The organism is Bradyrhizobium sp. AS23.2 (assembly GCF_001908185.1).
Lineage (GTDB): Bacteria > Pseudomonadota > Alphaproteobacteria > Rhizobiales > Xanthobacteraceae > Bradyrhizobium.
The window spans coordinates 1-52,885 of sequence record NZ_LGHM01000151.1 but is presented as its reverse complement, the minus strand read 5'-3'; the positions used below and the strand labels follow the sequence as shown (position 1 = coordinate 52,885).

Sequence of the window (52,885 nt, the reverse complement as noted above, 5' to 3'; positions counted from 1 at the left end):
GGATCGCGCACATCGATCGCGCGGCCCTGCTCGTCGAGCGCGGTGACGTAGCGCATCCAGCCGGCCACGGCGAGCGCATGCGTCGCGATCGGCAGGTTCTTGAGCAGGCGATCCTGCATCGCGCCGAGCAGGCGTTGCGGAAGTTTTTGCGAGCCGTCCATCGCGATTTGCCAGGTGCGGTGATGCAGTGCCGGATTGGCGAAGCGCTTGAGCAGCGAGGCCCGGTAGGCGGCGAGATCGGTGCCCGCAGGCATCGTCAGCGTCACCGCGGCCTCTTCCATCACCTGCGCGGCGAGACGCGCGAAATGCGGATCTAGCATGGTGTCGGCGATGGTCTCGTAGCCCGCGAGATAGCCGAGATAGGCGAGCGCCGAATGGCTGGCGTTGAGCAGCCGCAGCTTCATCAGCTCGAACGGCTTGACATCAGTGACGAGCTCGACGCCCGCGGCGGCAAGGTCAGGCCGGCCCGCCGTGAAGCGGTCCTCGACCACCCATTGCGTGAAGGGTTCGGTCATGACCGGCCAGGCGTCGCGCAGGCCGAGCGCGGCGGACACCGCATCGCGGTCGGCATCCGTCGTCTCCGGCACGATGCGATCGACCATGGTCGAAGGAAATGCGGCCGTATCCGCGATCCACTTGCCGAGATCCTTCGACCGGAGCGCCGCGAACTGCGTCACGATCCGCTGCACGGTGTGACCGTTGGCGGCGAGGTTGTCGCAGCACAGCACGGTGAAGAGCGGAATGCCGAGCGCCCGCCGGCGCGCCAGCGCAGCCACGATGAAGCCCGGAGCCGAGCGCGGCGCGTCGAGATTGTTCAGATCGTGCACGACATCAGGATGCCGCTCGTCGAGATCGCCGGTCTGCGGCGTATGGCAATAGCCTTTCTCTGTGACGGTGAGGGAGACGATGCGAATGGCGGGATCGGCCATCCTGTCGACGAGCCGCAGCGGGTTCTCGCGTGCGACGACGCTGTCGAGCAGCGCGCCGATGACGCGGTGCCCGGTGCCTTCGGCTGCGCGTATGGCAACGGTGTAGAGATGATCCTGCGGGGCGAGGGCCTCGCGTGTATCCGGGCTGCGCAGGCTTGCGCCGATGATGCCCCAGGAAGCGGCGCCCGTGGCAAGGCAATCGTCGATGACGACGGCCTGGTGCGCGCGGTGAAAAGCCCCCAAGCCAAGATGCACGATGCCGGGCGTGACGCGCGAACGGTCATAGGCCGGGCGTCGGATGGCCGGCGGCAGCCGGTCGAGATTGGCGCGGCCAAGGCGCATGGACGTTTCTCCGTTGCTTTGCCGCTGCTTGACATGGTGCCTGCCCTCGGTCAATTGGTAAGACCAATTATCCAAAATTGGGCCGCAGGCACCGAGCTGGCTGCGCGACCCTTTCGGGGAGGCCAGCGTGCCGCTGGAAGCTGTGGAGGCGAGACGGCTCTATCGCCAGGTCGCCGATCAATTGCGAAGCCTGATCGACAGCGGCGAGTACGCGGTCGGCAGCCGCTTGCCGACGGAGCGCGAGCTCGCCGAGCAGCTCAGGGTTTCTCGGCCGACGGTGCGCGAAGCCTTGATCGCGCTCGAGGTCGAAGGCCGCGTCCGCATTCGCGTCGGGTCGGGCATCTATGTGATCGAGCCTGCTGCCGTTGCGGCGCCCGCAAGCGCGACCGTGATCGAGGGCCCGTTCGAGCTGCTGCGCGCCCGCGAATTCCTGGAAAGCGCGATCGCCGAGCAGGCCGCGCGTGTGGCGACCAAGGACGATATCGCCCGCATCGACGCTTCCCTTCTCGCGATGGAGAATGTCGAGCATCCCGGCGAAGCCTCGATGGTCCACGACCGTGCGTTCCACATCGCAATCGCCGGAAGTCTCGGCAATGCCGTTCTGGTGCGGGTTATCGGCGAGCTCTTCGACCAGCGTCTCAATCCCTATTTCGCGAAGCTCGCCCATTATTTCGAGAGCCCGGGCACCTGGCGCACCGCGCTCGACGAGCACCGCGCCGTGCGCGATGCGATCGCGGCGCATGATCCGGACGCCGCGCGCGATGCGATGCGCGATCATCTGGTGCGTTCGCAGGAGCGTTTTGCGCAGAATTTCGGCGCCGGCGGCGCGGCGGGATCGTCCGCCGGGGGCGACCGGACGGGCCGATATGAGGCAAAGCCGGCAAAACCAAAACGAGCGTCGAAGACGCAGGCCAAAAGCGGCAGCGCGCGGCGGCGATGAGATTGGGCGGCCCGTCTCCGCTTCGGGGCGGGCGAACAAGAAGCAGAGTTGGTAAATGGAGAATAAGTCCGTGTTGAAGAAGATGACGATGGTGCTGGCGGTCTCGGCCGCGGCAATGGTCGCGGCGACCAATCCCGGCATGGCGCAGACCAAGCTCAAATGGGCCCATGTCTACGAGACCTCGGAGCCGTTCCACGGCGCCTCGGTCTGGGCCGCGCAAGAGATCGGCAAGCGCACCAACGGGCGCTACCAGGTCGACGTCTATCCGGCGTCGCAGCTCGGCAAGGAAGCCGACATCAACCAGGGCCTCTCGCTCGGCTCGGTCGACATCATCATCTCCGGCTCGAGCTTCGCGGCCAAGAGCTTCCCGCCGATCGGCGTGACCTACTATCCCTACACCTTCCGTGACGCCGACCATCTCCTCGCCTACACCAAGAGCGACATCTTCAAGGAGCTCGCCAAGGGCTATGAAGACAAGAGCGGCCACCACATCGTCGCGGTGACCTATTACGGCGTGCGCCAGACCTCGTCGAACAAGCCGATCAAAACCTGTGCGGATCTGAAGGGCCTGAAGATGCGCGTGCCCGACGTTCCGGCCTATCTGGCGATGCCGCGCGCCTGCGGCGCCAACACCGCGCCGATCGCGTTCGCCGAAGTCTATCTCGCGCTCCAGAACGGCACCGTCGAGGCGCAGGAGAACCCGCTGACCACGATCGAGGCCAAGAAGTTCTACGAGGTGCAGAAGCACATCGTTCTGACCGGCCACATCGTCGACCACCTCAACACGGTGGTGGCGGGCGCGCTCTGGAAGAAGCTCAGCGACGAAGACAAGAAGATCTTCACTGACGTGGCACAGGAGGCGGCTGCCAAGGCCACTGAGGAGATCAAGCAGAACGAAGCCAAGCTGGTCGCCTTCTTCAAGGAGAAGGGCCTGACCGTGACCGAGGTCGACAAGGGCGAGTTCCGCGACATCGTGCTGAAGAACGTTCCGTTCGAGACCTTCGGTTATCGCAAGGCCGACTGGGAACGGATTCAGGCGGTCAAGTGACCGACGCCCTTGCTGTAAGACCCTCATGGTGAGGAGCGCGAAGCGCGTCTCCGGACGATGCGTTGCATCGCCGAGCGAACCATGAAGGCCCGGGTGTCGCTCAGGCGTCGCCCGGGGCCATCCTTCGAGACGCTTGCTTCGCAAGCTCCTCAGGATGAGGAGCGGAGCCAGCTTGCGCAGTAGAGCTAAGTCGTCGTTCCGGGTTCGGCTCTGCCAGCTGCCCCGGAATGACGATCGAGAGTTTTGGGGAGTAACCACCATGTCGACCGCCGAAACGCACCGGCAGATCACCGCGGACGAGATCGCCCATACCTTCGAGGAGGAGGCGACGCCGAAGGTCGATCTCGGCATCTACGCTTTCGAGGACTGGGTCGCGCTGGCGATCTTCTGGGTGATGGCGCTCGCCGTCTTCCTCCAGTTCTTCACCCGCTATGTCCTCAACGACAGCTATGCCTGGACCGAGGAGATCGCGACCTATTGCCTGATCGGCGTGGTCTTCATCGGCGCGTCGATGTGCGTAAGGCTGTCGCGGCATATCCAGGTCGACCTGGTCTACCGCTATTTGCCCCACCCCGTGGCGCGCGCGCTGTCGACCGCGATCGACCTGATCCGGATCGCCTTCTTCGGCTACGCCATCAAGCTGGTCTGGGTCTACATCCAGATCATCGGCGACGAGTCGATGACCACGATCAATCTTCCCAAGGATTACGTCTACTACGCCGTGCTAGTCGGCTTCGTGCTGATGTTCGTGCGCTCCGTGCAGGTGGCGCTGCAACATTTGCGACAGGGCTATTCGATCCTCGAACGCCCCGGCGCCTACGACGGTTTTGAAGGGTAACGTCATGCTGCTGTTGCTTGGAGGCTTTCTCGTCCTGATGCTGCTCGGCGTTCCCGTGGCGATCGCCATGGCTGCGTCGTCACTGCTCTACATTCTGGTCAGCGGCGTGACGCCTGATGTCACGCTGGCGCAGCGCATGATCGCCGGCGTCGAGAGCTTTCCGCTGCTCGCCGTGCCGTTCTTCATCCTGGCCGGCAACCTCATGAACATCGCCGGCGTCACCGGCCGTATCTACAAATTCGCGGTCGCGCTGGTCGGCTGGATGCGCGGTGGCCTCGGTCACGTCAACATCATCGGCTCGGTGATCTTCTCCGGCATGTCCGGCACTGCGATCGCGGATGCCGCCGGTCTCGGCACCATCGAGATCAAGGCGATGAAGGACCACGGCTACTCCACCGAGTTCTCCGTCGGCGTCACCGCGGCTTCGGCGACGCTCGGGCCGATCATCCCGCCGTCGCTGCCCTTCGTGATCTACGGCATGATGGCGAACGTCTCGATCGGCGCGCTGTTCCTCGGCGGCGTCATTCCGGGCATCTTCATGACGCTGCTTATGATGGCCACCGTCACCTATTTCGCGCACAAGAACAAATGGGGCAGCGATACGCCGTTCTCCTGGCCGCAACTCGGCTCGGCCGGCCTCGAGATCGTCATAGTGCTCGCTTTCCCGTTCGCGATCTGGCTGATGACGCTTGCCGGCATGTCCACCAACATGGCGGTCGTCATCGGTCTCGGCACGCTGCTCGTGATCGACTGGTATTTCGACTTCTCGGCGGTGATGGCGCTGATGGCGCCGGTGATCCTGATCGGCGGCATGACGCTCGGCTGGTTCACGCCGACAGAGGCTGCGGTGGCGGCCGTAATCTGGTCGCTGTTCCTCGGTCTCGTGCGTTACCGCACCATGACGCTGAAGACGGTGGCGAAGGCGACTTTCGACACCATCGAGACCACGGCCTCGGTGCTGTTCATCGTCACTGCAGCCTCGATCTTCGCCTGGCTGCTCACGGTATCGCAGGCGGCGCAGATGCTTTCGGACTGGATGCTCAGCGTCACCCACAACAAATGGGTGTTCCTGGCACTCGCCAACATCCTGATCCTGTTCGTCGGCTGCTTCATCGACACCACGGCGGCGATCACGATTCTGGTGCCGATCCTGCTGCCGATCGTGCTCAAGCTTGGCATTGATCCGATCCATTTCGGTCTGATCATGACGCTGAATCTGATGATCGGCCTGCTGCATCCGCCGCTCGGCATGGTGCTGTTCGTGCTCGCTCGCGTGGCAAAGCTCTCGGTCGAACGCACAACGGTCGCGATCCTGCCCTGGCTGGTGCCGCTGATGATCGCGCTGATCGCGATCACGTACATTCCCGAACTGACGCTCTGGCTGCCGAAATACATGGGACTCTCCAAATGACCTCCATAGCTCTCGCCGCAACCCTGTTCGGTCCCGAAGATCTGCGCATGATCGAGCATCCGCTCGACAAGCTCGCAAAGGGCATGGTGCGAATCCGCTTCGGCGCCGGCGGCATCTGCGGCTCGGACATGCACTACTTCCGTCATGCGCGGACGGGTGATTTCGTGGTGAAGTCGCCGCTGGTGCTCGGCCATGAGATCTCCGGCGAGGTCGTGGAGATCTCCGGCTCCGCAACCAACCTGAAGGTCGGTGACCGCGTCGCCGTCAACCCGTCGCGCTGGTGCGGCCATTGCCTCGCCTGCCGCGAGGGCCGGCCGAACCTCTGCGAGAACATCTTCTTCATGGGCTCGGCGTCGAAGACGCCGCACATGCAGGGCGGCTTCGCCAATTACTTCGACGCGATCCCGGCGCAGTGTGTGAAGATTCCCGACCACGTGTCCTATCAGGCCGCGGCGCTCGCCGAGCCGCTCGCGGTCTGCCTGCACGCGGTCGCGCGCGCCGGCAACATCGAGGGCAAACGCGGCATCATCTTCGGCGCCGGCCCGATCGGGCTTCTGACCATGCTCGCCGCACGGCGCACCGGCATGGCCGACATCACGGTGGCCGATATCGCGCCGGCGCCGCTCGCTTTTGCGAGCCGGCTCGGTGCCTCCCACGTCGAGAATGTCGCGGGTGGGGAAGAGGGGCTGAAGGCGCAGGCCGCCTCACGCCCCTACGACGTCGCCTTCGAGGTCTCGGGCACGGCCGCGGGGCTTGCCAGCGCGATTGGCATCGTCAGGCGCGGCGGCACGGTGGTGCAGATCGGCAACCTGCCGGGCGGCCAGATCCCCACACCGGCGAATGCCGTGATGGCGAAGGAGATCGACCTGCGCGGCTCGTTCCGCTTCGGGCTCGAATTCATGACGGCGGTGGAACTGATCGGGACCGGCAGCGTCGACGTGCTGTCGCTGGTCACCGCCGAGCGGCCGCTGTCGACCGCGCCCGATGCGCTGCGGCTTGCGCTCGACCGCTCGCAGAGCGTCAAGGTCGTGCTGACCGCGAACTGATCCAGGAGAACTTTGATAATGCTGCAGGGTTGGCGCTGGTACGGGCCGGATGATCCGGTGTCGCTCGACGATGTCAGGCAGGCCGGCGCGACGGATATCGTCTCGGCTCTGCATCAGGTGCCGATCGGCGAGGCCTGGACGCGCAAGGACGTCGAGGAGCGCAAGAACTTCATCGAGCACGGCCAGCCCGGTCGCTCGCAACTGACCTGGTCGGTGGTGGAATCGATTCCGATCCCCGACGACGTCAAGCGCCTGGGGGCTAAGGCGACGCGGTCGATCGACGCGTGGATCGCGAGCCTGGAGGCGGTGGCCGCCGCCGGTATCAAGATCATCTGCTACAACTTCATGCCGGTGGTCGACTGGTGTCGCACCGATCTGGAATGGGAGCTGCCGAACGGCGCCCGCGCCATGCGCTTCGACCAGGACCGCTTCGCGGCCTTCGAGCTGCATATCCTGAAGCGCCCGGCCGCGACCGCCGAATATTCGCCGGAGCAGCAGGCGCGCGCGAAAGAGCTCTTCGACAAGATGAGCCAGGCCGATATCGACTATCTCATCATGGTCATCGCCAGCGCGCTGCCCGGATCGACCACCGAGCCGATGACTATCCCGCAATTCCGCGACCGGCTCGGGCAGTATCGCGACATCACGCCAAAGATCCTGCGGCAGCATCTCGCCGAGTTCTTGGGCCGCGTCGCACCTGTGGCCGAGCAGCTCGGCGTCTCGCTGACCCTGCATCCGGACGATCCGCCGCGGCCGTTGTTCGGCCTGCCGCGCGTGGCTTCGACCGCCGACGATTATCAGGCCCTGTTCGATGCAGTGCCGTCGAAGGCGAACGGCATCTGCCTGTGCACAGGTTCGCTCGGCGTACGCGCCGAGAACAACCTGCCGGAGATGGCCGAACGCTTCGGCCCGCGCATCGCCTTTGCGCATTTACGCGCGACCAAGCGCGAGGCCGACGGCCTGTCGTTCTACGAGTCCGATCATCTCGACGGCGACGTCGACATGGTCGCGGTGCTCAAGGCGCTGCTGAAGGAGAACGCGCGGCGCTCGCCCGACCAGCAAATCGTCTTCCGTCCCGACCATGGTCATCGCATGCTGGATGATCTCGCCGCGACCAAGCGCACCAATCCCGGCTACACCGCGATTGGCCGGCTGCGCGGTCTCGCCGAGCTCCGCGGTGCGATCCGCGCGATAGAGCATCAATAGGGGTGTGACGGGCGGCCTCCTGGCGGCCATCCTTCGAGACGCCCGCTTTGGCGGGCTCCTCAGGATGAGGTCCTGTTTCGCGGCGAAGTCTTAGACCCTCATGGTGAGGAGCGCCGCCTTGCGGCGCGTCTCGAACCATTGAGGCCCAGCACGCTCGCGGAGTTTGTCAAAGTTCCCGCCCTATGCGAAAGTAGGGCCATTCCAATTTCGATCGACGCATTGCAGCGGAAACCATTTGGGAGCTGGATGTGAGCATTCTGGTCGAACTCCCTCCCGATCAATACGATCGGAACGCATTCGCGAAATTCAACAAGGATGCTGCCGATTTCGATCTCGGCGTCGCGCGCGCGATGATGTGGATGTCGCAGCTTGCCTACGAGACCCACGTGCCTGATACGATCGAGGCTGTCGCGGCCCTCTGGAACCTGGCTGATGTCAGGACGCTGATACAGCCGGTGAAGTCGACGCTTCCGGTGTCGGACAGCCGCGGTGTCATTGCGCGAAAGGACGGCGCGACCATTGTCGCCTTCGCCGGCACCGATCCCCTCAACCTGTTGAACTGGGTCAGCAACTTCACCCTTGGCCGCCCGAACGCACTCGTCCACGAGGGTTTCCGTGAAGCGGCGGCGGCCCTCTGGAACGACGTCAAGGCGGCGCTCACGGCAGCAGCAGCGGCGGGCTCGCCGATCTTCATCACCGGACACAGCCTGGGAGCGGCGATTGCTGTGGTCACCGCCGATTTGGCGCGGCAGCAGTTGCAGCTCACCAAGGCGCAGATCTATCTCTACGGCTGCCCGCGTGTCGGGCTCACCGAGTTCGTCACCCCCTACGACACCACGTTCGGCAAGACGACCTATCGTCTTGTCCATGGCGCCGATGTCGTGCCGACCGTTCCGCCGCCTCAGCTCGATTTCGTGCATGTCGGCCGCTACCTCACTTGCCAGCAGGGCGCGAAGTTTGACGCGGGTCAATTGACGCCCGGCACCGGCTCCAACGAGCCGCGGCCGGACGCCGGATTGATCGCGCAGCTCGTCAGCCTGTTCGGCGGGAAATCACCGAACACGCGGACCGGCGCTGTCGGAAATCTTTCCGTGCTGCTGCCGTCGGGGATCGGCGATCATCTGCCGGACCGCTACTACGCGGCGCTGACGCCCGCTCAGTAGCAGGCGGCTGTCGATACTGCCGCACTCTCGGTGTCATCGTCCGAGCGGCCGCAAGGCGTTAGTCTGGACAGGGTTGTCCGGCGGCTGCCCACAGAGCCATGTCTTTGACATGCTCCTCGAAGGTACCCGGCGGTGTCGCGCGGCCTGCTCCGGGCGCCCAGGCGCGAGGGATAAAGCCGTTCAGCGATGCATCGTGCCGCAAGTGCTCCAGCAGGCCTACGGCGTCGCGACCGCCGTTGCGTTTGGGATCCTTCAGCTGCGCACAGATCTCGGCGCCACTTTTGCCGAACCAGACGAAATCGGCAGGGGCGAGCTGCCAGTCGATGCCGGCGCGCGGCGGCGCCGGTGCCGGCTCGTTCGCCTGGGTGGAGGTCATGTGACAGCTCGAGCAGGGAATCGCCTCCGCGCCGATGCGGCTCTCTCCGCCGTGGATGTTCATGCCATGCACCCGGGGCCTGGTTTCACCTGCCGGCGTCCATAGCGGAATCGCCCTGGCGTCGACGTGGCAGTTGGCACAACGCGGATGTGTCACCACGGCTTCAATCCTTGTCCAGGCCTCCAGCCCCTCGGCGCGACTGACGCTGCCCGGCGGGCCTACGTCCTTCGCGGCCTCGTCCTTGGCCGCGACAAACCCGGTGAGGGCCGCGGTTGCCGAAGCCGCGAAGACGACCGCAATCAGAGATCTGTTCATGACAAGCCTCAAACGAAATCGATGAACGTGTTGAAAGGCATTTCGCGAAGTTGACGGGATCGACCACCTTGCCGACATCGACTGCGACCCGGACCTTATCGATCCTGATGCCTCTGTCCGTCTTTGTCACTTCGACGACTTCGGCTGGTCGGTATCCTACTTCAATTCACCCATCACTTTCGAGCGAGCGTCCAGGCGCGTCATCGACTTGCCCGGCATTCGCCATTTGGACGGGTCGCGCGGCATCGTGGCCATCGCTTGATTGCGCCATTCGGATTGTGTAATTTTGAATCAGCGCCGATTTGATACTCAGCTTGCGGGCGCTTCTAAAAATGCAGCTAAAGAGACCGCTATCCCTGCATCGTCCCGCATTGCGTGAATCGTCGGCCATCTCGAATGGGGAGGGCTGGATGAAATTTGCCGCCATCGCGGATGTGCACGGGAATCGTCCCGCGCTTGAAGCCGTACTTGCCGACATTGCCGAGCTCGGCATCAACGAGGTCGTAAACCTTGGTGACCACGTCAGCGGTCCGCTCGAGGCGGCCAGAACTGCGGACCTGCTGATCGAACGCGGCTTTCCGTCGGTGCGGGGCGATCAGGACCGAATTCTCGTCGAGCTCTGGCAGGCCGGCACCTCGGCTCGCAGCGATTTCCAACAGCTCGAGCGCAAGCATTTCGATTGGATGGCAAGCATGCCGCCCACGCTGAGGTACAGGGAGCAGGTGTTCCTGTGTCATGGATCGCCACGGGACGACGCGGCTTTTTGGCTCGATCATATCGCCGACGATGGCAGCGTACGCCCGAGCGGGATCGAGGCCATCGAGGCCGGAGCTGAGGGGATCGACGCCCGCCTCATCCTCTGCGCACACACCCATATTCCGAGAGTCGTTCGCCTGAGGGACGGGCGAATGGTCGTCAATCCCGGCAGCGTTGGGCTGCCCGGTTACGATGGGAAGGCGCCTGTTCCTTACGTGGTCGAGGTCGGCACGCCTCACGCGTGCTATGCGATTCTGGAGCATGCCGGGGAGGGCTGGCTCGCGACCCTCCGCTACGTGCCCTACGACAACACGGCCATGGCCGCACTGGCGCGCAGCAAGGGAATGCTCACCTGGGCGAGCGCGATTGCAACGGGTTGGGTGCAACGGGAGAGCGGGTAGTCCCGGCCGCCGGGCTTTGACCAGTCCTGCGCCATCACTTCTGTTCGTTAGTGCACGACCAGCACCGGCACGCTTCCGTCCGCCAGGACCTCCGATGTTTGACTCCCCAGGAATAGCTTCTTGAGACCGCGGCGTCCGTGAGAGCCCATGACGATCAGGTCGCAGCCTCCGGACCTTGCTGCTTGGATGATTGCAGTGGCCGGGTGCGCATTCGGGACATGCAAGAGCTTTGCGGATATCCCGATCTGGTCCGCCATGGTACGCGCTTCATCAAGGACTTTGCCGGCACGTTCCTTGGAGGCTGCGTCAAAGGCATCAACCTCCTGCTGCGACGGTATCCATCCTCCGGCGTGTCCGCCCCCGTAGTCGATCGGCAGCGGTTCAGTCACGGCGATGACTGTCACCTTGGCATTCAAGGCCTTGGCCAAGGCAATCCCATGCTTGAGGCCGTTTCTCGCGACATCCGAGCCATCCGTGCTCAGGAGAATATGGGCGTACATTTGGGAGCTCCCTTTCTCGACGACATTGTCTCCATCTCCCGGCGCGCTGGTTTGACCTCAACGCGGGTCTGCGCATTCATGGACAGACCAGTACGGGCGTTTTCGCGTGCGCCAGCACCTTGTTCGTCACGCTCCCGATGAGGAGCGCGGAGAGCCCGCTGCGCCCATGCGATGACATGACAATGAGATCGCAGCCCTTGTCCGCGGCTGCGGCGATGATGGCTTGATGAGGTTGCCCGCTCTCGCCTTGAATCGTCTCGCAGGAAACACCAGCCGTCCTGGCCGAACTTGCGGCGCTGTCCAATACGCTCTTGGCCTGTTCCTTGCGCAGCTCGGCATATGTTGCGATTGCTTCAAGGAACCGGCCTGACACTTCGGCAAACGGTTCCACGACGAAGATGAAAGACACTTTGGCTCCGAGGGATTTCGCCAACGCCAATCCGTGCGTCACCCCACGCTCTGCTAGCTTTGACCCATCTGTCGGAATGAGAATATGCCGGTACATGCTACCTCCCGATTGTCTGGACGTATCGCCGCCTTGCGCAGGTCAGCTGGGCTCGCCTTTCGGATGTAGTCTTGAGATAAATCAATCTATACAGATGTCCGCAAATCCGCCAGCCCGGACGTCTGCCGAGGTCCGCCATGGCGCCGTTGCCAGAGGCTCGCAGGAACTCGTGCCGCCTGACTGCCGTGCGCCTCACATCGAGCGACGAGGTTGGCCCATCGAACAACACCGCATCGGCATTCACCGGGACCGCGTGTCCCGGGGAGCCCAGGCTGGAGCTGCGAAGTGTTGCGCGAGAGCAACGTTGTGCTCTTCTTCGCCAAAAGGCGCAATTTCTCGGGCCGTCGTTTGAATATAGTAGGGTGATTGCCAATCCTCGAATTGCTGACCGCTATCCCCACTTGTTCCGAATGCGGCTTCTATCAACACGAGACGGTTCAGCAGGATGGGGGCGAGAGCCATTTTCATCTCCTGGAGCCTCGTTAGCCAGGCTGCCGCGGTTCCGCAGAACTTCCAGTTAGGTTGGACTCAAATTCGCAATCGGGTGGAGTGAACTCTGACGCATTCATTGACGTTCGCGATTGGTGACATTCACGGGTGCTTCGAGGAGCTGCTCGCGCTGCTTGCCGTGTGCGACATTGCCGGTCATGGAGAGGATACCCGGTTCGTCTTCATCGGCGATTATGTCGACAGAGGGCCCGACAGTCGTCGGGTTGTGGAGTTTCTCATCCGGCGGCAATCGGAGCAGGGACGTCGCTGCATCTGCCTGCGCGGCAATCATGAGGAGATGTTGATCCACGCTGCCGGCAGGCATCGCTCGGATCGCGATCTCATGAATTGGTGGGGGAATGGCGGCGAACGGACCCTCGAGAGCTACGGTGTCGATGACCCCGGCGATCTGCCTGCCGAACACCTGGCATGGGTTCAGAAGCTTCCGCTGACGCACAAGGACCAGCATCGGCTTTTCGTCCATGCCGGGGTCCGGCCTGGCGTCCCGCTGTCTCTTCAGTCGCAAGAGGATCTGCTCTGGATCAGAGAGCCATTCCTCTCGTCCCCCGATGATCACGGGCTATTCGTCGTGCACGGGCACACGCCGATCACATCCGGGCGTCCCGATCTGCGAGCCAATCGATTGAATCTGGACACCGGCGCATGCTTCGGCGGCCCGTTGACAGCGGCAGCATTTTCGAGCGGCCGGCGTGCGCCGCTGATGTTTGCCACGAGTATGGGCGATATCGTCCGCTTATAGCCGGACGTCCGTGGAGCAGGGCGGCCGATGAAAGCGCGCTCTAATGCGTCTCGTGAAACCGGCTCAAAAACGCCTTCAGCCGTTCGCTGCGCGGCTGGCGGATGGTCTCTTCAGGCGTGCCGATCTCGGCCATGACGCCGTCGTTCATGAAGCCGACGCGGGTGGAGACGTCGGCGGCGAAGGCCATTTCATGCGTGACCAGCACCATGGTCATGCCTTCGGCGGCAAGGCTGCGGATGACGGAGAGCACTTCACCGACGAGCTCAGGATCGAGCGCCGAGGTCGGCTCGTCGAACAGCATGACGTCGGGCTTCATCGCGAGCGCGCGGGCGATCGCGACCCGCTGCTTCTGGCCGCCGGACAGGCGGCTCGGAAAGGCATCGGCCTTGTCGGCGAGGCCGACCTTGGCGAGGAGATCGCGGCCGAGCGCGTCGGCTTCGGTCTGCGCCATGCCCTTCACCTGCACCGGGCCCTCGGTGACGTTGCCGAGCACCGACATGTGCGGAAACAGATTGAAGTGTTGGAACACCATGCCGACGCTACGCCGGAGCAGCGCGAGCTGCGCGTCGCCCGCGGCGCGCACGCCCTTGCCGAAGGCGAATTTGTGCATGCCGACCGCAAGCTCGCCCTGCTGCGGCATTTCGAGCAGGTTCAGGCAGCGCAGGAAGGTCGACTTGCCGGAGCCGGAAGCGCCGATCAAAGTGACGACCTCGCCGCGTGCGACCGAGAGCGAAACGCCCTTGAGCACCTCATGGTCGCCGAATGCCTTGTGGATGTTGTTCGCGACCAGCGTCGCGCCGTTCGCACTCATCGATGCGCCCCCATCTTCAGCTCGACCCGGTCCGCGACCAGCGTCAGCGGGAACAGCACGACGAAATAGAGCACGGCAATCGTGGTATAGACCTCGAGCGGCTTGTAGCTCGACGCGGTGATCACCGTGCCCTGGTAGAGGAGATCGCCGACCGCGACCACCGACACCAGCGAGGTGTTCTTCAGCTGCATGATGGTCTGGTTGATGAAGGAGGGGATCATCACTTGCGTGGCCTGCGGCAGCACGATGCGGCGAAAGATCTTGCCGCGCCGCATGCCGATGGCGCGGCCGGCTTCCCATTGGCCGGTGTCGACGGCCTCGATGCCGCCGCGGAATATCTCGGCATAGAACGAGCCGGCATAGAGCGACAGCGCGATGAAGCAGGCCATCGCCGGCGTCATGTCGACGCCGATCAGGACGGGCAGGGCGTAGTAGACCCAGATCAGCTGCACCAGCAGCGGCGTGCAGCGGAACACCTCGATATAGAGACGCAGCGGCACCGTGACCCAGCGCGGCGCCGTCGTGCGCAAAATGCCGACGAACAGTCCGATCACGAGACCCGCGACCACCGTGGTCACCGTGTAGAACACGGTGACCAGGAGCCCTTGCCAGATCAGGCCCCAATACGGCTTGAGCGCCGCGAAGTCCCAGACATACATGGCCGATCAGAACTGCACTTCGCTGGGGAGATCGTCGGCGGTGAGTCCGACGGCCTCAAAGCCCTTCAGCATCCATTCGCGGGTCTGGCCCATCGAGCGGTTGTAGTCGGCCCAGGCGCTGAGGAAATCCTTGTAGCGGCGATCGCTCTCGGCGCGGATGCCCATGTTGGTCGGTAGCGTGAGCAGCGGCCGCGGGATCGCGAGATCGCCGAGGTTCGGATTCTTCTTCAGGGTCGACACCGAAAGCACTGCCAGCGACACGTTGCAGTCGGCGCGGCCGGTTGCAACGGCGAGGATCGCCTCGTCGCGGTTCTTGAAGCCAAGGATGTTCGCCTTCGGGCAGTAGCGGCGCGCGATCGTCTCGTGGGTCGAGCCGATATCGACGGCGATCTTGACCTCGGGCTTGTTGAGGTCGGCCCAGGTCTGCGGCTTGGCAAAACCCTTCTTGGTGATGACGGTGAAGGAGTGCACCAGGATCGGCGTCGAGAAGTCGATCACCAGCGCGCGCTCCGGCGTCGGGTTCACGGCGAAGGCGAGGTCGACCTTGTCGGCCTGCAGGTCGAGGATCTGGTTGCCCCAGGTCGATTCCAGCGTCTCGAGCTTGGCGCCGAGCTTGCTGGCGATGTCCTTGGCCATCTCGATGCAGGCACCCGACCACTGACCGGTCGCGAGATCCTTATGGAAGTAGGGCTCTTGGCCGACGATGACGGCGACCCGAAGCACGCCATTCTTCTTGATGCGGTCGAGCGTGGAGGTCGGTGCGGTGTCAGCCTTGGCCGAGCCGCCTGCGGCAGCAATCGCTGCGCCTGCCAGCGCCACGGTGGTGAGAGCGTCCCTGCGATTCATCGTTTCTGTCTCCCTGGAATTTGGGTCGGATTGTCTCCGGCCGCTGGACTATTTCTGTATTCAGGATAAAATGCAATACGGTATTTCAGATTGCTGACCATTTGTGCGGCAAGGCAGAGATGAGCCCAATATCTTGGCAGGATTGCGCAAAATTCCTCGCGGGCAGGGATTGCAAATCGCATTCAAGTCTGAATACAAATCTGAACGCAATTATCTCGTGACCTGAAGGAGAGCCTGTGCACGCTCTATTCGTCGATGCGAACGACACCCTGGCAGCGGTGACCGACAAGCTGCTGCGCTCCCAGGACCTGCCGGTCAGCGTCAACCCCAACCCCTCGATCAAGCCCGACGAGCTGCCCGGCCTGCTCGGTGACGCCGAGATCATGATCGTCGATCACACGGCGGTGCCGACCGCGATCGCCGAGAAATGCGCGAAGCTGAAGCATGTCGTCTTCCTCGGCACCGGCGCGCGCAGCTACATGAATCCGGAAGAACTTAGCCAGCGCGGCATCTCCGTCCACACCATCAAGGGCTATGGCGACACGGCGGTCGCCGAATGCGCGATCGCCCTGATGTGGGCATCTGCCAAAAGCTTCGGTGAGATGGACCGCGGCATGCGCGAGGGCAACTGGCTGCGCCGCGACGCGGTTCAGCTCACTGGCAAGACGCTCGGCCTGATCGGCTTCGGTGGCATTGCCGCTGAAGCCGCGCGCATGGCGGCGGGCTGTGGCATGAAGGTGATCGCCTGGAACAGGACGCCGAAGACGCATCCCGGCGTCGAGTTCGTTTCGCTGGAGAAGCTGCTCGCCGACAGTCACGTCGTCTCGCTGCATCTGTTGCTCAATGACGAGACCAAGGGCTTCCTGTCGCGTGAGCGCATCGCGCAGATGCGGCCCGGCAGCATTCTCATCAACACCGCGCGCGGCGCCGTCGTCGACGAGGACGCGATGCTGGATGCGCTCCGCTCCGGCCATATCGCCCATGCCGGCCTCGACGTCTTCACCGTCGAGCCGCTGCCCGCAGGCCATGCTCTGACCAAGCTGCCGAACGTGACGCTGTCGGCGCATTCGGCGTTCCGCACGCCGGAGGCGAGCGACAACCTCATCGGTGCTGCGCTCGACCACTGCCGTCGCATCATCGCCGCCGGCAAGTAAAAGTTAAGGACATCCCATGTCGGACATCACCCGCATCGACCAGAACGCCCGCCGCAGCCGCGCCTCCGTGTTCGGCGATCTCGTTTTCCTCGCAGGACAAGTGGCGGATACCAAGACCGCCGACATCACCCAGCAGACCCGCGAGGCGCTGGCGAAGGTCGACGACATGCTGGCGCGCGCCGGCACTGACAAGTCGCGCCTGCTCAGCGTGCAGGTCTGGCTCAAGACCATGGACGATTTCGACGCCATGAACGCGGTCTATGATGCCTGGGTCGTTCCGGGCAACGCGCCGACGCGCGCCTGCGGCAAGGTCGAGCTCGCCGACCCCGCCTATCGCATCGAAGTGATCGCGATCGCCGCGCGCAGCTAGAGGCTGGTCCATGACTGTCCAGGCTCCCGCATCAGGCTTCCGTCCGGCACAGCGCATCAGCGCGATCGGCGTCTCCGAGATCCTCAAGATCGGCGCGGTCGCGCAGCGGCTGAAGCGCGAGGGGCGGCCGGTGATCGTGCTGGGCGCCGGCGAGCCTGATTTCGATACGCCCGATCATGCCAAAGAGGCGGCCGAGCGCGCCATTCGCGCCGGCCAGACCAAATACACCATCCTCGACGGCACGCCGGAACTGAAGGCGGCGATATCAGAGAAATTCCGCCGCGAGAACGACCTCGTCTATGCCGCGGACGAGATCACTGCCGGCGCCGGCGCGAAGCAGGTGATCCACAACGCCTTCATGGCGAGCTTAAGTCCCGGCGACGAGGTCATCCTCGCCGCGCCCTACTGGACCAGCTACGCCGACATGGTGCGCATCGCCGACGGCACGCCGGTCGATGTGCTCTGCCGCGAGGAGAACGGCTTCCGCCTCGATGCCGCCGACCTCGAACGCGCGATCACGCCAAAGACGCGCTGGCTGCTGCTGAACTCGCCGTCCAATCCGACCGGCGCGGCCTATTCGGCGGCGCAGCTTCGCCCGATCCTGGATGTGCTCAAGCGCCATCCGCATGTCTGGCTGATGGCCGACGACATCTACGAGCACCTCATCTATGACGCCATGCCGTTCGTGACCGCCGCGGCGCTCGAGCAGAGCCTGAAATCACGCACGCTCACCGTCAACGGCGTCTCCAAGGCCTATGCCATGACGGGCTGGCGCGTCGGCTATGGCGGCGGTCCGCGCGAATTGATCGCGGCTATGGCGGTGGTGCAGAGCCAGAGTACCACGAATCCGTCCTCGGTGAGCCAGGCCGCCGCGATCGCAGCGCTGACCGGACCGCAGGATATCTTGATCGAGCGGCGCGCCGCGTTCCAGCGCCGCCGGGATATCGTGGTCGATGCGCTCAACACCATCGACGGCGTCACGTGCCGTCGGCCGGAAGGCGCGTTCTATACCTATGCGAGCTGCGCCGGCCTGATCGGACGCCGCACGCCTGATGGTACCAGCATTGACAGCGATGCCGCGTTCTGCCGCTACCTGCTGGAGAGGCATGACGTGGCCGTGGTGCCGGGCAGCTGTTTCGGCCTTGCACCTTATTTCCGCCTGTCCTACGCCACCTCGGAACAAAACTTGCGCGAAGCCTTAAAGCGCATCGCCAAAGCCTGTAGGGAGCTGTCATGACCATTCGCAACACCCGCACCGGGGGCCAGATCCTGATCGATCAGCTCGTCGCACAAGGCGTCGAGCGCGTCACCTGCGTGCCAGGCGAGAGCTATCTGGCAGCCCTCGATGCGTTGCATGACAGTCCGATCGACGTCGTGATCTGCCGCGCCGAAGGCGGCGCGGCGATGATGGCGGAAGCCTATGGCAAGCTCACGGGCCGGCCCGGCATCTGCTTCGTCACCCGCGGCCCCGGCGCAACCAATGCCAGCCACGGCGTCCACATCGCGATGCAGGATTCGACCCCGATGATCCTGTTCGTCGGCCAGGTCGACACCGGCATGCGCGAGCGCGAGGCGTTCCAGGAGCTCGACTACAAGGCGGTGTTCGGCACCATGGCGAAATGGGCGGTCGAGATCGATCGCCCCGATCGCATTCCGGAGCTGGTCGCGCGCGCCTTCCGCGTCGCGATGCAGGGCCGTCCGGGTCCCGTGGTGATCGCGCTGCCGGAGAACATGCTGACCGAGACCGCGGCGGTGGCCGATGCGATGCGCATCGAGCCGGCGGCGAGCTGGCCCGCGCCTGCTGACATCGAGCGCGTTGGCGCCATGCTCGCAAGCGCCAAGGCGCCGCTCGTCATTCTCGGTGGCTCGCGCTGGACCGATGAGGCGACCAAGAGCATCGCGCGCTTCGCCGAACGGTTCGACGTGCCGGTTGCGACCTCGTTTCGCCGCGCATCGCTGATCGACGCCGATCATTCGCACTATGCCGGCGATCTCGGCATCGGGCCGAGCCCGGGCCTGAAGGCGCGCATCGAGGGCGCCGATGTCATTCTGCTGATCGGCGGCCGCATGTCGGAGATGCCGTCCTCGTCCTATGCGCTGCTCGACATTCCGACCCCGCAGCAGAAGCTGATCCATGTGCATCCCGGCTCCGAGGAGCTCGGCCGCGTCTATCAGCCGGCGCTGGCGATCCAGGCGACACCCGCCGCGTTCGCCGCTGCGGTCGAAACGCTGAAGCCGGCCGGCGCGGTTGCCTGGAAGGGCGAGGCCGCGAAGGCGCATGCCGATTACCTGGCCTGGACCGACAAGGCGCGCGAGCTGCCGGGCGCGTTCCAGTACGGCCAGGTCATGACCTGGCTGCGCGACCGCCTGCCGAAGGACGCGATCGTCTGCAACGGCGCCGGCAACTATGCCGGCTGGATTCATCGCCATCACCGCTTCCACAGCTTTGCGGCCCAGCTCGCGCCGACCTCGGGCTCGATGGGCTATGGCGTTCCGGCGGGCGTGCTCGCCAAGCGGCAATATCCGGATCGCGTCGTCGTCGCCTTTGCCGGTGACGGCTGCTTCCTGATGAACGGCCAGGAGTTCGCGACCGCCGTGCAGTATGACGCGCCGCTCGTCGTCATCGTCGTCGACAACTCGCAATACGGCACCATCCGTATGCATCAGGAGCGCGATTATCCCGGCCGTGTCGTCGGCACCCAGCTCAAGAACCCTGATTTCGCGATGTATGCAAAAGCGTTTGGCGGCCATGGCGAGCGTGTCGAGCGCACCGAAGAATTCGCGCCGGCGTTCGAGCGGGCGCTCGCTTCGGGCAAGCCGTCGATCCTCCACTGCATCATCGATCCGCGCGCGATCTCGGTCGGCAAGGATTTTGTGCCGCAAGTGAAGGCTTAGCCAATGCCTGAAGGCCGCCACATTGCCATCATCGGAGCCGGCGCGGTCGGCGTGATCAGCGCCATCGAGGCGCTGCGCGAGGGCCATCGCGTCACGCTGATCGACGCGGGCGAGCCCGGTGGCGAACAGGCGGCGAGCTATGGCAACGCCGGCTGGCTGTCGTCGCATTCGGTGATCCCGCCGGCGGAGCCGGGCATCTGGAAGAAGGTGCCGGGCTATCTGATGGACCCGCTCGGGCCGCTCGCGATCCGCTGGTCGTATTTGCCGAAAGCCTTGCCCTGGCTGATCAAGTACCTGCTCTCGGGCTGGACCGAGGCGCGCGTCGAGAAAACGGCCTTTGCGCTGCGCGACCTGTTAAAGGACGCGCCGCTGCTGCACAGGAAGCTTGCGGAAGAAGCGGGGGTTCCTGAGTTGGTCGAGCGCAACGGCGTAATGCATGTCTTCCCGTCGCGCGGCAACTTCGACAACGATCTCGGCTGGCGCCTGCGCAAGCGCGTCGGCGTCGAATGGCTGGAACTGTCCGCCGACGAAATGCGTCAGCGCGAGCCGGACCTGCATCCGCGCTACACCTTTGGCGTGGTGGTGGAGGAAGCCGGCCGCTGCCGCGATCCCGGTGCTTACGTTGCGGCGCTCGCCAATCATGCGATCGCCAGCGGCGCGAAGGTCGTCCGCGCCAAAGCGACCGGGCTCAAGCTTGGCGGCAACAAGCTCGTCGCCGTTCTCACGGAGACCGGCGAGATTCCTTGCGATGCCGCAGTCATCGCCGCCGGCGCGCATTCGAAACGGCTCACCGCATCGGTCGGCGATCCGCTGCCGCTCGAGACCGAGCGCGGTTATCACGTCATGATCGAGAATCCGGAATCGGGGCCGCGCAGCTCGATGATGGCGTCCGACGCCAAGATGGTGGTGAACTGGACCGACAAGGGCCTGCGCGCCGCCGGCACCGTCGAGATCGCCGGCCTCGAGGCTGCGCCGAACTGGAAGCGCGCCGAGATCCTGCGCAACAACCTCCTCAGCATGTTTCCGAAACTGCCGAAGGACATTCCGGCCTCGCGCATCAAGACCTGGTTCGGCCATCGGCCGAGCATGCCCGATGGCTTGCCCTGCATCGGCCATGCGCGGGCGTCGCGCGACATCGTCTATGCCTTCGGCCACGGCCATGTCGGCCTGGTCGGCTCGGCCCGCACCGGCCGTCTCGTCGCCCAGCTCCTGAGCGGCAAGCAGCCGGAAATTCCGCTCGCGCCGTTCGCGCCCACTCGCTTTCTCTGAGATCGCACCATGACCAATTCTGCCAACTCGTCCTCCCGCATCGCCCGTGGCGGCAAGGCCATCTATGGCGCGCCGCTCGGCATCCTTATGCTGGAAGCGCGCTTTCCGCGTATTCCCGGCGACATGGGTAACGGTACGACCTGGCCATTCCCGGTGCTCTATCGCGTCGTGAGCGGGGCGTCGCCGGAGAAGGTGGTGCTGAAGGGCGCGGCCGGCCTGCTGCCCGATTTCATCGATGCGGCCAAGGATCTGGTGCGGCTCGGGGCCGAAGCCATTACCACCAATTGCGGCTTTCTCTCACTGTTCCAGAAGGAGATCGCGGCAGCCGTCGGCGTGCCGGTCGCGACCTCGTCGCTGATGCAGGTGCCGTGGGTGCAGGCGACCTTGCCGCCCGGCAAGCGCGTCGGTCTCGTCACGGTGTCGGGTTCGACCTTGACGCCGGCCCATCTCGAAGGCGCCGGCGTGCCGCTGGACACGCCGCTGGTCGGCACCGAGAACGGCAAGGAGTTCTTCCGCGTCCTAATCAAGGCCGAGAAGGACGACATGGACGTCGCTCAGGCCGAGCGTGACGTGGTCGAGGCGGGCAAGCAGCTCGTCGCCAAGAATCCCGATGTCGGCGCCATCGTGCTCGAATGCACCAACATGCCGCCCTATGCGGCCGCGCTGCAGGCCGAGGTCGGGCTGCCCGTCTACGACATCTATTCCATGATCACCTGGTTTCATGCTGGACTGCGCCCGCGCGCCTTCGCCTGATTCCGGCCGTCGCAAAGCTCTGAACAAGCGCTGCTCGAGCATGATCCGGAAAAGTGTGCAGCGGTTTTCCGAAGAGAGCATGCTCAAACATTAGGGCGTCGTTTGCATTGCAATCGCTACCACAGCCCCGGTATATTGGGCTGTGTTCGGGTATGAATGCAGCTTATGAAGAGCAACGTGGAACTGGCTTCCGATAGTATCGTCGATCGCGTGTATGAACAGCTCAAGGCGATGGCCGTGAGCTATGAGTTCAAGCCGGGCGAACGGCTCAACGAGGGGGAGCTCGCCAAGCGTCTTGGCGTGAGCCGCACGCCGCTGCGCGAGGCGCTCAACCGTCTCAACACCGAGGGCTTCCTCCGCTTCACGCCGGGCAAGGGTTTTTTCTGCCGCGAGCTCGACGCGCACGAGATCTTCGATCTCTACGAGCTCCGCAAGTCGATCGAGATCGCCTCGATCCGGCTCGCCATCAAGCGCGCGAAAGACGAAGACATCGACGCTCTCTTGAAATTCCTCGAAGCGACCGGTCCCGATCCCGGTGAGCGCTCCTCGGTGGAGCTCGTCGAGTTGGATGAGACCTTTCACGAGCGGCTGATGGGAATGTCGAACAATGCCGAGATGCTGCGCGTGCTCCGCAACGTCAACGCCCGTATCCGCTTCGTGCGGTGGATCGACATGGACCGCATCAACCGCTCCAACACGCAGGCCGAGCACCGCGCCGTCGTCGAAGGCCTGAAGGCGCGCGACGAGGCCGCTTGCGTCTCGGTCCTGGAAAAGCACATCGACCGCCGCCTCGACCGCATCACCTCCGCGATCAAGGAAGGCTACGCGCAGATCTATATGCCGGCGGCGGCGAGGTCTGCGGCGAATTGAGGGACTCTTCACCTCGCCCCGCTTGCGGGGAGAGGTCGAATTCGAGCGAAGCTCGAATTCGGGTGAGGGGGACTCTCAACGAGGCCAACTGCTAGCGTCCCCGCGGAGACTCCCCCTCACCCCAACCCTCTCCCCGTAAGCGGGGAGAGGGAGCGTTAGCATCACCGCTCGCGGCCAAGCCGCTATACAATCCCTCGATATCTGCTTCTGCCAGACGGTCAGAGCTTTCGCGCCCGGACATCGCTAGCGTGCCGCTCGAATGTCACGGAGACAAGCGGTGCACAGCCCTCAACCGAATCTCGAAACACGTACCAGTGACGATTGGCCGTCCGAGCTCTATCGCGTCCTGAAAGCCGCCGACGTACGGCAGATGTCGTATGTGCCGGATGCTGGCCACAGCCAGCTCATCCGCCTGTTCTCGGCCGACCGCGACGTCACCACCAATGTGCTGACGAGCGAAGAGGAGGGCGTCGCCATCGCCGTGGGCGCCTGGCTCGGCGGCCAGCGCAGCGTGCTGCTGATGCAGTCGAGCGGGGTCGGCAATTGCATCAACATGCTGTCGCTGTCCGCGATCGGCCGCTTTCCGCTGCTGATGCTGGTGACGATGCGCGGCGAATGGGCCGAGTTCAATCCCTGGCAGGTGCCGATGAGCCGGGCGACGCAGCCCTCGCTGGAGGCGATCGGCCTGAAAGTGATGCGCGCCGAAACGCCGGAGGATCTCATCGAGACCGTCGAAGCGGCCGCGGCGCTCGCCTATGAATCCGATCAGCAGATAGCGGTCCTGATAGGGCAGCGCCTGATCGGCAAGAAGAAGTGGTGATCGATGTCCGATTCCTCCCAACTCGATCGCCGTGCCGCCGTCGCTGCTCTCCTCAGGAACCGTGGCGATACACTGGTCGTCTCCGGTCTCGGCTCTCCGACCTACGATTTGCATGCAACAGGTGACCGCGACGACAATTTCTATCTTTGGGGCGCGATGGGCGGCGCCGCGCTGATGGGACTTGGCCTGGCGCAGGCACAGCCGGCAAAGCGCGTCCTCGCTTTGACCGGCGATGGCGAGCAGCTCATGGGGCTCGGCGGCATCGCCACCATCGGCGTCGTGCGCCCGCGCAATCTCGACATCGTCGTGATCGACAACCAGCATTTTGGCGAGACCGGGATGCAGGCGAGCCACACCGGACGCGGTGTCGATCTGACGGCGATCGCCGCGGCCTGCGGCTTTGCCGCGACCGGGACCGTGCGGTCGATCGCGGAGGTGGAACGCCTCGCAGCGCAAATCGCCGAGCCGGCCGATGGCCCGCGGCTCTTTGTCATCAAGGTCGTGGCCGAAAATCCGCCGCGCTCGCTGCCCTCGCGCGATGCTGTCTTTATCAAGAACCGGTTCCGTGCTCATCTCGGCTTTGCGGCGGCCTGAGCCGGGTGTCTCACCCGGCGCCGGCTTGCCCCGAGCAGCTATTCTGGAGTGAGCCCCATGAAAATATCCGGCAAGGTCGCTGTCATCACCGGCGCGGCGCGCGGCATCGGCAAGGCCTGCGCGAAACGATTCCTCGACGACGGCGTCAAGGTGGTCATCTGCGACGTCGATACGGATGAGCTCGAGAAGACGGTCAACGAGCTGGGCAGACCCAAGGACCTGCACGCCGTGCATTGTCACGTCGCACGGCGTGCGGAGGTCGATCGCGCGGTGGCGACCGCGGTCCGGGAGTTCGGCCGGCTCGACATCATGGTCAACAATGCCGGCGTCGCCCGCAACCAGGATATCCTAGATATCTCCGAGCAGGACTTTGATGACGTCATCGGCATCAATTTGAAAGGCGCGTTCTTCGGTGTCCAGGCGGCAGCGAAGCAGATGATCGCGCAGGGCGGCGGCGGGGTCATCATCAACATGTCGTCGGTGAACGCGCTGCTGGCGATTCCGACGCTTGCGACCTACGCCATCTCCAAGGGCGGCATGAAGCAGCTCACCTCGGTCGCCGCCGTGGCACTGGCCCCGCACAACATCCGCGTCGTGGCGGTCGGGCCGGGCACGATTTTGACCGACATGGTGGCGTCCTCCATCTACACCTCCGAGGACGCCCGCAAGACCGTGCTGTCGCGCACGCCGATCGGCCGCGGCGGCGAACCGAGCGAGGTCGCCTCCGTCGTCGCGTTTCTCGCGAGCGACGATGCGTCTTATATCACCGGGCAGACGATCTATCCCGATGGCGGCCGGTTGATTCTGAACTACACGGTCCCGGTGAAGGACAAGTAGGGGGTGACTGCCGGGACACAACCAACGCTGTCATGCCCCGCCACCGGGTCTCGCCTTCGGCGAGCCCGATGACAGGCTCCGGCGGGGCATCCAGTACGCCGAGGCGCTTCGGTTCAATCGCTGACGTCACGGAGTACTGGATCGCCCGGTCGAGCCGGGCGATGACTGGAGCAAATGGAGCGAGTGTCCTCTAATATGGTCGCTGCACGCCTCACTCCGCCGCGATCGTCATCCCGTAGCCGAGCCGCTTCGAGATGCCGCCGGCGCAATCGCGAAGCGCATGGGCGATGGGGCTGTCCCAGCGGGCATCAAAAGTGCCTTCCGGCCCCATCGCGGTGATGACCAGCGCGACATGACCGGCGTGATCGAAGACCGGCGCTGAGAACGCATTGACGCCGGGCAGGGGATCGCCGAGTGCGCGGGCGAGGCCGTGCTTGCGGACCTCGGAGAGCATCTCAGCGACCTTCGCGCCTTTTACCGCGCGCTTCGGATTGTAGCCGACGCCGTGACGGTCGAGGCCGCTTCCGAGTGCGGCATTGATCGTCTTCCCAGGCAGGAAGGCCGCGAAGGCGCGCCCGGTCGCGGTCTCCAGCAGCGCCATCACCGAGCCGGCGCGCATCACGATATGCATGGGCTGGCCGGGCTCTTCGAGCTGCACCACGGTCGGACCGTGCGTGCCCCATACCGCGAGCGAAACGGCGTGCCCGATCTGGCTCGCGAGTGCCGCAATCTTCGGCTGTGCGATGCGTACGCCGGAGAGCCGGCGCAGGCTGATCAGGCCGAGCTCCAGCGCCAGCGCGCCGATCTCGTAGCGGCCGGTGGTCTCGTCCTGCTCGATCAGCCCGATGCGGGAGAAGCTGGCGAGATAGGGATGCGCCTTGGCCGGCGTCATGCCGGCCTCGCGCGCGAGATCGCGCAGCATCATCGGCTCGCCGCTCCTGGCGAGAGCGCGGAGCAGTTCGCCGCCGACTTCGATCGACTGGATGCCGCGGCTTTCCCTCTTCATGCGCCTCCTGGCGTGCGGCTCGCTTACGCCGCGTCGCGCTTGGCTGCGCTGTCGGCGAGATGACGGCCGGCAATGTAGCCGAAGGTCAGCGCCGGCCCAAGCGTGATACCGGCGCCGGGATAATTCCCGCCCATGATGCTCGCCATGTCGTTGCCGGCGGCATAGAGCCCGGGAATCACCCGGCCCTCGGCGTCGAGCGCGCGCGCGTTCTCGTCGGTCACGATGCCGGCATAGGTGCCGAGATCGCCGATCACCATCTTGATGGCGTAGAACGGGCCGTTCTCGACCGGCGCGACGCAAGGATTCGGGCCGTGCAGCGCATCGCCCTGGTAGCGGTTATATGCCTTCGAGCCCTTGCCGAAGGCGGCATCATGGCCTTGCGGCGCGGTCGCATTGAACTGCTTGACGGTCTCGGTGAAGGCCTTGGCATCGATGCCGGCTTTCGCCGCAAGCGCCTCCAGCGTGTCGCCGCGCATGAGATAGCCGGTATTGAGATGATGACCTGTCGGCATCGGGAAGGGCGGCACGCAGCCGAGGCCGTATTTGCGCAGCGTCTGGTGATCGCAGACGAGGAAGGCGGCGATCTCCTCGCCGGGCTTGGCCGCCTTGATCATGGCCTGGACAAAGTCGTGGTAGGAATTGCCCTCGTTGGCAAAGCGCTTGCCGTCGCGCATCACCGCGATTACGCCGGGCTTGGCACGGTCGATGAAGTGCGGCATCACGCCCTTCGATCCGTCCTTGCGCGTGGTGAGCGACACCGGCACCCAGGCCGCCGCGTTCGGCAGGCGATCCTCGACACGTCCGCCGGCGCTTTCCGCAAGGCGCAAACCGTCGCCAGTGTTGCCGGTCGGCCCCGGCGAAAAATGCTCATTGCCGGTCGGCGCGTGCGGAAACATCTTCCTGCGCCGCTCGACGTCATGCGGAAATCCGCCGCAGGCGAGCACGACACCCTGCCGCGCGCGGATACGCACGTCACGTCCTTCACGCGAAACGATCGCTCCGGTCACTGCGCCATTGTCGACCGTCAGCTCGCGCACGGGCGAGGACAGCCACATCGGAATCTTCAGGTCGAGCGCGGATTTCGCGAGGCGCCCCGCAAGCGCATTGCCGTTGGTCAGCGTCATGCCACGGCCATAGCGCAGCACATCCATCAGATGACGCGACAGGCGCTTTGCGACGTAGACCGCCGAGGTCAGCGACTTCGTCACGCGCATGAAGTGGATGATCTCCTTGCCGGAGCCGAGCATCATGCCGAATACGGTGAGCTCGGGCAGAGGCATGCCGAGCGTCTTGATCTGGTCGCCGAGTTCGCGGCCATCGAACGGCCGCGTCACCATCGAGCGGCCACCCTGCGCGCCGCCGGGCGCTTCGGCATGATAGTCCGGGAAGACCAGCGGCATGTCGAAGCGCAGTGCGGTCTTGGTGGTGAAGAAATCGACTGCTTCGGGGCCGGCGCTCAGGAACGCATCGACACGCGCGGCGTCGAAATTGTTACCGGCCTCGTGTCGCAGATAGGTGCGGGCCTGCTCCGGCGTTTCCTCGATGCCATAGACCTTCGCGAGCGAGGTGCCGGGAATCCACAGCCAGCCGCCGGATCGCGCGGTGGTGCCGCCGAAGCGCGGCTCCTTCTCGACGATCAACACGTCGAGGCCGCGATAACGCGCGGTGATCGCGGCCGACATGCCGGAGGCACCCGATCCAGCCACGAGCACATCGCACTCGTAAGTCTCAATTGCTTTGTGCTCGTTGCCAGTCATGCGGGCCTCACTTCTTCAGGAGCGGACACTTGGATTCGGAGACCGGGCGATAGGCGTCCTCGCCCTTCACGGTCTTGACGATCTCCAGATAGTCCCACGGCTCCTTGGACTTTTCGGGCGACTTGACCTTGGCCAGATACATGTCGCGGATGACGCGGCCATCTTCACGAAGCTTGCCGCCATGAACGAAGGCGTCCTCGATCGGCAGCTCGCGCATCTTGGCCATGACCTTCGCCGGATCGTCGGTGCCGGCAGCCTTGATGGCCTTGAGATAGTGCAGCACCGAGCCATAGACGCCGGTCTGGATCATGGTCGGCATCACGTTGGTGCGGGCGAAGAATTTCTTCGACCAGGCGCGAGTCTGCTCATCCATGTTCCAGTACGACGCAGTCGTCATATAGGTGCCCTGCGCGGACTTCAGCCCGATCGCGTGCACGTCGGTTTCGAACATCAGGAGCCCGACGAGCTTCTGGCCACCCTGGACGAGGCCGAACTCACCGGACTGCTTGATGGCATTGTCGGTGTCCTGGCCGGCATTGGCGAACGCGACCACGTCGGATTTTGAGCTCTGCGCCTGGAGAGCAAAGGACGAGAAGTCGGCGGTGTTGGTCGGATGCCTCACGCCGCCGAGCACTTTGCCGCCCATTTCGTTGATGAAGCGCGTGGCGTCCTTCTCGAGCTGCTGGCCGAAGGCGTAGTCCGCCGTGATGAAGTACCAGGATTTGCCGCCTTCGTTGATCACGGCCGAGGCCGTCACCTTCGACAGCGCATAGGTGTCGTAGGCGAAGTGCACGGTGTTCGGGCTGCACAGCTCGTCGGTCAGCGAGCTTGCGCCGGGGCCGGAGAGCAGCGCGATCTTGTTGCGCTCGCGCACCATGTTGTGGACGGCGATCGCGATGCCGGAATTGGGGATGTCGACGACGGCGTCGACCTTGCCGTTGTCGAACCAGCCGCGCGCGATCTGCACGCCAACGTCGGTCTTCATCTGATGATCGGCGCTGATGATCTCGATCGGCTTGCCGAGCACGGTCGGCCCGAACTCCTCCACCGCCATCTTCGCGGCTTCGACCGAGCCCGGTCCGCTGTTGTCGCGGCCCCAGCTCGACAGATCCGTCAGCACGCCGATCCGGACCACGTCGTCGGAAACTTGCGCGCTCGCCGCAGTGGTCATGGCTGCCGAAGTCATGGCCGCGAGCATGGCGCAGGCCAGAAGCCCTCTCATCGTCGTTCCCTTCTCTAGATTGGCCGCCAGGCGCGGCTGCTTGTCCCAGAGATGAATTAGATATTGGCGAATTAGTTTGTCAATGATGAATTATCGGATCGGCTGGGTTCCCTGGGGGTGCGCGCGCTCAACGGCAGGCGGCCACGTCCTGTATCACCAGAAAAGTGATGCTGGCGGGCGGAAGGCGGATCTGACCGGCCGGTGCAACTCGCGGCGCGAGGTGGGGCAGATCGTCGCTGTCGGTCAAGGCGAGTGTCGTGCCGTTCAGTTGCACGCTCGCGCTTTGGAGGCGGCGTGCCCGAAGCGTGTAGCGCTCGGCGCGCGCCGCCAGCGTCACGGCGCGCGATCCACGTTGCGACGTGTTGATGAGGAGCGCGGACGCCGCGCCTTTCGTCGTGGGATGACAATGCGCATAGGCGTGAATGGCCCGCGTCGAGGCCATGCGCGCGTCGAGCACGGCCGTTCCCATCAGGCGATGCCAGAGCAGCGCAGCCCAATAGTTCGGCCGTGGTCGAAACGTCTTTTCGTCGAGCAAGCCGTAGTCGCTCCCTGCGAGCGTGTTGTGCATCACCACCTGCACGCCGGCTTTGGCCAGGCGACCGAGCTGATCGAGATAGCGAAAGGTGTCGAGAAAGGTCGCGTCCCAGGGACTGCCGCCGCAGGCGGCATCCGCGGTCTCCGTCAGCCAGATCGGTTTGCCCGGCTCGAACTCGTCGCGCAAGCCGCGGTAGACGGCAAGCGCGACGTCGGTCCGCGACAACCAGGCCTCGGATAGCGCCTGGGCCGGATCGTCGTGCACGCCGCAGCGGGGCGAGAGCGTGTTGTAGTGGTGATAGGAGACGCGATCGAGTCCCGGGCCCGATGCGGCGAGCAGGTCGCGCGTGTGGATGCCGGTGGCCGAGGGCGAGGCGGAGTCGCCGACGGAGCCCGGCCCGACGATTAACGTCTCGGGAGACGCGCGCTTGATCCACGTGCGAAACATCTTGAAGTCGCGGCCGTATGCATTCGCGTCATATCCCACCGGCGCGCCATTGTTCGCTGCAAGCGTCGGCTCGTTCATGAATTCGGCGGCGGCGACGCGGCTGCCCAGCGATCGCGTAAAGTCGACGAGGCGCTGCGCGTGGTCCGGCGTCCAGGCGCCGTCAGCGTTGCGGCTGCCGGGACTGACGGCGAAAGAGGTCACGATCTCCGCATCGGCCACGCGCGCGAAGTCAACGACGCCGTGCCATTGCGTGCGGCTGAGCACGGTGTTGAAGCCGGCAGGCGGTGCGGCCGGCGTGCCGTCGGTGTCGGCGAAGAAGGTCGCATTCGCCCAGGTGCCGCTCACGCGCAAATAGGCCGGCCCGAGCGCTGCGGTGAGCTTGCGCAGGCGCGGGTTGACTAGATCGATCGGCGGTCGATAACTGTAGCGATCGCGGCGCCCGCCTCCTTGCGCATAGGGTTTCCAGAACCGGCCGCCGGTCACCTCGACCATTTCGACATTGTAGGACTGGAAGCGGGTATCGATCGTGCCGATCGCTCTCATCTCCTTGGGAGCGATGATCTCCGCGGCCTTGCCGACTCCCGGCGATATCGCGATGACGAGCAGCGCCACGCCGGCGGCACGGATGGCGCGCGCAGGTGCGGTCCGACTGCTCCTCCCGGTCGCCTGCATGGCGGTCGCCCTGTCTTGTCAAATGACGATCCTAGCGCGTTATCCGTATGATGCGTTGCGAGAACCCGCCGTGCACGGAAGCCGCGGCGGCGAAAACGCGGGAGCTGATCGCGCCGGTGCTGGGCAGCGACTCGATCAGGTTGGCAATCTGGAACAGCTTGACGACGTCGGGAAGTTGAAGCCATTGCTGACCGCGTGATAAGTCAACCAACAACAAGAAAACAATCGAGGAAATGCCCATGCGCGGGGTTCTCCGACGCTCCTGTGAGGCAGTTCTGTTCTCCGGCTTCGCGGTAGCCGCAACGGACCCGGATGTCTGCGCGCGGAAGGTTCGGGAGTTCTTCGATCGCGTAAAAACATAAGGGACGAGTCCGAATAAGCCCGCCAAGAGGCTCGGACGAAACGCAGAACGAAAGGGAGGGAGCGATGAGCTTGAGGCGAATGATTGCCGGCTATCTCGGCGCGACTGCGCTGTTGCACGCCGGTGCAGCGATGGCGGCGACTGTCGAGGTATCCGCCAACGACATCGGCGGACAGGTGATCAGCGACAAGGGAGCGGAAGCCGGGGTTTGGGTGATTGCCGAGACCAAGGACCTGCCGACAAAATACGCGAAAGTGGTGGTGACCGACGATCAAGGCCGGTTCGTCATCCCGGAGCTTCCTGCTGCCAACTACAAGGTTTGGGTGCGCGGCTACGGCCTGCAAGACACGGAGCAACAGGACGCTCGTCCGGGCAAGGTGCTGGACTTCAAGGCCGTCGTGGCCTCGCCCAAGCAGGACGCGCAGAACTATCCGGGCATGTACTGGTACTCGATGCTCGACATCCCCGAGCCCGAGGAATTTCCCGGTACCGGCGACAAGGGCAACAAGATGCCGGAGACCATGAAGTCGCAGGCCCAGTGGGTCGATACGGTCAAGAACATGTGCCAGTCCTGCCACGCGCTCGGCACGCGCGGCATCCGCGAGATCCCGAAGGTGTTCACCGAGGGCTACGACTCCCACACCGCATGGGCGGTCCGCACCCAGGCAGGCCAGGCCCAGGAATACATGGCGACGGTGCTGGCCAGCATGGGCCCGGAGAAGGTCTACGACCTGTTCTCGAAATGGACCGATCGCATCGCGGCCGGTGAATTGCCTTTCGACAAGCCCGAACGGCCCAAGGGCATCGAACGCAACGTCGTGTTCACGATGTGGGACTGGGCGGCGCCGACGCGCTATCAGCACGATGCGATCTCGACAGACAAGCGCAATCCGCGTGTCAACGCCAACGGCCTGATCTACGGATCGTCGGAAGAGAGCTCCGATCTCGTGCCGACGCTCGATCCCGTGAAGAACGTCGCCGGCACCATCAAGCATCCGTATCTCGATCCGAACACGCCGTCGTCGACCGATGCTCCGCGAGGAACGTCGGCCTATTGGGATGACGAGCCGATCTGGGATGGCCACACCAGCATCCACAATGTGATGATGGACGAGCAGGGCAAGGTCTGGTTCACGGCGCGCCTGCGTCCGCCGGCCAATCCTGACTATTGCAAGCAGGGCTCGGATTTGCCGTCGGCGAAGGTGGCGCCGCAGGCAACCTCATTGCGTCAATTGTCGCGCTTCGACCCCGCAACGGGCAAATGGGACCTGATCAACACCTGCTTCACAACCCATCACCTCTACTTCGACGACGATGCCAACCAGACGCTGTGGACGAGCTCCGGCGGTCCGGGCCTCGGCGGCGGGGTGGTCGGCTGGCTCAACACGAAACAATATCGAGAGACGCTTGACGACGTGAAATCGCAGGGCTGGACGCCGCTGATCATCGACACCAACGGCAATGGCAAGCGCGATGCCTATGTTGAGCACAAGGACCCCGTCGATCCGGCCAAGGACAAGCGTATTGCCGCGTCCTTCTATGGAATCATGCCGAGTCCGGTCGACGATTCGATCTGGGGCCAGGCGATGGATCGCGGTTTTTCCCGCATCGACCAACCCGGCTACATCATTCGCGTGATGCCCGGGCCAGACCCGGCTAACACCGCGCTGGCGGAAGTTTATCAGCCGCCGGAGGGTACGTTCGGCCCGCGCGGCCTCGACATCGGGCTGGACGGTGTGGTGTGGACGGTATTGTCGAGCGGGCATCTCGCGAGCTTCGACCGCAAGCTCTGCAAAGGGCCCCTCAACGGACCGATGACTGCGGACGGCAAGCAGTGTCCGGAAGGTTGGAAGACCTGGCGCATGCCCGGACCGCAATTTAAGGGACTCGACGCCAGCGGCAGCGCAAACCACGCCTATTATGTCTGGGTGGACCGCTACAATACGTTCGGCTTCGGTGCGAACGTGCCGATCGCAAGCGCAAATGGCAGCGAGTCGCTGCTTGCGCTGGTCAACGGCCATTTCGTGAATATGCGCAATCCATACCCGCTCGGTTTCTTCACCAAGAATGTCGACGGCCGGATCGACAATCCGGACACCGGCTGGAAAGGACGCGGCCTGTGGAGCACGACGGGAACACGGGCGAGCTTCCATGGAGAGGGCGGCAAAGAGGCCTCGCCCAAAGTCTACAAAGTACAGATGCGGCCCGATCCATTGGCCCATTGAGCGTTTGACCCTATGAATAGCCGGCTGAAAGTCAGCGGCCAAGAAAACGGAACAGAACCATGACAAGAACCTCTCGACGTGACGTGCTCGCCGCCGCAGCCGCGATGACCGCGGCCACGATCGCCGAAGCCGCTCCGGCCGCAGCGCAGGCCGGCCCGAAGCCGATCTTCCCGGTGCCGATGGTCACGATCCCGATCGTCGGCGAGGCCCAAGTGTTTCAGGTCCGCCGCATCTACTGCATCGGCCGCAACTACGCCGCGCATGCGATCGAGCGTGGCTCGGATCCGAACCGCGAGCCACCCTTCTTCTTCCAGAAGCCGACGGACGCGATCCAGAACGTCGCGATCGGCGAGATTGCCGACCATCCCTATCCGTCGCTGACCAAGAACTATCATCACGAGGTCGAGCTGGTTGCCGCGCTGAAGTCCGGCGGCACCAACATCCCGGCCGAGAAGGCACTCGACCATGTCTACGGTTACGCGCTCGGCCTCGACATGACCCGGCGCGACCTCCAGAACGGGATGGCCGCGGAGAAGAAGCCCTGGGAGATCGGCAAGAGCTTTGACCACGCCGCAGTGATCGGGCCGATCCATCCGGCCGGCAAGACCGGCCATTTCGAGAAGGGCGCCATCTCGCTCGCGATCAACGGGACGGTGAAGCAGAGCTCGGATCTGAGCAAGATGATCTGGAGCGTGGCCGAGCAGATCGCAAAGCTCTCGGAAGCGTTCGAACTGAAGGCCGGCGACATCATCTATTCCGGCACGCCGGAGAATGTCGGCCCGGTGGTGAAGGGCGACGTGCTGCTCTGCAAGCTCGGGGGCCTGCCGGACATGTCGATCAAGATCGTCTGACTGTCTTCACCTCTCCCGCGCTTGTCCGCCGAAGCTTCAGCGAAGGCGGATGCGCGGAGAGGCCGGATTGCATCGCAGATGCGATCCGGGTGAAGGCACGGCTATCGCACGCGACGGTTGAGAGGGTGCCGAACGCGCTCGGCCTGCATGGTTCGAGACGCCCGCTTCGGCGGGCTCCTCACCATGAGGGTCTGATATTTCGCCGCGAAACGCGACCTCATCCTGAGGGCCCGCCGAAGGCGGGCGTCTCGAAGGATGGCGGCAGGCGAGACGACAGCCCTCATATTGCCGGAGTTCCATCGGCGATTGCCCCGTGTTGGGCAACGAACAAACGTTCTGCAGCCATATTTGAGTAAGAGTGATCTCCCGCAAGGGAGGCGCTCCGATGAACAAAGCTCTGATTACTGCCGTCGTGATGTTGGCTGGCGTGCCTGCAAGCGCCGTCGCGCAGGAGCGCGCTGGTGCTGCGGCATTGGGAGCCGTGTCAGGCGCCGTCGTGCTGGGTCCGATCGGCGCGGTCGCGGGCGCGGTTGTCGGTTATACCGCCGGACCTTCAATCGCACGGTCCTGGGGCGTGAGAGGTTCGCGTACGGCAAGACATCGGCAGCCGGCGCGTCGCGAGGCGTACCCTGTAGCCGCGACCGGCGCTTTGCCGCGTACACGCGAGGCGATGGATGCCAGCGGCCAGATGAGAGCTGCCAGCACTCCGCCGGCTCAAGCCGCGCCTGCTGTGGAGCCTGTTCAAGCTGCTCCCGCGGTGCCGGCAGAGACTTCGGCGCCGCCCGTTCAGGGATTCGAATGAGGTCAGCTCAGGCTGTCGTCTTCGGCCGCAGCCGGTCGACCGTCCGTGCGATCAGTGCGGCCACCTCCGGCACCTTCGGGCCGATGCGAAACTCGGGCCCTGCGACGACGACGGAGAGACGGCGGTCGCCGATCGGCAGCGGGATCGCGGCGCCGGCGAGGTCGCGGCTGTAGTCGGCAAAGCTCTGACAATAGCCGCGCGCCATCGAATTGCGCAGCTCGGTCTCGACCGCCTCGATGCTGATCGGCGTCGACGGGCCGTACTGCTTGAATTCGATCTTGCGGTAGACGGAGTCGCGCTCCTCCGGCGAATATTGCAGCAGCAGCGCGCGGCCGCTCGCGGTGGCGTGGATCGGCACGCGATGGCCGATGGTCGCGAAATAGCGGATCGGGGCCCTGGATTCCACGACGTCGATGAACACCGCCATCACGCCGGCCGGCGCCACGATCGAGGCGGTCTCGCCGGTCTCGGCGGAGAGATCGGCGATCAGCGTGTGCGTCCAGGGCGGCAGCGGCTCGACCTCGGAGATCAACCGCGCCATCGCCAGCCACCGTGGCGTCGGATAGAATCCGGCGCGCGGCCGCGGCTCATAAAGATAGCCCTTCTCGGAGAGCGTCGCGAGCAGGTTGAAAGTCGACGAGCGCGGCCAGCCGAAATGATCGGCGATCTCGGCAAGCGTCGCCGGCTTCCTCGTTTGCGCGAAGAATTCCATGATCTCCAGGACGTTTGCGGCTTGGCGAACGATCATGGTGGCGCTGCGTCCTGAGCTATGGCTGGCCGAGAATCTTCTTCGCGGCGCGAAGATGCGGCTTGTCGATCATCATGCCGTCGAGACGCAGCGTGCCGGAATTGGGATTGCTCGCAAACGCCGCGATCACCTTCTCAGCCCATGTACGCTCGGCATCGGTCGGATCGAATGCCGCGTTGACGACATCGACATGCTTGGGGTGGATCAGCGCTTTCGCCGAAAAACCATCGCGTCGCGCCGCGCGGGTTTCCTGCTCGAGGCCCGCCAAATTGTCGATATCGGTATAGACCGTGTCGATCGGCGCGACCTCGGCCGCAGCCGCTGCCATCAGGCAGAGATCGCGCGCCAGACGATAGGGGCTATGGAACACGCCGCCCGATGCCTTTTCGGTGGCGCCAAGCGAAGCCGAGAGATCTTCAGCACCCCACATCAATCCGGCGAGGCGAGGGGAGCTTCCCTTGTAGCTGCCGAGCCCGAAGATCGAGCCTGCGGTTTCCGTCGCGACGCAAACGATGCGGGTTGTGCCGACTGCGGTGCCGGCCGCCGCCTCGAAGGCTTCGAGCCAGGTCGCAACCTGGCGCACATCGTCACCGCCTTGCGATTTCGGCAGCACGATGCCGTCGGGCTTGCCCGGCATCACCGCGGCAAGATCTGTGAGTGTCATGCCGGTGTCTAGGGCGTTGACGCGGACATAGAGCTGATGCTGGCCGCGACGGCCCTTCAGCATGGCAAGCGTCAGCGCGCGCGCCTCGGGCTTTTTCTCGGTGACGACGGAATCCTCGACGTCAATGATCAGCGCGTCGGCCTTGCCTTCGCTCGCCTTCTCGAATTTGCGCGGGGAATCGCCCGGCACGAACAGCATCGAACGCATCAGACCGGCCTCTTGTGCATCATCGCCATGCGGCGGCATTTGCCGACGATCTCGTCGTTCTGGTTCAAGGCGTGGTGCTCGAACTCGACGATGCCCGCCCTGGGGCGCGATTTGGATTCCCTCAACGAAAGCACCTTCGTCGTCGCCCGCAAGGTATCGCCATGGAAGACCGGCTTTGGAAAGGTGACGTCGGTCATGCCGAGATTGGCGACGGTGGTACCCAGGGTCGTATCATAGACCGTCATGCCGATCATGATGCCGAGGGTGTAAAGGCTGTTGAAAATGCGTTGGCCGAACTCGGTCTTCTCAGAGAAATGCGCGTCAATGTGTAGCGGCTGCGGATTGAGCGTCAGCAGGCTGAACATGGTGTTGTCCATTTCCGTGACGGTCCTGGTCAGCGGATGCCTGAACTCCTGACCCACGGAAAAGTCTTCGAAATAAAGTCCGGCCATCGCGGTTTCCTCCCTATGTCCTGCGATTTGGCCGGCGCTGCCCCTAAGGCGGCGCCGCCAGGTGAACTGCCTTCTGCTCTGCGAGCCGTTCAATCTCGTCGGTCGAGAGGCCGGCCTCGCGCAAAATGTCGCGGCCGTGCTGGCCGAGCGTCGGCGCTGGGCCGGCGGCTTCCGGCTGGGTCACGCTCCAGGTGGAGGGCACGCGCATCTGGCGGATGCGGCCTTCCACGGGGTGATCCACCGTCTTGAAGAAGTCGATCGCCTCGAGGTGCGGATCCCTAAGGATCGTCTCCAGCGTATGCATCGGCATCACCGGAATGTCGGCGCGTTCCAGCAGCTCGCGCCATTCGGCGGTCGTGCGCGTCAGGATGATGTGGCCGATTTCCTCGTAAATCTCGTTGATATGCTTCGTGCGCGCGGCGTGGTTGGCAAAGCGCGGCTGCTGCAAAAATTCCGGCCGGCTGATTGCCTCGAAGAAGCTGCGCCAGTGCTTGTCGTTGTAGATGAGGACGCAGAGATAGCCGTCGCTGGTCTTGTAGGGGCGGCGGTAGCGCGAGAGCAGGCGGGCGTAGCCGCCATGGTCGAGCGGTGGATCGTAGGTCAGCCCGCCCAGATGATCGATCAGCACGAACTCGGTCATCGATTCGAACATCGGCACGTCGATGCGCTGACCGATGCCGGTGCGCTGCTGGTGCATCAGCCCGCCCATGATCGCGTTCACCATCATCAGGCCGACGATGCGGTCGGCGATGGTGACGGGAACGTAGCGCGGCGTGCCGTCGCCGGCGGCCGCGAGCAGGGTTGGAATGGCGGCGGCGCCCTGGATCAGGTCGTCGTAAGCCGGCTTTGCGGCATAGGGTCCGGACTGGCCGTAGCCGAACGCACCGACATAGACGAGGGCGGGATTGATTGCGGCGAGCGTCTCGTAGTCGAGGCCGAGCCGCGCCATCGCTTGCGGGCGCACATTATAGACGAGCGCGTTGGCGCGCTTGGCTAGCCGCAGCAGCGTGTCACGCCCTTCCTTCTTTTTCAGGTCGAGGACGATGCTGCGCTTGCCGCGATTGGCATTGTGGAACATCCCGCCCATGCCGGGCGTGCGGCCGGGACCGATCTGGCGAACGATGTCGCCCTCGGGGCTTTCGACCTTGATGACATCAGCGCCCATGTCCGCCAGCACCTGGGTGCCGTAGGGGCCCATCAGCACGGAGGTCAGGTCGAGAATGGTGAAGCCGGCGAGCGGTCCCATGGGTCCCCGTTGGACAAATTCATATACGTGGAGTTAGAGTTCATAAAACGTCGATGTCAATTCGGCGTGTCCGCCCGGAGACGCATAGCCCCATGAATAGTTCATATACTTGACAGATAAATTCACGTATATGTACATTTTCCTCAAGCAAGAAATGGATTGAGGGCCGGACGGTGCTGCAGCAGTGGACTGCCGCCTTCGGCATGGGACGCGTCAAGGAGAACGACATGAAGAAGAATCTGGTCCGGGCTGCCGCGGCGTTGGCTTTCTCGCTGCCGGTCTTGACGCTGCAGGCGCAGGCGCTGGAGCTGAAGGTCGCCGACTCCTTCCCCGCTGGTCACTATCTCGTCCGCCTGATGCTGAAGCCGTGGATGGACGACGTCACCAAGCGCACCAATGGCGCGGTGACCTTCACCTATTATCCGAACCAGCAGATCGGCAAGGCGGCTGACATGCTGCGGCTGACCCAGTCGGGCGTGGTCGACATCGGCTACATCGGGCCGTCCTATGTCTCCGACAAGATGCCGCTATCGGAAGTCGCGCAATTGCCAGGCGCATTCCAGACCAGCTGCCAGGGCACGCTCGCCTATTGGAAGACGGCGCGCGAAGGCATTTTGGCCAAGCAGGAATACGCACCGAACAAGATCAAGCTGCTGATGGCCGTGGTGCTGCCGCCCTATCAGGTGTGGACCGTCAAGTCGAAGGTGGAAACGACCAAGGATATGCAGGGCCTGAAGCTGCGCACCACCGGCGGCGCGCAGGATCTGACGCTGCGTGCGCTCAATGCCGTGCCGGTGCGCATGGCTGCGCCCGATGCCTATGAGTCGCTGTCGCGCGGAACGATGGACGGCCTGCTGTTCCCGCTCGACAGCGTCGTGTCCTACGGCCTCGACAAGCTGGTCAAGCACGCCACCGAAGGCGTCAGCTTCGGCAGCTTCATCGTCGCCTATTCCATCAACCAGTCGGTCTGGGACAAGCTGCCCGACGATGCAAAGAAGGCGATGAACGAGGCCTCGGAGGCGATCACGCCGAAGGCCTGCGCCGACGTCGACAAGGAAGGCGAAGTAACCAAGAAGCAGATGCAGAACGAAGGCGTCAGCTTCAATCCGCTGCCGGAGGCGACACGCGCCGAGATGAAGGACAAGCTCAAGGGCGTCGGCCAGGAATGGGCCAGCGGTCTCGACAGCCGCGGCAAGCAGGCGTCCGCCGCGCTCAAGGAATTCGAAGGCCTGCTCGCCGCCGGCGGCACCAAGTAATCGTCAGCCGGCATAGAAGAGGGAGGCACCAGACGTGATTAAGCGGGCAGGAGATGTGCTCGGCGCGCTGGAACGCGCGCTGACGGTGATCGCGGTGGTGTTCCTGTTCGTGATCATGCTGCTGGTGGTGACCGACGTGTTCATGCGCTACGCGCTGAACCGTCCGTTCTCCTTCACCTATGACCTGATCGGGCTCTATCTCCTGGCCGGCGTATTCTTCTTCACGCTCTCGGATGGCTTGCGCGAGCACGCGCATGTCGGCGTCGACATCCTCCTGTCGCGCTTCTCGCCGGCCGGGCGGCGGCTGTCCGAGATCGTCACCGCGCTTGCCGGCCTGTTCGTGTTCGTCCTGATCTGCAAGGTCGGATTCGAGCGCGCGCTGGAGAATTACGAACAGCACGACGTCCTCTCCGGCGCGATTCCGTGGCCGACCTGGATCTCGGCGGCGCTGGTTCCGTTCGGCTGCGGCGTGCTGGTGCTGCGGCTGGCGCTGCAGCTCGTCGGCAATGTGCTGAGCCTCGTCAGCGGGCGCGACCTCTATCCGCTGCCGCCGGTCACCGGCGTCGGCGAAGCACGAAGCTTCGAGTAACGGCAGGCATCCATGACACCTTTCATCGTTCTCGCCCTGCTGTTCGGCCTGCTTGCGCTCGGCACGCCCGTCGGCTTCGCCATGGCCTTTGCCGGTTCGGTCGGCCTCGTCATGGTGGGCGGGTGGTCCACGCTGTTCGGCATCCTGCAGACCGCGCCGCTCTCGACCGTCTCCGCGTACGAGCTGATCACCATCCCGATGTTCCTCCTGATGGCGGATCTCGTGCTGCTGTCGGGCGTCGCGGATGATCTGTTCAAGACGGCTTCGGCCTGGGTCGGCCGCATTCCCGGTGGTCTCGGCATGGCCACTGCGCTTGCCGGCGCCGGCTTCGGCGCCATCTGCGGCACCTCGACGGCCTCCGCCGCGACGCTGTCCTCGACCAGCCTTCCGGCGATGATCCGCCAGGGCTATGAGCCGAAGATGGCCGCGGGCGTGGTCGCGATATCAGGCACGCTGTCGATGCTGCTGCCGACCAGCGTCGCGCTCGTCATCTTCGGCCTGCTTGCCGAAGTGAACATCGGCAAGCTGCTGATCAGCGGCATCATCCCCGCGATCCTCGTCACCATCACCATCATGGCCACGATCTACTTCCTGGTCTGGCAGGATCCCTCGCGCGCGCCCGCTGCGAAATCAGTGCCGTGGCGTGAAAAATTCGCGCTGCTGTGGCAGGTCTCGCCGATGGTGGTGCTGTTCTCGATCGTCACAGGAACGATCTATCTCGGCGTCGCGACGCCAACAGAGGCCTCGGCTTTCGGTGCGTTCGGCGCCTTCCTGCTCGCGATCGTCAAGGGCAAGATCACGCCGTCGTCGCTCTACAAGACGCTGCTGCGCGCCTGCCACGGCACGTGCATGATCATCATGATCCTGGTCGGCGCGTCGATCTTCGGCTACTTCTTCACGCTCACGCATGTGACGCAGGACCTCGTCGCCTGGATCGGCAGCTTGCCGACCTCGCGCTGGGTGATCATCACGCTCATCCTGTGCGGCTATATCGTGCTCGGCTCGTTCATGGACCAGATCGCGATCCTGGTGCTGACCGTGCCGATCGTGCTGCCCTTGATCAAGACGCTCGGCTTCGACCCGATCTGGTTCGGCGTCATCAAGATCGTCACCGCCGAGGTCGGTATGATCACGCCGCCGGTCGGGCTGAACTGCTTTATCGTCGCCCGCTATGCCAAGCGGCCGGTGGCGGAGGTGTTCCACGGTACCTTCCCGCACTTCATTGCACACCTGATCGCGATCGCGATCCTGGTGGCGTTTCCCTCGATCATTCTCTGGCTGCCCTCTCAGATGGGGCGCTAGCACGTCCGGGCCGCCGCGGCTCCAAGCAAGGAGATAACTGACATGGATTTCGCGCTCACCGATCAGCAGGAAGCCATTCGCGACGCCATCGCAAAGATCTGCGAAGGCTTTCCGGATGCCTACTGGCTGAAGAAGGACCACGACGGCGGTTTTCCGCACGATTTTCATAAAGCACTCGCAGACGCCGGCTGGCTCGGCATCTGCGTGCCGGAAGCCTATGGCGGTTCCGGGCTCGGCATCACCGAAGCCGCGATCATGATGCGCACGATCGCGGAATCCGGCGCCGGCATGTCCGGCGCATCCGCGGTGCACATCAACGTGTTCGGCCTCAATCCCGTGGTCGTGTTCGGCACCGAGGAGCAGCGCAAGCGCATGCTGCCGCCGATGGTCGAGGGCCGCGAAAAGGCGTGCTTCGCCGTCACCGAGCCCAACACCGGCCTCAACACCACCCAGCTCAAGACCCGTGCGGTCGCCAAGAACGACCGCTACATCGTCAACGGCCAGAAGGTGTGGATCTCGACCGCGCAGGTCGCGCACAAGATCCTGCTGCTGGCGCGCACCACGCCGCTGGAAGAGGTGCGTTCGCCCACCCATGGCCTCAGCCTGTTCTACACCGATTTCGACCGCAAGAAGATCAAGGTCCACGAGATCGAGAAGATGGGCCGCAAGATCGTCGATTCCAACGAGCTCTTCTTCGAGGACTTCGAGATCCCGATGGAGGACCGGATCGGCGAAGAGGGCAAAGGCTTCCAGTACATCCTCGAAGGCATGAACCCGGAGCGCATCCTGATCGCGGCGGAAGCGGTCGGCCTCGGCAAGCTCGCGCTGTCGCGCGCGACCGAATACGCCAAGACGCGAACCGTGTTCAATCGCCCGATCGGCAAGAACCAGGGCATCCAGCATCCGCTCGCGGTGAACTGGGTCGAGCTCGAGGCCGCATGGCTGATGGTGATGTCGGCGGCCTGGCAATACGACAAGGGCATGCCCTGCGGCGCCGCGGCCAATGCCGCGAAGTATCTGGCGGGCGAGGCCGGCTTCTCCGCCTGCGAGCAGGCCGTCATGACCCACGGCGGCTTCGGCTATGCCAAGGAGTTCCACGTCGAGCGTTACCTGCGCGAAGTCCTGATCCCGCGCATCGCGCCGGTCAGCCCGCAGCTGGCGCTCAGCTTCATCGCGGAAAAGGTGCTCGGACTGGCGAAGTCGTACTAGGCTCGCGCGCGGATAGTCAGGCAGGATCGCCATGAACCTCGCTCATCATCTCCTGCGTGCCGCGAAGGCCGACGCGTCCGCGCCGGCCCTGCTCAAAGGGCTAACGCCGGTCGCCGATTACGGCCGGCTCGCCGCGACGGTGGCCTCGCTGGCTGCGTCGCTGCAGCAGCGCCTTGGCCTTGCCAAGGGCGACCGCGTCGCCCTCCTGATGAAGAACGTGCCCGACTATGTCGCCTGTCTCTATGCCTGCTGGCACGCCGGGCTGGTTGCCGTTCCCATTAACGCAAAGCTGCATCCGCGCGAGGTCGCGTTCATCCTCGACAACTCCGCCGCCGCGGTCGTGTTCGTGACCGAAGACATGGCGAGTGTCGCCTCGGAAGCCCTGAATCTCGGTACGGCCAACCCGCGCATCGTCGAGATAGGTTCAGCCGAATATCGCGACCTGGGGAAGGCCGACGGCATCGCCATCGCGGATGTCGCGATCACCGATCCCGCCTGGATCTTCTACACCAGCGGCACCACCGGTCAGCCCAAGGGCGCGGTGCTGAGCCATCGCAATCTGCTCGCGATGTCGCTGAACTATCTCGCCGAGATCAACCCGGTCGTGCCCGGCGAGGCGCTGCTCCATGCCGCGCCGATGTCGCATGGCTCCGGCCTCTACATGGTGCCGCACGTGCTCGGCATGGGCGCGCAGATCATTCCGGAGAGCGGCCGCTTCGAGCCGGACGAGATCCTGGAGCTGACGGCAAAGCGCGACGGCATCTCCTTCTTCGCCGCGCCCACCATGGTGCGGCGCCTGACGGTCGCGGCGGAAGCGGCGGGCGCAACCGCGCCCGGTCTGAAGACGATCATCTATGGCGGCGGCCCCATGTATGTAGCCGATTGCAAGGCCGCGCTCAGTGTGTTCGGACCGAAGCTCGCGCAGATTTATGGTCAGGGCGAGACGCCGATGACCATCACGTACCTGCCGAAATCCATTCATGTCGACGCTGGCCATCCGCGCCACGAGGAGCGCCTCGCCTCGGTCGGCATCGCGCAAGCCGTTGTGCAGGTGCGCACCGTCGACGAGGCGGGGCGGGACGTTGCACCTGATGAGATCGGCGAGATCATCGTGCGCGGCGATACCGTCATGTCCGGCTACTGGCAGAACCCCGACGCCACCGCGACCACGTTGCGCGACGGCTGGCTCTATACCGGCGACATGGGCGCCTTCGACGGCGACGGTTTCCTCACGCTGAAGGATCGTTCCAAGGACGTCATCATCTCCGGCGGCACCAACATCTATCCGCGCGAGGTCGAGGAAGTGCTGCTGCGACATGACGCCGTTGCCGAGGTCTCGGTGATCGGCCGGCCGCATCCGGAATGGGGCGAGGAGGTGGTAGCGGTCGTCGTTCCCGTCGCGGGCAGGGCGGTTACGCGCGATGAACTCGACCAGATGTGCAATGCCTGGATCGCGCGCTTCAAGCGGCCAAAGCATTACTACCTCACAGGCGAGCTGCCGAAGAACAGCTATGGCAAGATCATGAAGACGGAGCTGCGCACGCTGCTCGGCGAGTCCTCCGCGCGCCTTGCGTCGATGGACTGAGGCGGCGATGTCCGGGCAGACGCCGCCGGTCGACTTTTCCGGCCTGATCCGGGATGGCGATCTCGTCGTGTGCGGGCAGGCGACGGCGGAGCCCGTCACTCTGACCGAAGCGCTGATGGCGCAGGCTGGGGATCTGCCGCCGTTCCGTATGATGGTCGGGCCGGTGTTCTCGGAGACGTTTTCCGCATCGTGCGCTCCTGGAGTCTCGTTCCTGAGCTACGGCGTGATCGGCAATGCGCGGCGGCTCGCGAAAGCCGGGCGGCTCGATGTGATCCCGAGCAACTACAGCGCCTTCTGTGCCGACTTTGCCTCGCGCCGTCACAAGTCCGATGTCGTGCTGGTGCAGCTCGCGGAGTCCGAGGGGCGGCTCAGCGCCAGCCTCTCCAACGACTATGTCATCGATGCCGCGCGCGGCGCGCGCCTGGTCATCGCCGAGATCAATCCGGAGGCCCCGTTTACGTTCGGGGCAGAATGGCCGCAGGACGTGCCGATCCATATGCGCGTGGCGGCCCGTCGGTCGCCGGTTGAATTAACCTCACCGCCGCTCGATGACATCTCGCGGCGCATTGCGGCGCATGCGGCGGTCCTGATTGCCGACGGCAGCACGCTGCAGTTCGGCGTTGGGCGCGTTCCGGACGCGATCCTCTCCTCGCTCTCCCACGCGCGCAATCTCGGCATTCATTCCGGGCTGATCAACGACGCCGTCGTCGACCTGATCGAGCGCGGCGCGGTGACGAATGCGGAGAAGGGTATCGACCACGGGATCACGGTCACCAACCAGGTGATCGGCACGAAGCGGCTCTATCGCTTCGTAAACGAGAACAAGGCGGTTTCGGTGCAGCCGACGTCATACACGCATGGCCAGAACGTGCTGGCGCGGATCAACCGGCTGGTCGCGATCAACTCGGCGCTCCAGGTCGGACTCGACGGCAGCGTGAATTCAGAGACGCTGAATGGCGTCGCGATCGGGGCGATCGGCGGGCAGCTCGATTTCGTGCGCGGTGCCAAGGCGTCCGCCGGCGGGAGGGCGATCATCGCGCTGCCGGCGACGGCGTCGGACGGCGCCAGCCGGATCGCCGCCCATGTCGAGACGGTGACGACGCCTCGCGCCGATGTCGATGCCATCGTTACCGAATGGGGGGGTAGCGGAGCTGCGCGGCTGCGGCCTTGCCGAGCGCGCGCGCCGCATGATCGCGATTGCGGCGCCCGAGCACCGCGACGCGCTGTCGGCGCAGCTGCGTACCCTCATGCGCTAGTCTAACAGCGTCGCCGCTGGGCCTGAACGGATCTGAGATAGGCTGGGCCTATTCGGCCGCGATCCGCTCCATCGCCATGGCACGAAGCCGGGCACGCTGGATCTTCACGCCGTTGGCGCTGTCGGTGACGGGGAAGGCCTCCACGACATAGATGCGAGCCGGCACCTTGTAGCCGGCAAGCCGTTCGCGCAGGCGCGCGACCAGCGCCTCTTGCCGTGGCGGCTCGCTGGATGGGATCACGAAGGCGACGCAGCGCGCCTGGCCCTTCAGATCGACCGCGACCACCTGGGCGTCCGTCACCCCGGTGCAGGATTTGAGCTCGTCCTCGATCTCGCCTGGCGCAACCAGGAAGCCGCCGAGCCGCATCGCATCGCCCGCGCGGGTCTCGTAGACGAAGGCGCGGTTGCCGCGCAGGTGGCCGATGTCGCCGGTGCGGAAGAAGCCGTCGGCGGTGATCGCCTCGCGTGTCGCTTCGGGGTTGTTGAAGTAGCCGAGGAAGCGCGAGGGCGCGCTGATCTCGATCTCGCCGGAGACGCCTTGGGCCGCAAGCTCGCCGGTCTCGGTGTCGCGCACGCGAACTTTCGCATCGGGTGACATCGGCCAGCCGCCGCCCTCGATGCGGTCGGCGAAGGCGTCGTCGACGCGGCCAATCGAGAACAGCGCCTGCACCTCGCTGGAGCCGTAGAGGCCGAACAGCGGCATGCCGCGTGCCCCGGCCTCCGCGGCAAGCTCGCGCCAGCCGGGCTGGAACGCGGCAAAGCCGCAGACCTCGAGATGCGGGAACGGCCGCGGCACATCGGTGAGCGCGAGGATGCGGCGGAACATCTCGTCGGAGCCGAAGGAGTGCGTGATCCTGTGTTCCCTCAGGAGCTTCAGAGCCGGTGCCGCCTCGAAGGCGTCGAGCACATGGATCGTCGCGCCCGCTGCGATGAAGCCGAGCAGGCTCGTCATGCCAAAAGTGCCGCAGAACGGCAGCATGGCCAGCAGCGAATGACGCTGCGGCGAGAGCGTCAGCGCCTTGACGACGGAGGCGGCATGCGTGGCCAGCGTCCGCTGCGAATGCGCGACCAGCTTTGGCCCTTTGGTTGTGCCGGAGGTCGTGTAGAGCAGCACTGGCAGATCGACGTCGTCCTGTGGCGGCGGAGCCGGCGGGTAGGCCGTGTCGAAGGCATCGAAGCGCACGCAGGGCCAATGCGCCGGGATCGTATCTGCGCCGACCACCGCGAGCCTTTGCAGCGTGGGCACGTCGAACTTGTCGACGTCGGCGAGGATGGCGGCAAAATCGATCGAGCGGAACGCGGCCTCGACCACCATCAGCTTCGCGCCGGACACCTTGAGCAGATGTGCGACTTCCGCGCTGCGATAGCGCGTGTTGACGGCGGCGACCACCGCACCTAGGCGGGCGGCGGCGAACAGCAGCGCGACCCATTCGATCCGGTTGACAAGCCAGACCGCGATCACGTCGCCCTTGCCGATGCCTTGCGCGGCAAGCCAGGCCGCCGTTTGGTCGATCTTTGCGGAGAACTGCGCGCGCGAGACCGGCGTACCATCGAACACGAAGGCAGGATCGGCGGCGGCCTCGGTGCGGATCAGCGATTGCAGCGAAAATGCGTTTGCGCTCATGCCTGCCGGAGTAACCCGATCGCGCAAGACTGTCTACTTGGTGACTGTCTACTTGGTGCCGAACATCCGGTCGCCGGCATCGCCCAGGCCCGGCACGATGTAACCGTGGTCATTAAGCCGCTCGTCGATCGCAGCAGTCCAGACCGGCACGTCGGGGTGCTCGCTCTGGAACTGCGCGATGCCTTCGGGCGCGGCCAGAAGGCACACGAAGCGGATGTCGCGGGCGCCGCGGGCCTTGAGCAGGGAGGCGCCGGCGCACGCCGAGTTGCCGGTCGCCAGCATCGGGTCCATCAGGATCACGGTACGGTCGGACAAGTCCTGCGGCGCCTTGAAGTAATATTCCACGGCCTGCAATGTGTCGGGGTCGCGGTAGAGCCCGATATGGGCAATGCGCGCCGAGGGCATCAGCGCCAGCATGCCGTCAAGGAAGCCGACGCCGGCGCGCAGGATCGGCGCCAGCGTGAGCTTCTTGCCGGCGATCTTCGGCGCCTGCATCGATGCGATCGGCGTCTCGATCTCGACCAGCTCCAGCGGCAAATCCCGCGTCACCTCATAGCCGAGCAACATCCCGATCTCGTTCAGGATCTCGCGAAAGCTCTTGGTCGAGCGGTCCTTCTCCCGCATCAGGGAGAGCTTGTGCTGGACCAGGGGATGGACGACAACGTTGACGTTGCTGGTGCTCATGCAACCGCTCTACACGGTTCCGTGAAATTGCGCCAGATCGGCCGGGTCTTTTCCGCGGGATACGCGGCCTCAAGCGGGCATCGCGACCGCCGTCCGTGCCCGATCGCTCGCCTCGTAGGCAGCCATGGTCAGTTCGCGGTCGATCGCCATGCGCATGGCGTCCATGGCCGGCTGGCGCAGGCGCTTCTTTGCGGTCGCATGCGAGGGCTTGTGAATGACGCGCAAGCCCGCGATGATCTCCTCCAGCGTCGTTTCGATCGCTTCCGGCGCAACCACACGATCGAGGAAGCCTGCCGCCAACGCCTCCTCAGGCTCATACATCTCGCCCAGCGTGACGGTGCGGCTCAGCCAGGCCGGATGCAGGCGACTGCGCGCGAGCTCGATGGCGAAGGTCGGCGGTGCGATACCGATCGCGACCTCGTTCAGCCCCATGCGGTGCGGCCCGCGCGCGCCCAGCCTGATGTCGCAGGCGAGCAGCAGAAACGTCCCCATCGGGAAGGCATGACCCTCCATCACGCCGATGATCGGATGCGGAAACGACATTAGACGCAGCGCGAGCTCCGCGCCGGCCCGGACCATGTCGAGGCTTTTGGCGGCATCACCTGCGGCAAAAACCTTCAAGTCGAAGCCCGCGGAAAAAATACCCGGCCGCGCAGAGCGCAGCACCACGACCCCGGCTTCCGTCTCGGCGCGTTCGAAAGCGGCTCCGATCTCGCCCAGCATCGTGGTCGACATGACATTGACCTTGCCGTCGTCGAGCACGATCCGCGCCACGCCGTCCTTCAGCTGGTAGCTCACTCCCTTGGACATCTGCCTCTCCCAGTTGTTGTCATTGCTTGACTGTCGGAGGCTGATGTAGACCAATCAATATAATTATTGCCGGGAGGAGAGTGCGATGCCGGCCGTGCCGAAACACCGCCAGCCCATCATCAATGCCGCGGTGACGTTGTTCCGCCGCCAGGGATTTGCCCGGACCGGCCTGAACGACATCGTCGACGTGAGCGGTGCGCCGAAAGGCTCGCTCTACCACTACTTTCCGGATGGAAAATCCTCGATCGCGGTGGCTGCGGTCGAGGAAGCCGGCCGCCGCGTGGCGGCGACGGTCGCCAAGCTCGCGGAGGAGTGCGGCTCGACCGGCGAGCTCCTGCGCGCGCATGCAAGATTGCTGGCGGGGTGGATGCAGGGATCGGGCTTTCGCAACGGCTGCCCAATCACGACCGTGCTGCTGGAGCTCGCACCGCGCGAGCGCGCTGTGTCCGAGGCCGGCCGCAAGGCCTATGCGGCGCGGATCGCGATCCTCCGCGACAAGCTTCTGGCGGACGGATTCGCCAGAGCGCGGGCGGAGGCGCTTGCCGTGCTTTGCACCTCGGCACTCCAGGGTGCGCTGATCCAGGCCCGCGTCGAGCGCAGCGGCCGGCCGATCGAGGTCACGGCGGCCGAACTGGCGCGGCTGATCGAAGCGGAAGCGGAGAGGTGAGGGGCTAGACCCCGAGCCCGCGTGCCAAGAGCGTGATCACGAACGTCAGGACGGCGCCCCAGAACAGGCTCACCGTCATGGTCAGGATCGTCGTGGTGACCGCGTGTTCCAGATTACCCTTCATGAACTGCATGCTGCTTGTCCGAGGCGGGCGCAGCGCCGACGCGCATGCTGAGCAGCAGCGCGCCCATCAACGCAACCAGTATAGCAATCTTGAGCTCGATCATGTCCGCAGCCTTGTCACCACGCGCGCAAGGAGCCGCCTGGCTCCCTCCGCCAGCACGATCAGCGGATTGCCACGGTTCTCGACGTCGAGTTCGAAAGTCTCGGCGGGAAATACCAGCGCGCATCGTGTCGGCGCGCTCTGCCGGTTGGCGAAATCGACCGCGGAACTCTTGAACAGGAAGAGACCGCCGACGCGTCCGTTCGCTTCGCGCGCAACCCAAAGGCCGGCGCCGTTGCGTCCGATGAAGAAGGCGGGGATGGCGGCACTGACAACATCCGGGTCGAGCGGCCTGAGCGGCACCGCGCGCTCTGCCTCAGGCTGGCGATGCGCAGCTTGAAGGGCGATCGCGGCCATGGCGGCCTCCTCACACATGTGCAAGGTCATGATGGTCTCGCATACCGATCAGGCGTGGAGGTGCCAGACATAGATCGCGGTCTTCAGCGCGATCAGCGCGGTGAGCACAGAGCCCATCGAGAGCACGGTCAGCGCGCCCAGGACGAGGCGCTTGAGTTGGGCCTTGCGTTCCCCCGATATCCGCGCGGGGCGTTCCGCCCAGTCAACAGGGCGTTCAATGCCATGTGTCAGCATCGACATCTCAGTGTTCCTTCATCAGCCTGGAGGTGGCCACAGCCGCCGTAATCTGCCTCGAATGATGGCCATGAGCGGGTAGGATTGCGAGATGAGCGCCGTGGCCGCGGCATAGGAAACTCATAAAGAAGCTATCCGTCGCGCCGGCAGTCCCCTGAACAGGTCGCGATTGCGTTTCGGGCGAGCGTCGGATCGGGCAGTGTCCGAGCGGGCGATTCCGACGGCTGACGCAAAGGCGAGGCGCAACCGCGGCTCGTCAATCTGTTCGCAGAAGTGGCCGAGGACGGCTTGCGCGTCCTCTCCCTGTCCATTGATGGCCGCGCAGAGCCGTGAGCTGGTTCGCCGGAAGAAGTGGAGCGAGTCATCGGCGTTGCTCCGGCCGAGACGATCGAGTTCCCCGGCGAGAGCCGCAACGTTCAATCTGTCGCAATCGTCCCGCGTCACGGCGAAGCGCAGCAACGCCAATTGCCAGGCACGGAGCAGCCTGCGATGTCCATCGCCTGATGAGAGTGAATTCATACGAAACCCGCCTGGACCTGGAACATCAGGCTCCGACGCTGTCGATCAGCTCTTCGTCGGCGATCGCGGCGAATGCCTTTGCAACTTCCGACTGGGCGGCGTCATCGAGCGGCACGATCGGCAGCCGCGTGGCCGGCGACATCAGGCCAAGCAGGCTCAGCGCGTATTTCAGCGCTGCTGGGCTTTCCTTGCCAAGGCAGGCGATGAGCGGCATGAGCCGCCTGTCGAGGTAGCGGGCGGATTGCAGGCGGCCTTGTCTGACGTGCGAGAAAATCGTGCGGCAGAGGTCCGGGGCGATGTTGGCGACTTCCGAGATCGCGCCGTCGCCGCCGCTAGCGATGAAGCCGAAGGCGGTGCCGTCGTCGCCGGACAGAAAGCGAAAGCCGGCCGGTAACAGCCGGCTCAAGCGCATCGGGCGGGTAGTGTCGCCACTCCCATCGCGCAGGCCCACGAACTGGCGGGATTCGACGAGACGCAGAAGCGTCTCGTCGGCCAGCGGACGCAGCGTGCGGGACGGAACATCGTGCAGGATCACGGGCAATCCGGTCGAACCGGCGATGGCCCGGAAGTGTGCGAGCATCCCTTCCTGCATCGGCTTGTTGTAGGCGGGGACCACTGCCATCACGGCATCAGCGCCGGCGGCCTCGGCGCGCCGCGCCAGCGCGATGGCATTGCCGGTTGCGTTCGACATGGCGCCGGCGATGATCCGGACCCGGCCGTGGGCGACATCGACCGCGGTCCGAATGATCAGCTCCTGTTCGGCCGGCGAGAGTGTCGGCGCTTCGCCGGCGGTCTCGCAAACCACGATGGCGGGAACGCCGGCGCCGATGTGGCGCTCGCAGAGTGCGGCGAACGCCTTGAGATCAATCGCGTCGGCCGCATCGAACGGCGTTGGCAGATCGGGAATGAAGCCTGTGAACCAGGCCGAGGGAGGGATGAACATGGTCGTTGCGAAGTGGATGGATCAGGCTGCGCGTTTGCGAATCGCGGCATCGGGCCTCTTGCCCATGTCGAGCTCGATCTCGCGCGGCAGTTCTACGATGGTCTCGGGATGCTGGCCGTTTTCGAACAGCGCATATTTGATCGCCTGCGCTCGGCTGACGAACAGGCCGCCATAGAGGCCGTTCTGTTCCTGGGCGACCCATTGTCCGCGGTGGTTCCTGCCGATGAAGACGATGGTGGAAGGCGAGCTGCACGAGGGAGGTTCGACGAGTTTCACTTTTCTATTCCTTCTGAACGACGCCGGCTTGGGACGCACGTCCCTGCCTGCGCGTTCAATATCCCGTGTCGCGAATATGATTTCGAGCGTGGCTGTGCTGCGATCTCATAGGAAGCTCATAAAGCTCGGTGGTCAGGTCAGCTCATTGACGACATGAACCAGCGCGAACAGCGCGCCGAACGCGGCGCATTCGTCCCAATGATTGAGAGCGCCACCGAACAGCGGCTCGCGCCTGAGGAGGGCGACAGTGGCGCACAGGATGATCGACATCCAGAGCAGAGCGGCGAGGCTTCGTCCGAATCCGATGCTCCCGAACACTGCAAAACCGGCGAGCAGCGCGACGCGAACGGCAAAGCGCGCGATCACCCGTGTCCGGCTCAATGCCTGCGATATGTCCGAAGATTGCGGCAAGGGGCGAACCTGTCCGACTGGCTTAGCTGAAATTCTCGCAGCCAATCGGCTCGTAGAACGGATCCGGGGCGGGGCGCACAGTGGGAACGCTGGGCCGCGACACCTCCATGGCCAATGCCTGGACCTCGATGAAGGCAGACAGCAATGCGAGCGCAAGATCGGCGTGGCGGGATTCCACCGCGGCGTCGAGCCAGTCCGGCAGTTCGCGCTCGCGCGAGAGGGCGCAATGCCACTCGCCCTCGTCATAGGCGATGCGGCGGACCTGCCACATCGGCAGCTCGAGCTCCATCAGCGCGAGCGCGGCATCGGCCCAGGCCTCGGCAGCGATCAGCCGCATGAGGCGCGCCGTACGCTCGCTTTGGCCAAGCGAGGGAAAGCGCCGGCAGGCGTTGTCGATGATGTCGAGCATCAGCGGCCGCGTCATCGCCGGAGCCGTGCGAAGCCGCTGGCTGAGGGAAGGTGGATCAAGGTGTCGAAGGTCGGCGATCATGTCTGGCCTCCTGGAAATGGCGTCGGTCAGTCGGCCGGCCTTTCCAGGATGGCCAAAACGGCATTTGAAAGCGAGATAGGGGCGGGGTGCGAGATATAGGGATTTCATAAGCGCGCGGTGCCGCGGTTGAGGGGATAATGTGCGCCAGACCCTCATCTGTCGTCCCCGCGGAGGCGGGGACCCATAACCCCAGGGAGAGGTTTGGCGCGAAGCTGGCAACCGCAAGTCTTCGCCAAACTCTATCCTGTGGTTATGGATCCCGGATCGGCGCTCCGCTTCGCTGCGCTTGTCCGGGACGACAGCTGAGGTCGCTTCGCGAGTGTCGTTCAGCGCCAGCTCCCGGCCTTTATGAG

General features: G+C 64.6%; 54 protein-coding genes, 1 pseudogene and 1 riboswitch. Of the genes and pseudogenes, 29 read left to right on the top strand and 26 right to left on the bottom strand.

Going from position 1 to position 52,885, the window contains the following annotated elements; translation table 11 throughout:
• Positions 1-1,271 (bottom strand): mannitol dehydrogenase family protein (locus AC630_RS30515; protein WP_074122187.1); only part of this gene is annotated, 1,271 nt, incomplete at its 3' end.
• A 127-nt stretch (positions 1,272-1,398) separates the two neighbouring features.
• On the opposite strand from AC630_RS30515, the gene AC630_RS30510 reads away from it, so the two are divergent.
• The 7 genes from AC630_RS30510 to AC630_RS30480 all read left to right on the top strand — a co-directional run bounded on the left by AC630_RS30510 (position 1,399) and on the right by AC630_RS30480 (position 8,923).
• The gene (locus tag AC630_RS30510; RefSeq protein ID WP_074122181.1) at positions 1,399-2,211 is read left to right on the top strand and encodes a FadR/GntR family transcriptional regulator; all 813 of its coding nucleotides are present in this window, start codon (positions 1,399-1,401) and stop codon (positions 2,209-2,211) included.
• An 88-nt stretch (positions 2,212-2,299) separates the two neighbouring features.
• Entirely contained in the window at positions 2,300-3,259 is a 960-nt protein-coding gene (locus AC630_RS30505; protein WP_074122186.1) for a sialic acid TRAP transporter substrate-binding protein SiaP, read from the top strand.
• A 259-nt stretch (positions 3,260-3,518) separates the two neighbouring features.
• Positions 3,519-4,097, top strand: coding sequence for a TRAP transporter small permease (locus AC630_RS30500; RefSeq protein ID WP_074122180.1), 579 nt, complete (start codon positions 3,519-3,521; stop codon positions 4,095-4,097).
• Between the two features lie 4 nt (positions 4,098-4,101).
• On the top strand, positions 4,102-5,508 hold the full coding sequence (locus AC630_RS30495; protein WP_074122179.1) for a TRAP transporter large permease: 1,407 nt from the start codon (positions 4,102-4,104) through the stop codon (positions 5,506-5,508).
• A complete protein-coding gene (locus tag AC630_RS30490) occupies positions 5,505-6,554 on the top strand; it encodes an L-idonate 5-dehydrogenase (RefSeq protein ID WP_074122178.1) in 1,050 nt (349 codons plus the stop codon). Before AC630_RS30495 ends, AC630_RS30490 begins: the two co-directional genes overlap by 4 nt.
• Positions 6,555-6,572: 18 nt before the next feature.
• Positions 6,573-7,760: a mannonate dehydratase gene (gene uxuA / locus AC630_RS30485; protein WP_074122177.1), complete on the top strand. Its 1,188-nt coding sequence runs from the start codon at positions 6,573-6,575 to the stop codon at positions 7,758-7,760.
• 248 nt (positions 7,761-8,008) lie between these two features.
• Positions 8,009-8,923, top strand: a complete 915-nt coding sequence (locus AC630_RS30480) for a lipase family protein (protein WP_074122176.1) — start codon at positions 8,009-8,011, stop codon at positions 8,921-8,923.
• Positions 8,924-8,981: 58 nt separating this feature from the next.
• On the opposite strand, the gene AC630_RS30475 is transcribed toward AC630_RS30480, so the two are convergent.
• On the bottom strand, positions 8,982-9,614 hold the full coding sequence (locus AC630_RS30475; protein ID WP_074122175.1) for a hypothetical protein: 633 nt from the start codon (positions 9,612-9,614) through the stop codon (positions 8,982-8,984).
• Positions 9,615-9,898: 284 nt separating this feature from the next.
• Positions 9,899-9,977: riboswitch (SAM riboswitch) on the top strand.
• Positions 9,978-10,024: 47 nt separating this feature from the next.
• On the opposite strand from AC630_RS30475, the gene AC630_RS30470 reads away from it, so the two are divergent.
• Entirely contained in the window at positions 10,025-10,771 is a 747-nt protein-coding gene (locus AC630_RS30470; protein ID WP_074122174.1) for a metallophosphoesterase family protein, read from the top strand.
• A 47-nt stretch (positions 10,772-10,818) separates the two neighbouring features.
• On the opposite strand, the gene AC630_RS30465 is transcribed toward AC630_RS30470, so the two are convergent.
• A complete protein-coding gene (locus AC630_RS30465) occupies positions 10,819-11,271 on the bottom strand; it encodes a universal stress protein (RefSeq protein ID WP_074122173.1) in 453 nt (150 codons plus the stop codon).
• A 76-nt stretch (positions 11,272-11,347) separates the two neighbouring features.
• The gene (locus AC630_RS30460; protein WP_074122172.1) at positions 11,348-11,776 is read right to left on the bottom strand and encodes a universal stress protein; all 429 of its coding nucleotides are present in this window, start codon (positions 11,774-11,776) and stop codon (positions 11,348-11,350) included.
• A gap of 628 nt (positions 11,777-12,404) precedes the next feature.
• Between AC630_RS30460 and AC630_RS30455 the strand changes: the two genes are divergently transcribed.
• Positions 12,405-13,025, top strand: coding sequence for a metallophosphoesterase family protein (locus AC630_RS30455; RefSeq protein WP_349539560.1), 621 nt, complete (start codon positions 12,405-12,407; stop codon positions 13,023-13,025).
• Positions 13,026-13,065: 40 nt separating this feature from the next.
• Here the strand turns inward: AC630_RS30455 and AC630_RS30450 are convergent, their stop codons facing one another.
• Genes AC630_RS30450 through AC630_RS30440 form a run of 3 tightly spaced genes read right to left on the bottom strand, consistent with a single transcriptional unit; the run spans position 13,066 to position 15,341 of the window.
• Positions 13,066-13,836, bottom strand: coding sequence for an amino acid ABC transporter ATP-binding protein (locus AC630_RS30450; RefSeq protein ID WP_074122170.1), 771 nt, complete (start codon positions 13,834-13,836; stop codon positions 13,066-13,068).
• Positions 13,833-14,495, bottom strand: coding sequence for an amino acid ABC transporter permease (locus tag AC630_RS30445; RefSeq protein ID WP_074122169.1), 663 nt, complete (start codon positions 14,493-14,495; stop codon positions 13,833-13,835). Before AC630_RS30445 ends, AC630_RS30450 begins: the two co-directional genes overlap by 4 nt.
• Before the next feature lie 6 nt (positions 14,496-14,501).
• Positions 14,502-15,341 (bottom strand): transporter substrate-binding domain-containing protein, encoded by an 840-nt coding sequence (locus AC630_RS30440; RefSeq protein ID WP_074122168.1) that lies wholly within the window; start codon positions 15,339-15,341, stop codon positions 14,502-14,504.
• Positions 15,342-15,577: 236 nt separating this feature from the next.
• On the opposite strand from AC630_RS30440, the gene AC630_RS30435 reads away from it, so the two are divergent.
• From AC630_RS30435 to AC630_RS30390, 10 genes are all read left to right on the top strand, one after another.
• On the top strand, positions 15,578-16,495 hold the full coding sequence (locus AC630_RS30435; RefSeq protein ID WP_074122167.1) for an NAD(P)-dependent oxidoreductase: 918 nt from the start codon (positions 15,578-15,580) through the stop codon (positions 16,493-16,495).
• A gap of 16 nt (positions 16,496-16,511) precedes the next feature.
• Positions 16,512-16,865 carry a RidA family protein gene (locus AC630_RS30430; protein ID WP_063681069.1) on the top strand — a complete coding sequence of 118 codons (354 nt, stop codon included), beginning with the start codon at positions 16,512-16,514 and terminating at the stop codon, positions 16,863-16,865.
• A gap of 10 nt (positions 16,866-16,875) precedes the next feature.
• Positions 16,876-18,102: a pyridoxal phosphate-dependent aminotransferase gene (locus AC630_RS30425; protein WP_074122166.1), complete on the top strand. Its 1,227-nt coding sequence runs from the start codon at positions 16,876-16,878 to the stop codon at positions 18,100-18,102.
• Positions 18,099-19,760 carry a thiamine pyrophosphate-binding protein gene (locus AC630_RS30420; RefSeq protein WP_074122165.1) on the top strand — a complete coding sequence of 554 codons (1,662 nt, stop codon included), beginning with the start codon at positions 18,099-18,101 and terminating at the stop codon, positions 19,758-19,760. Before AC630_RS30425 ends, AC630_RS30420 begins: the two co-directional genes overlap by 4 nt.
• Positions 19,761-19,763: 3 nt before the next feature.
• Entirely contained in the window at positions 19,764-21,029 is a 1,266-nt protein-coding gene (locus AC630_RS30415) for an NAD(P)/FAD-dependent oxidoreductase (RefSeq protein ID WP_074122164.1), read from the top strand.
• A gap of 9 nt (positions 21,030-21,038) precedes the next feature.
• Positions 21,039-21,782, top strand: a complete 744-nt coding sequence (locus AC630_RS30410; RefSeq protein ID WP_074122163.1) for an aspartate/glutamate racemase family protein — start codon at positions 21,039-21,041, stop codon at positions 21,780-21,782.
• Between the two features lie 177 nt (positions 21,783-21,959).
• Entirely contained in the window at positions 21,960-22,652 is a 693-nt protein-coding gene (locus tag AC630_RS30405; RefSeq protein WP_245330565.1) for a GntR family transcriptional regulator, read from the top strand.
• A 277-nt stretch (positions 22,653-22,929) separates the two neighbouring features.
• Positions 22,930-23,472, top strand: a complete 543-nt coding sequence (locus AC630_RS30400; protein WP_074122161.1) for a thiamine pyrophosphate-binding protein — start codon at positions 22,930-22,932, stop codon at positions 23,470-23,472.
• 3 nt (positions 23,473-23,475) lie between these two features.
• Entirely contained in the window at positions 23,476-24,066 is a 591-nt protein-coding gene (locus AC630_RS30395) for a thiamine pyrophosphate-dependent enzyme (RefSeq protein WP_074122160.1), read from the top strand.
• A gap of 57 nt (positions 24,067-24,123) precedes the next feature.
• The gene (locus tag AC630_RS30390; RefSeq protein ID WP_074122159.1) at positions 24,124-24,903 is read left to right on the top strand and encodes an SDR family NAD(P)-dependent oxidoreductase; all 780 of its coding nucleotides are present in this window, start codon (positions 24,124-24,126) and stop codon (positions 24,901-24,903) included.
• A gap of 211 nt (positions 24,904-25,114) precedes the next feature.
• Here the strand turns inward: AC630_RS30390 and AC630_RS30385 are convergent, their stop codons facing one another.
• The 5 genes from AC630_RS30385 to AC630_RS30365 form a co-directional block, all read right to left on the bottom strand.
• Positions 25,115-25,909, bottom strand: a complete 795-nt coding sequence (locus AC630_RS30385; RefSeq protein WP_074122158.1) for an IclR family transcriptional regulator — start codon at positions 25,907-25,909, stop codon at positions 25,115-25,117.
• A gap of 23 nt (positions 25,910-25,932) precedes the next feature.
• On the bottom strand, positions 25,933-27,666 hold the full coding sequence (locus AC630_RS30380) for an FAD-dependent oxidoreductase (RefSeq protein WP_074122157.1): 1,734 nt from the start codon (positions 27,664-27,666) through the stop codon (positions 25,933-25,935).
• A gap of 7 nt (positions 27,667-27,673) precedes the next feature.
• Positions 27,674-28,888 carry an ABC transporter substrate-binding protein gene (locus AC630_RS30375; RefSeq protein WP_074122156.1) on the bottom strand — a complete coding sequence of 405 codons (1,215 nt, stop codon included), beginning with the start codon at positions 28,886-28,888 and terminating at the stop codon, positions 27,674-27,676.
• A 127-nt stretch (positions 28,889-29,015) separates the two neighbouring features.
• Complete coding sequence (locus AC630_RS30370) at positions 29,016-30,542, bottom strand: glycosyl hydrolase family 79 N-terminal domain-containing protein (RefSeq protein ID WP_074122155.1); 1,527 nt, start codon at positions 30,540-30,542, stop codon at positions 29,016-29,018.
• A gap of 31 nt (positions 30,543-30,573) precedes the next feature.
• Positions 30,574-30,783 (bottom strand): hypothetical protein, encoded by a 210-nt coding sequence (locus AC630_RS30365; protein ID WP_074122154.1) that lies wholly within the window; start codon positions 30,781-30,783, stop codon positions 30,574-30,576.
• A 185-nt stretch (positions 30,784-30,968) separates the two neighbouring features.
• Between AC630_RS30365 and AC630_RS30360 the strand changes: the two genes are divergently transcribed.
• The 3 genes from AC630_RS30360 to AC630_RS47300 all read left to right on the top strand — a co-directional run bounded on the left by AC630_RS30360 (position 30,969) and on the right by AC630_RS47300 (position 34,781).
• Entirely contained in the window at positions 30,969-33,128 is a 2,160-nt protein-coding gene (locus AC630_RS30360; RefSeq protein WP_074122153.1) for a carboxypeptidase-like regulatory domain-containing protein, read from the top strand.
• A 59-nt stretch (positions 33,129-33,187) separates the two neighbouring features.
• Positions 33,188-33,979 (top strand): fumarylacetoacetate hydrolase family protein, encoded by a 792-nt coding sequence (locus tag AC630_RS30355; protein ID WP_074122152.1) that lies wholly within the window; start codon positions 33,188-33,190, stop codon positions 33,977-33,979.
• Between the two features lie 385 nt (positions 33,980-34,364).
• Entirely contained in the window at positions 34,365-34,781 is a 417-nt protein-coding gene (locus tag AC630_RS47300) for a hypothetical protein (RefSeq protein ID WP_074122151.1), read from the top strand.
• A 7-nt stretch (positions 34,782-34,788) separates the two neighbouring features.
• Here AC630_RS47300 and AC630_RS30345 read toward each other — a convergent pair whose 3' ends face one another.
• Genes AC630_RS30345 through AC630_RS30330 form a run of 4 tightly spaced genes read right to left on the bottom strand, consistent with a single transcriptional unit; the run spans position 34,789 to position 38,098 of the window.
• On the bottom strand, positions 34,789-35,529 hold the full coding sequence (locus AC630_RS30345) for an IclR family transcriptional regulator (RefSeq protein ID WP_074122150.1): 741 nt from the start codon (positions 35,527-35,529) through the stop codon (positions 34,789-34,791).
• A 19-nt stretch (positions 35,530-35,548) separates the two neighbouring features.
• Entirely contained in the window at positions 35,549-36,400 is an 852-nt protein-coding gene (locus AC630_RS30340) for an HpcH/HpaI aldolase/citrate lyase family protein (RefSeq protein WP_074122185.1), read from the bottom strand.
• Positions 36,400-36,879 (bottom strand): MaoC family dehydratase, encoded by a 480-nt coding sequence (locus AC630_RS30335; RefSeq protein ID WP_349539558.1) that lies wholly within the window; start codon positions 36,877-36,879, stop codon positions 36,400-36,402. Before AC630_RS30335 ends, AC630_RS30340 begins: the two co-directional genes overlap by 1 nt.
• 16 nt (positions 36,880-36,895) lie before the next feature.
• Positions 36,896-38,098 (bottom strand): CaiB/BaiF CoA transferase family protein, encoded by a 1,203-nt coding sequence (locus AC630_RS30330; protein ID WP_074122149.1) that lies wholly within the window; start codon positions 38,096-38,098, stop codon positions 36,896-36,898.
• 227 nt (positions 38,099-38,325) lie between these two features.
• Here AC630_RS30330 and AC630_RS30325 point away from each other — a divergent pair, with 227 nt between their 5' ends.
• The 6 genes and pseudogenes from AC630_RS30325 to AC630_RS30300 all read left to right on the top strand — a co-directional run bounded on the left by AC630_RS30325 (position 38,326) and on the right by AC630_RS30300 (position 45,295).
• Complete coding sequence (locus AC630_RS30325; RefSeq protein WP_074122184.1) at positions 38,326-39,354, top strand: TRAP transporter substrate-binding protein; 1,029 nt, start codon at positions 38,326-38,328, stop codon at positions 39,352-39,354.
• Between the two features lie 34 nt (positions 39,355-39,388).
• Positions 39,389-39,943: a TRAP transporter small permease gene (locus AC630_RS30320; RefSeq protein WP_143198442.1), complete on the top strand. Its 555-nt coding sequence runs from the start codon at positions 39,389-39,391 to the stop codon at positions 39,941-39,943.
• Between the two features lie 12 nt (positions 39,944-39,955).
• On the top strand, positions 39,956-41,245 hold the full coding sequence (locus AC630_RS30315; protein ID WP_074122148.1) for a TRAP transporter large permease: 1,290 nt from the start codon (positions 39,956-39,958) through the stop codon (positions 41,243-41,245).
• 42 nt (positions 41,246-41,287) lie between these two features.
• Positions 41,288-42,454: an acyl-CoA dehydrogenase family protein gene (locus AC630_RS30310; protein ID WP_074122147.1), complete on the top strand. Its 1,167-nt coding sequence runs from the start codon at positions 41,288-41,290 to the stop codon at positions 42,452-42,454.
• Positions 42,455-42,485: 31 nt separating this feature from the next.
• Positions 42,486-44,039, top strand: coding sequence for an AMP-binding protein (locus tag AC630_RS30305; RefSeq protein ID WP_074122146.1), 1,554 nt, complete (start codon positions 42,486-42,488; stop codon positions 44,037-44,039).
• Between the two features lie 7 nt (positions 44,040-44,046).
• Positions 44,047-45,295: pseudogene (locus AC630_RS30300) on the top strand (acetyl-CoA hydrolase/transferase family protein).
• A 48-nt stretch (positions 45,296-45,343) separates the two neighbouring features.
• On the opposite strand, the gene AC630_RS30295 reads toward AC630_RS30300, so the two are convergent.
• From AC630_RS30295 to AC630_RS30285, 3 genes are all read right to left on the bottom strand, one after another.
• A complete protein-coding gene (locus AC630_RS30295) occupies positions 45,344-46,918 on the bottom strand; it encodes an AMP-binding protein (protein WP_074122145.1) in 1,575 nt (524 codons plus the stop codon).
• A gap of 48 nt (positions 46,919-46,966) precedes the next feature.
• On the bottom strand, positions 46,967-47,602 hold the full coding sequence (gene upp / locus AC630_RS30290) for a uracil phosphoribosyltransferase (protein WP_074122144.1): 636 nt from the start codon (positions 47,600-47,602) through the stop codon (positions 46,967-46,969).
• 69 nt (positions 47,603-47,671) lie between these two features.
• A complete protein-coding gene (locus AC630_RS30285; RefSeq protein WP_074122182.1) occupies positions 47,672-48,412 on the bottom strand; it encodes a crotonase/enoyl-CoA hydratase family protein in 741 nt (246 codons plus the stop codon).
• An 85-nt stretch (positions 48,413-48,497) separates the two neighbouring features.
• Between AC630_RS30285 and AC630_RS30280 the strand changes: the two genes are divergently transcribed.
• The gene (locus AC630_RS30280) at positions 48,498-49,079 is read left to right on the top strand and encodes a TetR/AcrR family transcriptional regulator (protein ID WP_074122143.1); all 582 of its coding nucleotides are present in this window, start codon (positions 48,498-48,500) and stop codon (positions 49,077-49,079) included.
• A 4-nt stretch (positions 49,080-49,083) separates the two neighbouring features.
• Here the strand turns inward: AC630_RS30280 and AC630_RS47900 are convergent, their stop codons facing one another.
• The 7 genes from AC630_RS47900 to AC630_RS30245 form a co-directional block, all read right to left on the bottom strand.
• Positions 49,084-49,212, bottom strand: coding sequence for a hypothetical protein (locus AC630_RS47900; RefSeq protein ID WP_283808463.1), 129 nt, complete (start codon positions 49,210-49,212; stop codon positions 49,084-49,086).
• A gap of 90 nt (positions 49,213-49,302) precedes the next feature.
• Positions 49,303-49,689 carry a hypothetical protein gene (locus tag AC630_RS30275; protein WP_074122142.1) on the bottom strand — a complete coding sequence of 129 codons (387 nt, stop codon included), beginning with the start codon at positions 49,687-49,689 and terminating at the stop codon, positions 49,303-49,305.
• Between the two features lie 18 nt (positions 49,690-49,707).
• Entirely contained in the window at positions 49,708-49,899 is a 192-nt protein-coding gene (locus tag AC630_RS30270) for a hypothetical protein (RefSeq protein WP_074122141.1), read from the bottom strand.
• Between the two features lie 538 nt (positions 49,900-50,437).
• Complete coding sequence (gene dapA / locus AC630_RS30260) at positions 50,438-51,355, bottom strand: 4-hydroxy-tetrahydrodipicolinate synthase (protein WP_074122139.1); 918 nt, start codon at positions 51,353-51,355, stop codon at positions 50,438-50,440.
• Between the two features lie 21 nt (positions 51,356-51,376).
• The gene (locus AC630_RS30255) at positions 51,377-51,631 is read right to left on the bottom strand and encodes a hypothetical protein (protein ID WP_074122138.1); all 255 of its coding nucleotides are present in this window, start codon (positions 51,629-51,631) and stop codon (positions 51,377-51,379) included.
• A gap of 132 nt (positions 51,632-51,763) precedes the next feature.
• Positions 51,764-52,042: a hypothetical protein gene (locus AC630_RS30250; RefSeq protein ID WP_074122137.1), complete on the bottom strand. Its 279-nt coding sequence runs from the start codon at positions 52,040-52,042 to the stop codon at positions 51,764-51,766.
• Between the two features lie 22 nt (positions 52,043-52,064).
• Positions 52,065-52,532 carry a hypothetical protein gene (locus AC630_RS30245; RefSeq protein WP_074122136.1) on the bottom strand — a complete coding sequence of 156 codons (468 nt, stop codon included), beginning with the start codon at positions 52,530-52,532 and terminating at the stop codon, positions 52,065-52,067.
• Between the last annotated feature and the right edge of the window lie 353 nt (positions 52,533-52,885).

What these genes read in the sequence shown, in the direction of transcription:
- AC630_RS30505 (WP_074122186.1), top strand. Translation starts at nt 2,300, where the DNA reads ATGGTGCTGGCGGTCTCGGCCGCGGCAATGGTCGCGGCGACCAATCCC.
- AC630_RS30500 (WP_074122180.1), top strand. Translation starts at nt 3,519, where the DNA reads ATGTCGACCGCCGAAACGCACCGGCAGATCACCGCGGACGAGATCGCC.
- AC630_RS30495 (WP_074122179.1), top strand. Translation starts at nt 4,102, where the DNA reads ATGCTGCTGTTGCTTGGAGGCTTTCTCGTCCTGATGCTGCTCGGCGTT.
- AC630_RS30490 (WP_074122178.1), top strand. Translation starts at nt 5,505, where the DNA reads ATGACCTCCATAGCTCTCGCCGCAACCCTGTTCGGTCCCGAAGATCTG.
- uxuA (WP_074122177.1), top strand. Translation starts at nt 6,573, where the DNA reads ATGCTGCAGGGTTGGCGCTGGTACGGGCCGGATGATCCGGTGTCGCTC.
- AC630_RS30475 (WP_074122175.1), bottom strand. Translation starts at nt 9,614, where the DNA reads ATGAACAGATCTCTGATTGCGGTCGTCTTCGCGGCTTCGGCAACCGCG.
- AC630_RS30470 (WP_074122174.1), top strand. Translation starts at nt 10,025, where the DNA reads ATGAAATTTGCCGCCATCGCGGATGTGCACGGGAATCGTCCCGCGCTT.
- AC630_RS30465 (WP_074122173.1), bottom strand. Translation starts at nt 11,271, where the DNA reads ATGTACGCCCATATTCTCCTGAGCACGGATGGCTCGGATGTCGCGAGA.
- AC630_RS30460 (WP_074122172.1), bottom strand. Translation starts at nt 11,776, where the DNA reads ATGTACCGGCATATTCTCATTCCGACAGATGGGTCAAAGCTAGCAGAG.
- AC630_RS30450 (WP_074122170.1), bottom strand. Translation starts at nt 13,836, where the DNA reads ATGAGTGCGAACGGCGCGACGCTGGTCGCGAACAACATCCACAAGGCA.
- AC630_RS30445 (WP_074122169.1), bottom strand. Translation starts at nt 14,495, where the DNA reads ATGTATGTCTGGGACTTCGCGGCGCTCAAGCCGTATTGGGGCCTGATC.
- AC630_RS30440 (WP_074122168.1), bottom strand. Translation starts at nt 15,341, where the DNA reads ATGAATCGCAGGGACGCTCTCACCACCGTGGCGCTGGCAGGCGCAGCG.
- AC630_RS30430 (WP_063681069.1), top strand. Translation starts at nt 16,512, where the DNA reads ATGTCGGACATCACCCGCATCGACCAGAACGCCCGCCGCAGCCGCGCC.
- AC630_RS30425 (WP_074122166.1), top strand. Translation starts at nt 16,876, where the DNA reads ATGACTGTCCAGGCTCCCGCATCAGGCTTCCGTCCGGCACAGCGCATC.
- AC630_RS30420 (WP_074122165.1), top strand. Translation starts at nt 18,099, where the DNA reads ATGACCATTCGCAACACCCGCACCGGGGGCCAGATCCTGATCGATCAG.
- AC630_RS30415 (WP_074122164.1), top strand. Translation starts at nt 19,764, where the DNA reads ATGCCTGAAGGCCGCCACATTGCCATCATCGGAGCCGGCGCGGTCGGC.
- AC630_RS30410 (WP_074122163.1), top strand. Translation starts at nt 21,039, where the DNA reads ATGACCAATTCTGCCAACTCGTCCTCCCGCATCGCCCGTGGCGGCAAG.
- AC630_RS30395 (WP_074122160.1), top strand. Translation starts at nt 23,476, where the DNA reads ATGTCCGATTCCTCCCAACTCGATCGCCGTGCCGCCGTCGCTGCTCTC.
- AC630_RS30390 (WP_074122159.1), top strand. Translation starts at nt 24,124, where the DNA reads ATGAAAATATCCGGCAAGGTCGCTGTCATCACCGGCGCGGCGCGCGGC.
- AC630_RS30385 (WP_074122158.1), bottom strand. Translation starts at nt 25,909, where the DNA reads ATGAAGAGGGAAAGCCGCGGCATCCAGTCGATCGAAGTCGGCGGCGAA.
- AC630_RS30380 (WP_074122157.1), bottom strand. Translation starts at nt 27,666, where the DNA reads ATGACTGGCAACGAGCACAAAGCAATTGAGACTTACGAGTGCGATGTG.
- AC630_RS30375 (WP_074122156.1), bottom strand. Translation starts at nt 28,888, where the DNA reads ATGAGAGGGCTTCTGGCCTGCGCCATGCTCGCGGCCATGACTTCGGCA.
- AC630_RS30370 (WP_074122155.1), bottom strand. Translation starts at nt 30,542, where the DNA reads ATGCAGGCGACCGGGAGGAGCAGTCGGACCGCACCTGCGCGCGCCATC.
- AC630_RS30365 (WP_074122154.1), bottom strand. Translation starts at nt 30,783, where the DNA reads ATGGGCATTTCCTCGATTGTTTTCTTGTTGTTGGTTGACTTATCACGC.
- AC630_RS30360 (WP_074122153.1), top strand. Translation starts at nt 30,969, where the DNA reads ATGAGCTTGAGGCGAATGATTGCCGGCTATCTCGGCGCGACTGCGCTG.
- AC630_RS30355 (WP_074122152.1), top strand. Translation starts at nt 33,188, where the DNA reads ATGACAAGAACCTCTCGACGTGACGTGCTCGCCGCCGCAGCCGCGATG.
- AC630_RS47300 (WP_074122151.1), top strand. Translation starts at nt 34,365, where the DNA reads ATGAACAAAGCTCTGATTACTGCCGTCGTGATGTTGGCTGGCGTGCCT.
- AC630_RS30345 (WP_074122150.1), bottom strand. Translation starts at nt 35,529, where the DNA reads ATGATCGTTCGCCAAGCCGCAAACGTCCTGGAGATCATGGAATTCTTC.
- AC630_RS30340 (WP_074122185.1), bottom strand. Translation starts at nt 36,400, where the DNA reads ATGCGTTCGATGCTGTTCGTGCCGGGCGATTCCCCGCGCAAATTCGAG.
- AC630_RS30330 (WP_074122149.1), bottom strand. Translation starts at nt 38,098, where the DNA reads ATGGGACCGCTCGCCGGCTTCACCATTCTCGACCTGACCTCCGTGCTG.
- AC630_RS30325 (WP_074122184.1), top strand. Translation starts at nt 38,326, where the DNA reads ATGAAGAAGAATCTGGTCCGGGCTGCCGCGGCGTTGGCTTTCTCGCTG.
- AC630_RS30315 (WP_074122148.1), top strand. Translation starts at nt 39,956, where the DNA reads ATGACACCTTTCATCGTTCTCGCCCTGCTGTTCGGCCTGCTTGCGCTC.
- AC630_RS30310 (WP_074122147.1), top strand. Translation starts at nt 41,288, where the DNA reads ATGGATTTCGCGCTCACCGATCAGCAGGAAGCCATTCGCGACGCCATC.
- AC630_RS30305 (WP_074122146.1), top strand. Translation starts at nt 42,486, where the DNA reads ATGAACCTCGCTCATCATCTCCTGCGTGCCGCGAAGGCCGACGCGTCC.
- AC630_RS30295 (WP_074122145.1), bottom strand. Translation starts at nt 46,918, where the DNA reads ATGAGCGCAAACGCATTTTCGCTGCAATCGCTGATCCGCACCGAGGCC.
- upp (WP_074122144.1), bottom strand. Translation starts at nt 47,602, where the DNA reads ATGAGCACCAGCAACGTCAACGTTGTCGTCCATCCCCTGGTCCAGCAC.
- AC630_RS30285 (WP_074122182.1), bottom strand. Translation starts at nt 48,412, where the DNA reads ATGTCCAAGGGAGTGAGCTACCAGCTGAAGGACGGCGTGGCGCGGATC.
- AC630_RS30280 (WP_074122143.1), top strand. Translation starts at nt 48,498, where the DNA reads ATGCCGGCCGTGCCGAAACACCGCCAGCCCATCATCAATGCCGCGGTG.
- AC630_RS47900 (WP_283808463.1), bottom strand. Translation starts at nt 49,212, where the DNA reads ATGCAGTTCATGAAGGGTAATCTGGAACACGCGGTCACCACGACGATC.
- AC630_RS30275 (WP_074122142.1), bottom strand. Translation starts at nt 49,689, where the DNA reads ATGACCTTGCACATGTGTGAGGAGGCCGCCATGGCCGCGATCGCCCTT.
- AC630_RS30270 (WP_074122141.1), bottom strand. Translation starts at nt 49,899, where the DNA reads ATGTCGATGCTGACACATGGCATTGAACGCCCTGTTGACTGGGCGGAA.
- dapA (WP_074122139.1), bottom strand. Translation starts at nt 51,355, where the DNA reads ATGTTCATCCCTCCCTCGGCCTGGTTCACAGGCTTCATTCCCGATCTG.
- AC630_RS30245 (WP_074122136.1), bottom strand. Translation starts at nt 52,532, where the DNA reads ATGATCGCCGACCTTCGACACCTTGATCCACCTTCCCTCAGCCAGCGG.